The sequence below is a fragment of the Pseudoalteromonas sp. UCD-33C genome (assembly GCF_001306895.1).
GTDB lineage: Bacteria > Pseudomonadota > Gammaproteobacteria > Enterobacterales > Alteromonadaceae > Pseudoalteromonas.
Map to the genome: position 1 here is coordinate 230685 of NZ_LJTB01000001.1, position 57671 is coordinate 288355.

The following is a 57671-nucleotide window of genomic DNA, read 5'->3' on the forward strand; positions in this document are numbered from 1 at the left end:
TCTATTTCACGGCGCTCGTGATTGAGGCTGTCGAGCTCACCGGCAATTCGACGTGCTTGATTTATATCGCTTGATAACAAACAGGCTATACCTAAACTCATATCATCAAGACGCCCTGCTGCATTTAAGCGTGGTGCCAATGAAAAGCCAAAGTCACTGGCACTTAAACGGGCAGCATTACGATTTGCCACTTCGATTAGGGCACTGATACCTGGGCGTGTTTTACCACTGCGAATACGTGCTAAACCTTGATGCACTAAGGTTCGGTTATTGGCATCAAGAGCGACCACATCGGCAACGGTACCAAGGGCTACAATATCAAGTAACTCAGCCAAATTTGGCATTGGATTATGCTGAAAATACCCTTGTTCACGTAAGTGGCTACGTAAAGCAATAAGCAGATAGAATGCAACCCCAACGCCTGCTATCGATTTCGATGGAAACTGACAATCATGGCGATTCGGATTCACGATGGCATCGGCATCTGGCAGGGCTTCACCTTGTAAATGGTGATCAGTTACCAGCACCTTAATTCCTGCTTGCTTTACAATGGCAATGCCATCGATACATGAAATACCGTTATCAACAGTGATCACAAGCTCGGGTTGCATAGTCACTATTTGCTCAGCAAGCGCAGGACTTAAGCCATAACCTAGGCTGAATCTGTCAGGTACCAAGTAATCAAGATTCTTTAAGCCAAACATCGCAAGACCTTGCATTAAGGTTGCTGTGCTGGTTGCACCATCGGCATCAAAGTCACCGACGATTAACAAGCGACTTTGAGCCGCGAGCGCTTGTTGCAATAGCACCACAGCTTTGTCGATATCTTTAAACAACTTAAAGTCATGTAATGTCGCAGCGCTATTATCGAGTTCGGTGGCACTTTGCACCTGTCGAGTCGCATATATTTGCTTAATTACAGGGTGTAAATGGTGTGGTAGATGCGAATCATCAACATGAGGACGAGCTTGAATTATTTTTTCCATGTCGGAAATGGTACTTCTTTGCTTAATACAAATAAAAAAGGCCTACGACAAATAGGCCTTTTCGTTTAAAAAATCAGTTATGAAGATGTTTTTGGTAAGGCATCAAGCGCTTGGCTAATTTGCGCAGCTGATTGATAACCTGGGATCATGGTGCCATCTTCTAAAATAATTGCTGGAGTACCCGACATACCAAAGCTTTGACCTAGTTGGTAATGCTCAGCAATTGGTGCGTTACAACCAGGCACATCTGCAACTTCTGCACCCGCTTTTGCTTCTGTTAACGCTTCAGCAGGGTCTTTAGCACACCATACATTCATTAGATCTTGGTAACCTTTACCACGTAAACCACCACGTGGGAAAGCAAGGTATTTAACCGTGATACCCGCATCTAAGAAATCATCAAGTTCACGGTGTAACTTACGGCAGTAACCACAGGTAATATCGGTAAAGACTGTGATTGAATGCTTTTCGTTTTTCGCTTTGTAAACGATCATTGAGTCTTCGTATTCAGCAATGCCTTCTTTACGTACATCGCTCAGTGCATGCTCTGTTAGGTTAACTCGGTTATTAAGGTCAATCAGTGTTCCTTGCATTAGAAATTGACCGTCTGGGCTTGCGTAAAGTACACCCTTATCAGTAATTAGTTCTTTAAGGCCTGCCACTGGGCTTGGGTTAATTTGCTTAACGGTTACGCCTAATTCAGCAAACTTAGCAATAATAGGGGCATCAGCAGCGTCTGTTGTTGATACGCCATTGGCAAACACATTTAAGCTTGTGCCTAGTAGTGCTGTGGCTAAAACTAACTTTTTCATAAATATCCTATATCCTGATCATTTTTTATATAGACCGGTACATCTTTAAAAATCTTGCACTAAGCACGTGGATGATGTTGCTCGTGTACCGACTTCAATCTTTCATTCGCTACATGGGTATATATTTGTGTTGTTGATAAGTCACTGTGACCTAACATCATTTGCACGACTCTAAGGTCCGCCCCATGATTAAGCAAATGCGTTGCAAACGCGTGTCTGAGCGTATGCGGTGATAACGGCGATTCAACTGATGCCAAAATAGCATAGTGTTTGATGCGATGCCAAAAAGTTTGTCGTGTCATGCCAATCCCGCGCTTAGATGGGAACACAAAGTCAGTGGCATGTTTAATCATTTGCGAACGGCCCACTTTTAAAAACTGCTCAAGCCAATACATTGCTTCTTCGCCTAGGGGAACTAAACGCTCTTTATTACCCTTACCTTTTACAAAAACCACAGCCTGACGCAAATTAATTTGCTCCATTCTGAGTCCCACCAGCTCTGTAACACGAAGCCCTGTGGCATATAACAGCTCCAGCATAGCTTTATCACGAAGCCCCATAGGATCTTCTATGTCTGGGGCTGCAAGCAGAGCTTCGACTTCGGCTTCTGACAGCGTTTTTGGTAATGACTGCCCAGCTTTTGGTTGAGCAATATTGACCATCGGCGAATCGGCAATGGCTTTTTCGCGTACAAAATACTGATAAAAACGCTTAAGCGCACTGATGCTTCGCGCTGTGCTGCGCGACTTTAGCCCTAAATCAACACGGTATGCTAAATACGCTTCAATGTCATCAGAGCGAACAGCTAGTAGGTCTTTATCTTTTAAAAATTGGCAAAACTTTTCAAGGTCACTGCGATAAGCAGCGAGTGTATTTTCGCTGACCCCCTGCTCAAGATACAGCGTATCTAAAAATAACTCTAAATGTTCGGCGTTATTTGCTGTTATTACACCTTTTTGGGCTTGTGAATTATTATCAGCCACGCGTACTCTCATCCTTATCAAGGTATCAATTGATTATACCTTACGGTAAACTTACGCCTATCATATCAGGCAAATACACAGTGATAAATACGATGCAGATTGGTTTATTTTATGGTTCTACAACCTGCTACACAGAAATAGCGGCAGAGAAAATTCGCGATATTATTGGTCACGACATAGTGAGCCTTCACAATATCAAAGATGAGCCATTAAAAAATGCAGAGCAATTTGATTTCGTGATCTTCGGCATTTCAACTTGGGATTTTGGTGAGTTGCAAGAAGATTGGGAATCAATCTGGGACGACATTAGAGATGTTAACCTAAACGGCAAAACCGTGGCTCTGTTTGGTATGGGCGATCAACAAGGTTATGGTCAGTGGTTCCAAGATGCGCTTGGCATGTTACACGATGAAATTTGTGATCAAAGCATTACCTTGTTAGGCAAATGGCCTAACGATGCAAGTTATGAATTTGAGGCTTCAAAAGCACTCACTGAAGATGGCAAACAATTTGTTGGCTTAGCCCTTGATGAAGACAGTCAATACGAGCTTAGTGATGAACGTATCGCAAGCTGGGTTGAACAAATCATGACTGAGTACAGCGAAAGCTTGTAAGTCATGAATAAAAAAGCCAAGCATCGCTTGGCTTTTTTAATGGTTATTCAACACGTTGCCAATATTGATTACGATAGAAGAATGCAATATATCCGCGTACTTCAAGCACCTTACCTTGTTCTTGTGGGGTCAGTTTAAGGGTATAGGTTTTACCATTGTTTGGGTCTAGAATTTCACCCTCTTGCCAGCTACCATCGCCAGCATCTGTAGCGCCTTCTATAATTTGTAACCCTAAAATAGGCTGATTTTTCTTATCACCTTTACACTCTTCGCAGATTGCGTCTTGCTTGGCTGGGTTAAGGATTTTTTCAACACTACCAACCAATACACCATCTTGCTCACTAATACGTACTAAAGATTTCGCTTCATTCGTTTCTTCGTCAATAGTTTTCCAAAGACCCACAGGCGTCAATGCAGCAAAACTCAACTGAGAAAATAATAAGGCAGATAAAACAATTGATAAACGGAACATAAAAAACTCGTATAAAACTTAAGACTTTGGCACTATATCAGGGCTTAACCAAACACACCATTTTGCTAAGCTCCGAAATCGACACAACATTGCGAGGGAACACAATGAGTCAATTCACATTAATTACCGGTGACATTGTCAGTTACGACAGTAATCAGGTAGCTACAATTAACGCCACGGGCGAAATAAAAATAAATCGCTTTGCTGAGCCATTATTTATTCCTGATAGCGCTAAAGCCGCCATTGAGCTGGGTCGGCTTGATGATAACTTGTTTAATTTAAAAAAGTTATTACGTTCAGGCTATGCCGACCCTTGCCCTACGACCCGCGTGCTAATTGAAACCACACATCCTTTACCTGAAATCAACGGCCTGCTGATAAAACGCCGCTTTAGCATTATTGACTTTTGCAGTGCCGAAATAGAAAAGTCGCACAGTAAAGCCGTGTTAGACGCCCTATTAGAGCTTGAATATGTGCAACAAATTCAGCTTGATGAAGTAATGCAATTACAGCCACCGGTACAATTTAAAAACCAATAAAGGTACAATAACTTATAAGTATGCTAATCAGCTCCTTCATTTGTAAAAGGAATAACAATGAAAAGTGCGCTACCTATAATGATTGCCGCAAGTATTTTGCTAACTGGTTGTGATGAATTAGAAGTTGAAGAAACTCATAACTTTGGCGATGAAATGTATGAGAACAATTACACACTCGTAAATACCACTGATTTAGAAGTGGACTATTACATGGCAAACACTGACCTGTTTGGTGATGCTCAAGAAGTTAAAGACTCTCAATACTATGTTGACACGCTTGCATCGCAATCACTTCCCGTTGATGTAACACATGCTCACAATGAACGTAGCCGTATTTCATTTTATGTAGTCGATCACAGCGACATAAGTAACTCAGCCACACAGATGTATCAGGTAGAGCAAAATCAACCTTATCATTTTGTGGCTTGGCAAAATGAAGAAAAGCTTCGTTTAACTCTAGTAAAAAAAGCTAATGATGATAAAGATGACTTTTTTGCTATACGTATTCTCGCAACTGAAAACCTTCGCTTAAAAATCGAAAATCAAATCGTCAATTTATATCAAAATCAATTAAGTTACTGGTACCACATTGATGACTGCGCTGATGATTTAAAAGTATCAAAGCTCAATGATGAAGATAAGCGAGTTTATGAACCTGTCTCAATCTGCAACGCATCATATGGGCAGTCATACACTTTACTTTTAAGTGAAGATGGCCTTGAAGCAAGCATTGCTGAATAACGATTACATCTTTAGGTAAAAAGCTTTACAGAGCTCTTTATAATCTTGGCTATAGCTGCCATCAGCTGCATGTATGGTTAACGATGATGTATCACATTCGCCGTTGTTTTGGCTGAGTAACAACAAGCTGCGACTTTGTTGTTTTTTCTCGGTTGTACGTACCAAGCAATGGCGATTTAAGTACCAGCCTGCCTGCTCAGCTACCGCAATGAATTGTTTTGCCTCTACGCAAGGCAAAATCACATTCAAAAGCGTTTTGCCGTGGCTAAGCCTAGTACACGCTTCTATCAATTCGCTGAAGCTAAGGCCGTCAGTATGGCGGGCAGTATTTCGAGCATCATTTTCACCTTTTAGGCTCGCATTAAAATACGGTGGATTGGTGATGATCGCATCAAAAGGCTCTACTGCGCTAAACGACTGTACAGCTCCTTCGAAAAGGTTTATATCAGGCCATGGGCTAGCCGCAAAGTTTTCTCGAGCATCATTACAGGCACCCGCGTCAATTTCTATGGCACTTACTTTTGCTTCAGGCGCTCTTTGTTTTGCCATTAGCGCCAACAGCCCTGTGCCTGTGCCAATATCTAAAATGCCCTTAGCACCACTCACATCAGCCCACGCCCCTAACAAAATACCGTCGGTCGACACTTTCATCGCAGTGCGTGTTTGCGTTACCGTAAATTGTTTAAACACAAAGCCTGACATTTTTTCACCTTTTCATTCACCACAGCCGCGTTAACGCGTATAATTAGGCTCAATTGTCCTCTATTTATGTCACTCTATGCAATTTTCTGAATTTGATATCGATAACAAGCTGTTAAATGCCATTAATAAAATGGGTTTTGATACGCCAACCAGTATTCAACAACAAGCGATCCCTGAAGCTCTTCAAGGTCGTGATATTTTGGCATCAGCCCCTACTGGTACGGGTAAAACAGCCGCGTTTTTGATCCCTGCAATTCAATACTTGCTTGATTTCCCACGTCGCGATCCTGGCTTTGCGCGCGTATTGATCATGACACCAACCCGTGAGCTTGCTTATCAAATTCATGAGCAATGTGAATTACTCGCCGCACAAACTCATCTTAAAATTGGGGTTGTAACAGGTGGTATAAACTACGGGACACACAGAGAAATTTTCGAAAGCAATAACGATATTCTCATTGCCACACCAGGGCGTTTAATGGAGTATCTCGAAACAGAGAACTTCCATGCTGAAAACGTTGAAATGCTTATTCTTGATGAAGCTGACCGCATGCTAGACATGGGCTTTCGTAAAGAAATGCTACGTATTTGTGATGAAGCACGTAACCGTCGCCAATGTTTCTTATTCTCAGCGACCCTTGAAGGTGACAGCGTTGAGTTATTTGCAGAGCGTATCTTAAACGACCCTGCACTGCTTGAAGCCGAATCTTCACGCAAAGAGAAAGGCAAAATCCATCAATGGGTTCACCTTGCGGATGACTACGACCACAAGCTAAAAATGTTGGTTGAAACGTTAAATGGTGACGACATTCATAAAGCAATTGTGTTTGTTAAAACCCGTGAGCGCTTAGAAACATTAGTTGGTGAGCTAAACAACGAAGGCCTTCGTGTAGCTTGGTTACGCGGCGAAATGCCACAAGATAAACGCATGAAAGCCATGGAAAACTTTCACTCTGGGCGTAATAATATCTTAGTTGCAACGGATGTTGCTGCTCGTGGTATTGATGTTGCTGATATCAGCCATGTTATCAACTTTGATATGCCTCGCACCGCAGACGTATACGTACACCGTATTGGACGTACTGGTCGTGCAGGTAAAAAAGGCATTGCGATTTCATTTATTGAAGCTCATGACGTAGCCATTGTTGGTAAAGTTGAGCGCTACATTGAGCAAAAGCTTAAACGCCGAGTAATTAAAGGGCTTGAGCCACAGCACAAAGAAGCGAAGATCCCCTCTAAAAAGAAAAAAGATCCAGTAAAAATAAAGGCCAAGAAAAAAGCCAAAGCTAAAGTGAAGAAGAAAAAGTAGCTTTATTACCCTTACTGAAAAAATGCCGAGCTTGCCTCGGCATTTTTGTACCCTACCCAATTTTACCTAACGAGTGTGTAATTAGTTCACACTTTATTACTCACCCATCCCGTCAAAAAAATAAAACTATTTAAAATCATAAGCTTAAATATTGGAATAATAATTGTAACTGGTTCAGCAATAGTTCACAGCAGACTAGATTAACGAGGGAATTGTATGAGCCGCTTCAAATTAACCGTAGTACTTACATCATTAAGCTGTATTTTTTTACTTGCATGCGCAACGAACGTAAGCGCTAACACCAGCGTGCTAACAACTAGCACATCGGCTCAACCACGCCTACAGCAAATGGCTTTGCAGAAGTTAACTAGTAATCCGAACTTTCGAATTGAAAACCTACAAGTGATTGTTGAAGGTGAGACTGTTGAACTAAAAGGCATTGCAGAAACGGGCTTTCAACGTGCTTTAGCACAGAAGTTTTTAGAGCACAGCCAAGGTGTGATGCAGATAAAAAACAACCTTAAAGTGAGTAAGCTTAATCACACATCACTTTAAGGCTAGGTTTACAGGTGGGGCTTGAACTTATTCGCCACTTGCTTGTAGATTGATAAATTTTGCAAGCTCTTCTGGTTGACCCATCAGCATTTGAATTTGCTGATTAATCTCCATCATAGTCTTACCTTCTGGTAATTTAGCTGACACAGAAAAAGACGATAAACCATTCACAAAGTTACTAATCGCTGTTGCAAGTTCTTCGCTTACTGGCACTTGCTGTAATTGCATCGCAACGACTTGCTCAAATTGTTCATGCGTCATACCTTGCGCAGTTAAGAAGCTATCAACGACCGCTTTAAGCTCACCTTCATCAGCAATCGACATATTGATGCTACGTGGCTCTAACTGCGTGAGTGCTGCCATCATCTTTGATTGCTGTTGTAGCTGCTGCTCTAAAGTAAGCTGACCACCAGCTGCTTCATTTTGCATCTGGCTCACAGCGAGTGATGCTTCCATCAGCGCTGTGGTTTTAGCTAAACCAAGATTAAAGTTAACGTCAGCCACCTCATTTGCAGTCACTTTAAGAGCAAAGTCGCTGTCGCCTGAAGCTTTATTATAATCAAGCGATGAGTCAACGTTATAGCTTGTTGATGCTAGCTTGTTATTAGAGTTTTCTGGCAGCTGCGCTAAAAATTCATCGCTAAAACGAAAGTTTTTCATAACAAAACCAGTGTGTGGCGGCACTGCATCTACTTCGTAACCCGACACATCAATGCTATCAATTGTTGCAACAGGCTCATTGCTTAAACTATTTGAAACCGTGATCTCTGATAACTGCATGCTGCTATCAAAAATACTGGCTGAGATATCGCTGTATTTAATTTCTACACCGCTTTGGATTGATAACGCACTAATTTGCTTATCAACCACCTTTTTCACTTCCTGTGTAGCTGCGTAATTTGCGTAAGCTACGCCACCGACAGCCGCAGCAACAACCGCTGCAATAATTAACTTCTTCATTTTATTTCCTTTAATTGGTGTAAATTTTTTATCAGTGTATCAAATTGTATTTAGTTTATTAACGACAATAGCTCATGCACGGTTTTTACTGGGGTGATCTTAGCACCAAGGCCTTCCATTGATTTATGGTAATTACGATATGGAATAAAGATCTCAGTAAAACCGTGTTGCGCAGCTTCTTTAACTCGAGGTACGCCGCTGTCGATTGGTCTTACATCACCATTTAAACTTAGCTCACCCATAATACAAGTGGTACGCGGTACAACAAATTCGTTCAAGCTGCTTAAAAGTGCTGCTACCAATGCTAAATCGATACAAGTCTCTGACTCATCGATTTTTAAACCACCAACAATGTTGAAAAAAGTATCGTGGAAGATTTTTGTTTTTGTGTGCTTACGTAAAATACCTGTTAGCATCTTGATACGATTCATATTCAAGCCAACACACACCCGCTGCGGGAATTCGGCTTCGGTTTCTGTGGTTAAACATTGTATTTCGAGTAGTAAGTTACGGTTACCTTTACGGATACAAGTGATAGCAGAGCCCGGAGACTCGGTACTAGAACCAGATAAAAAGATTTCGCTTGGGTTATCAACGCTGAGCATTCCGCGCTCGCACATTCTGAAAATACCCACGGTATCGATATCGCCAAAACGGTTTTTATTAGCACGCAGTGTTCTGACTTGGCCATCGTTAGTATCGATATGTAATAAAGCATCGACTATGTGTACAAGTGTTTGCGGCCCAGCAATTTCGTTATTTTTGTTTACATGAGCAATGATGAACATAGTGACATCATTTTGCTTACAGTATTGTGTTAGTGCCTGAGCTGCACTTTTTACCTGTGAGGGTGAACCAGGGCTACCATTTGCCGTTTCTGTTACCACGGCCTGAATTGAGTCAATAACCGCGAACTTAATTTTGTTTTTATCAAGCTCTTCAATGATGGCTTCAACACTGGTTTCAGACAGCAAGTAAAGCTCATCTTCGTTGTAATCTAAACGTAAGCGATTCACACGGTTTTTGAACTGCGATAGAGACTCTTCGGCTGTGCAGTATAAAGAAGGCATTAGCTTTGACATACGTGCGACTAAATCTGACAGCAAGGTGGTTTTACCGGCACCTGGGTCGCCAGAAATAATGTTAACAGAGCCTGTGGTTACGCCACCACTTAGTACTCTGTCTAGCTCACCTATTTCCGTGAGGCGTTTTTCGGCCTCAGTGGTCGCAACTTCATTGATTTTCTTTGAGCCACCGCTAGCGATACCGGCATAGCCTGCCACTGCCGCACGGCTTGCCGCTTGCTTCGATTGCCCCGCTGAAGGCTTAAATTCTGCCAGCGTATTCCACGCTCCACACTTACACTGACCTTGCCAGCGTTGATAGTTCATGCCGCACTCAGTGCAGACAAATTCGATTTTTGCTGATTTTGCCATTCGGCCTTACCTATTTTGGTCGCTGTTTTGTGACTATTTCTGTATTTTCAAGCATATAATAGCTAAAGTAAAACATATGACTCAGGTAATTAAACTAGAGTCACTTTTGTAGTCACAAAAGATAATATGCTGTAACTTGCCCCATGAAAAACGCTTAATCATGCTAAGTGCTTAATTAAGAAATGGTTAAGGGCACAGTTTTTGCTTACAAATAAAACTTTACAGTGCTTGCCATTTAATTGGCGAATACATATAACAATAACTAATAAAATAAAAAACTAGTTACACTGCTTTGGCTTTCAATAGCCCGCTAGTATACCTACTTTTTTAGATAGACGGTGATGGTTTTATAAATGGCTGAAGACATACTGCTTAAATATGAAAGCCTAGTTGAAGAACTAAAGGCACATTTAGGCACTCCCCAGTTCGACAAACTGTTTAAATCAAAGACAGCTAGCTTAACTAAGCCAGAGCAGTTTCTGATCAAAATGGAAATGTCGCGCTTATCTCAGCCTGTAGCACGCTTTATTGATTTACGTGGCCAGGTAACCGGCCAAGTGAAACCCTACGAATATGATGGTAAGCAACACTTTATGGACGATACCGCCATTGAAGTGTTTGAAGATGCTATAAAGCGCCACGGTGGTTACACCCTTGCCGTTTACGAAGCGGTAATGAATACCGAAAACAATCACCGCGTAATGCAAAAAAAAGCCGCTGAACAAGCTTTAACTGACGATAGTACCACGACAGAGCAGTCTGCTAAGGTCATTAAGTTTGCATCCTATGAAAGTCGCCGCGAAGAGCGGATGAACTACTCAATTAAAATTACCGTTGAACTAGATAAAGACAATAAGGTTGCAGCAACTACCTCGGACATCTCTTTAAGTGGCGCAAAAATCAAGTTAGCACCACGGTATAAAGTTAAAAAAGGCCAATTAATTGGTCTGCGCTTAGTTGGCCTAGAGCAAGATTTTGAACTGGGCTTAAAAAACGGAATTCAATACGAAGTGGTTGCGGTAGAAAAAGTATCCCGTGAATACAACCATGTACGCTTAAAGCGCACCTTTATTGAAAATAATGATAAGTTTGATGAGTTCTTAGAAAGCTTTATTCACGGTAATAAACGTCGCTATAAAGTGAACTTAGACAATACCTTAGATGCGGTTGTATCGAAAGGCTACGAGCAATACTACATTCCACGTGTTACCTCGCTTTATACTTTTTTGAGCTTACAAGGCGACAAGCTTTATCCTAGCCTTGCGTTAACCACAGAAAATAACATTTTTATTCAGCGCTATTTTTGTGATGAGCGTAAGTTGTCATGCTTATATAGCATTATAAATCAGCAACGTTTAGGTCACTTGCTCAGTTCACCAGATGCGGTAAAAGAAGAATACCTGTACACCTTCACTCATACCGTTGCTGGCAAAATTTATTACTACTCAGCTACACGAACTGAGCTTGATAGCCAACCACAACTGAGAGATTTATTTTTCGGCTTTGGTAGCCAAAAAGACAGTTGGCAATGCTTTAAGCTTCAGTTGATGCCAAGCCATCCGGAAGATTCGTATATTCCGCTGTCGCTACCAAGCAGTGCTGGTAAAAACATCGAAAAACTAAATAAGCCACCGACACCACGGGTGCAGGGGTTGATTAAAGATGTTAAATATCTACTGATTTTGACCTCGGTGGGTACTAAGTTTGAACAACAAACATACCAACAGCTTGATTATAATAAAGATGCGGTAAACCAACTTAAACAGTTTGGTCACAGTAAGCATAAAACGCCTCCTCATTTAGAGCCTGTGGCACTTGAGTATGTGAACCTTCGTGCTCATAAACGCTATTTATACAAAACAGCTATCAGCATTGAACATCATGAGCAAACAATTACAGGTCATACTCGTGATTTGTCTGTGATGGGCTTGCAAATTGAATGCGACCAACCGGTTGAGTTCAAAAAAGGCGATATCATCAAACTAAACTTGCCTGATTTGCAAAAAATTACCAAAAAGCACGATTTAACAAATCTGGCTTATGAAGTAATGGCTATAAGTAAATCACTGACAACAGTAAATTTAAAAGTGCATAAAGTTGGTGACTTACCGCATATGGCGATTAAGTTTTTCACCGTATTAATCGATAACAACAAAGACAAATTACGTGTTTGTGAAGAAACCCCTAAAATTCCGGGGCTATCAACTGCACTCAGAAATATGGTGACCAAAAGCGTATGCCAATTCCCGTTTTATTTACATAAAGAAGCTGCCCACTTTAAAGCTGGCGCTATTGGCCAAGGCTTATATCCAAGCCCTCTTCATGTACTACTACAAAATTTTGCGTTATTGAACGAAACAACCAGCATCGACGGATTCTTATCAACGGATCAAATTACAGAAGTGATCACCCCGTTGATCAAAGACCGTAGTCGCCAAGATCCACCTCTGCCATTTACCCTATTTGTTCGCTTTGATCCGCGCCAAGCCGAAATAAGCGATGCAATTACCAGCCGCTGTATTAGTGAAGATGATTACAAACCACAAACTTTGTTTGTGAAAAAAGCGCTGAAAAACGATTTAGTCTTTGTATTTCGTTTATATGTATCACGAACTGGTCGCCCTGATATTGATTACTTAGCGAATGAACTCAAATATATTAGTCAGTACGCATTACATAAAGCAAAAGACTTAGAAGAAGCACTATGGGCAGTAGCTGGTGTGGGTGATTTAATTGATATAACCGAAGAAGCGCTTACCCATTTTGATATTGACCAAAGGCTGATCAATGAAATGAGCAAACGCAAAGCGACTTGGTTAAAGCGAGTAATCTAACGGTAGAGAGAGTAAGTAAGCAACTTGCAGTAATGAGCCTTCATTAATTGCAGTTTGTGCTTGCTCAACTACTTTAGGTTTACCATGCACAGCAACACCAAGCCCTGCCGCAGCCATCATTTTCAAATCGTTCGCACCATCACCCATAGCAACAGTTTGGCGGTTGTTTAATGTAAGCTTTTGTTCGATTCGTTTAAGTACACGGGCTTTTTCCTCAGCATCAACAATCGTGCCTATGACCTTGCCTGTTAAACAGTTATCTTTAAATTCAAGGGTATTGGCATGCACTTCATCTAAATCAAGCAGTGACTGTACTTGCTCAGCAAATGGCACAAAACCACCTGATGCTATTGCTAAATGCCAGTTATGCGCTTTTAGGTATTGGCATAATTCACTCACGCCCGGCATTAGCGGTAAACGCGCTTTTAAGCCATCAATTAAGTCTACATCGATACCTTCAAGCTTAGCGACACGTTGCTTTAAGCTTTGTGCAAAATCCAGCTGACCGGCCATTGCTTGTGCGGTTACAGCGGCAACTTCGTCATAAACATCGGCAAGGCGCGCTATTTCGTCGATGCACTCGATAGTAATGGCTGTTGAGTCCATATCCATCAGCAATAAACCTGGTTCATTCACTGTTGGTGGATTTGTTAATTGCACCAGTTGAATACCCAATTGCTTAGCAAACTCAACTAATACCAAAGGGCTTAGTGCTGTTGTTGTATCGCTATGAAAGCTCCACGCTACTGGCATATCTGAGATTGGCTGATAACAACAAAGCGATAAATTGCTAAACCCTTGCGCTGCTAAAAAATCGCTAATAGCAAGTAATTGCTCAGCATTAAGCTCATTACCAAAGGCAACACTGAACACGCCTTGATTTGCTTTTGGCGTAAAGTCTGTTGTAATAAGGTGTTTGTTTTCAATTTTATACCAGCAATTTAGGCTGACTTGTTCTGCTAAATTTGCTGAAGGTGTAGCAGCTAAGCTAAGCTGTGACATAGTGGCTCCACATTAGACTTATGTCTGTCCTTGGTCGTGCATTTGGCACTCGCACTCAAGGGGCTGTTAAAGTTATCATGTTGTACCATCAAATTTAAAAGCTGTCAGTAACGTATACGGTGACTATGAAAAATAACCAACTTAAAATTCCCTTTTCAGCCACTTATCGCCAACGTGTTGTGCGCTTGAGCTTGGCTGCAGCCTGTTTTGTGCTGTTAAGTTGGGTTGCCATGAATAGTAGCTTTCAAAGCCACCAATTACTTTATGATAGTGCTGACAGCACCGCGATAAGCTTAACCAAGTTTATGGCACTAAATGCAAAAACCCCACTGCAAGAAAAAAACAAACCAGAGTTAAATGCTTTGTGTAATCATATTGCTGAAGATGAGTATGTTTTAGCGGCAACGATTTACGATCAACAAGGTATTCAAATTGCGGCCAGCGATAATTGGCAAAGTCACCACACTTTTGGTTTATTACCTGATTCAACGCCGGGTATCAGCAAACTTAAAACCCCATTTGTAGAGCCGGTGATAAGTGATGATGAAAGGCCAATTGGCTTTGTGTCGATTACCTATTTAACGCAGGCTTCTATTGCAACCAGCCACAGTAGTTTTCATGATTTAGGTCGCCAAGTGTTATTAATGTTAGTGATCACCTGTATTTTTACTTGGCAGCTAGGGCGCGGCTTAAAACACTGGCAAATCAACCGTTACATCAAAAAAAGTGCAGAGCAAGAATCATAAAGTTCAGCAGCCAATTTCTGCTTTGTATCGCCTGTAACGCCTTTAAGCTCACATAGATGAGCAAACACATCGCGCACCTTAAGTGGTGTATTAATCTGCCCTTGAAAACCAGCTAGCGGCATTGATGGCGAGTCGGTTTCAAGCACTAAATACTGCGGTTCAATTGTGCTTATAACTTTACGAGTTTTAGCAGCGCGCGGGTAACTAATCACGCCACCAACACCAAGCTTAAACCCTTGTTTAATATAACTATGAGCTTGTTGCTCTGAACCTGAAAAGGCATGAATAACACCTCCATACTTTGGCTTGCAGCGCTTAAATGAGCGAGCAATTAAGTCATGGCTTTGTCTGTGATGTACAATCAGTGGTAAAGCGAGTTGGTTGGCAAGCTCTATCTGCCCTTCAAAAAGCTGCGTTTGTTTATCGAGGTTGTCGATACTGCGATCAAGTCCGCACTCACCGATGGCAATAAACTGCCCAGTATGGGTTTTCGCTAATTGCTCTAGTTCAGCGAGGTGATGAGCTTGGTGGTCAGATAAAAAATAAGGATGTAAGCCTAAAGCAACTGAAATACTTGGCTCTGATTTAGCAAAAGAGAATAGTTTTGTAGATTGTGCCAAGCTCACACCCGGCACAATAAAATGCTCGATCCCTACTTGCTTGCATGCCTTGATGAGCTCTGTGCGAGTCTCATCAAATTCGCCAAAATCAAGGTGGCAGTGGGAATCGATAAAACGCATTTACGGATTTAAACGACCAAACTGCCAACTACCGTCAGCTTGGCGTTGATACATAAAGCGGTCGTGTAAGCGGTGTGCCCCACCTTGCCAAAATTCAATTTTAGTAGGCTCAACACAATAGCCTCCCCAAAAATCAGGCAATGGAATTTCACCCTCTGAAAACTTTTGCTTCATTTTCGCAAATGTTTCCATTAGTACCTTACGCGATGACACAGGACGACTTTGCTGAGATGCCCATGCAGCTAACTGGCTTTCTTTAGGACGCGATAAAAAGTACTTAGCCACAGCAGTTGTTGGTAAAGGTTTAGCTTCACCATAGACAATGACTTGCCGCTCCATGTGGTGCCACGGAAAGTGGAGAGAAATTTTGTTATTTCCTTTAAGCTCCTGCGCTTTGCGCGAGCCGGTATTGGTAAAAAACACAAAGCCATTTTCATCAAGATGCTTTAACAGCACAATACGCTGTGAAGGCTGACTATGTTCATCAACCGTTGCGACGACCATCGCCGTAGGATCAGGCAAATTAGTGGCAACAGCTTGCTCAAGCCATTTTTCAAACTGCTTGATTGGAGACGCATCAAGCATGTCTTCAGATAAACCATCCTGTAAATATTCACGGCGAATATCTTCAAGTTTCATAAAATTCCCTCTATCGCTACTATCAGCTATCAGCTATCAGCTATCAGCTATCAGCTATCAGCTATCAGCTATCAGCTATCAGCTATCAGCTATCAGCTATCAGCTATCAGCTATCAGCTATCAGCTAAAGATTAATCAAGGTTATTGAGCTGTCAATTTTGTTGGGTTTCGCTGCGCTCTACCCAACCTACGAAGCTAGGTTCTAGGTTCTAGGTTCTACAAGCTACTCCCCTAGCGCCTAGAGTCTAGAGCCTTCGATTTATGTTGGGTTTCACTGTGCTCTACCCAACCTACGAAGCAGAATTCACCTAAGTAGTTTAGCCTAAGATAAGGCGGAAAACCGACTTATCCCTATGAGCATACGTGTTTTGTATGTGATTAGGGTCAGTCGGTTTGACAACGCAGTATTAGGTTAAAATACGACGGTGATTACATTTGCTCCATGACTTCGATACCTAAAAGATCCAATCCTGACTTCAGTGTCTTAGCAACCAAATTACACAGTACTAAACGGCTGTCACGAACACTTGGCTCTACGCCTTCTTTTAGAACTGGGCATGCTTCATAGAACGTCATGTATAGGCTTGCTAGTTCGTATAGGTATCCACATAATACGTGCGGTGTCGCTTCGCTGATCATTAGATCGAGTACTTCTTCTAACTGAAGAAGTTTAAGTGCCAGCGCTTTTTCTTGTGGCTCGTTGATTGCAATATCTGCTGTTAATGACGCAGCATCGATACCTGATTTACGGAAAATACTGCGAACACGTGTGTATGCATATTGTAAGTAAGGCGCTGTCGCACCTTCAAAGCTCAGCATAGTGTCCCAGTTGAAGATATAGTCGCTAGTACGGTGCTTAGAGAGATCCGCATATTTTACTGCGCCAATACCTACTTTACGGGCAATTTCGCTACGCTCTTCGTCGCTTAAATCTGACTCACGCTCAGCAAGCTTAGCTGCGGCACGAGTGATTGACTCTTCTAGCAAATCAGCAAGCTTAACGGTACCGCCAGTACGTGTTTTGAATGGCTTACCGTCTTCACCCATCATGGTGCCGAATGGGCAGAATTCATAACTTGTTTCATCACGTAATAAACCGGCTTTACGTGCTGTTAGCTCAACTTGATTGAAGTGTAAGCTTTGACGTGCATCTACAAAGATTAGGATACGATCAGCACCCAGTTTATTAGAACGGTAATCACAAGCAGCTAAGTCGGTTGTCGCATATAAGAAACCACCACCTGATTTCTGTACGATAAACACTGAAGGCTCACCGTCTTTGTTAGCTAGTTCATCTAAGAACACCACTTGCGCACCATCAGACTCAACAGCAATATCTTTGTCTTTTAAAAGTGCGATGATGTTTGCAAGTTCGCTGTTGTATGCACTTTCAGCCATGATATCATCTTGCGTAAGTGTGACGTTTAGACGCTTATAAACTTCTTCAGAATGCTTTACAGAAGTGGCAATGAATAACTTCCAAAGTTTTTCACAGTGTGCGTCGCCGCCTTGTAATTTAACAACGTAATTACGGGCTTTGTCGGCAAACCCTTCTTCATCATCAAAGCGTTTTTTCGCATCACGGTAGAAGGTTTCAAGATCGGCCAGCGCTACAGACTCTAAGTCTACACCTTGGTTGATTTGATCTTCTAAGTGCGCGATTAACATACCAAACTGAGTACCCCAGTCACCCATATGGTTTTGACGAACAACTTCATCACCACGGAACTCAAGGGCACGAACAACTGCATCACCAATGATGGTTGAACGTAAGTGGCCTACGTGCATTTCTTTAGCAAGGTTAGGTGATGAGTAATCAACAACTACTTTTTGTGCTGTTGCATGTGGCGCAACTGCTAGCTTTTCGTCTTCGTTTGCTGCTTTTAAGCTAGCTGATAAAAACTCAGGCTTTAGGTGAATATTGATAAAACCTGGGCCCGCGATTTCAGTTTTTTCTGCGATATCAGCAAGGTCTAGGTTATCGATAATTTTTTGTGCAAGTTCACGCGGGTTTGATTTTAATTTTTTAGCCGCGCCCATTGCGCCATTGATTTGGTAATCACCAAACTGTGGACGTGTACTTTGTGTTACCGCTGGGTTAGTGTCTTCAGGTAACCCTGCTGCAACCATAGCAGCAATTGCTTTGTCGATTAAAAGAGTACGAATATTCATTGTAATTTTTACCTTTATGGCCCGCTGTACGGGCACTTAAATTTGAAGCAGACTTAGCGTATTAGTTTTCGCGCGTGTGGTTAAACTTGATATCTGGATAGCGTTCCATCGACAAGTTTAGGTTTACACGGCTTGGGGCGATATAAGTAAGGTTATCGCCACCATCAAGCGCTAAGTTGCTTTCGCACTTACGCTTAAACTCTTCAAGCTTTTTGGTATCGTCTGAGCTTACCCAACGTGCAGTGTTAACACTCACACCTTCGTAAATCGCATCAACGTTGTATTCTGCTTTTAAGCGCGCAACAACCACATCAAACTGTAGTACACCGACCGCACCAACGATTAGGTCGTTATTGATAAGCGGTCTAAATACTTGCACAGCACCTTCTTCAGATAACTGAACTAAGCCTTTTAACAATTGCTTTTGTTTTAATGGATCTTTTAAGCGAATACGACGGAATAATTCTGGCGCGAAGTTAGGAATACCACCAAACTTCATTTTTTCACCTTGCGTGAAGGTATCACCAATTTGAATTGTACCGTGGTTGTGTAAACCAATGATGTCACCTGCGTAAGCATCTTGCGCTCGTTCACGGTCACCGGCCATGAAGGTTACCGCATCAGAAATACTGACTTGCTTACCAATACGCACATGATTCATCTTCATACCTTGGCTATATTTGCCAGAAACAATACGCATAAAGGCGATTCGGTCACGGTGTTTAGGGTCCATGTTCGCTTGGATTTTAAATACGAAACCAGAGAAGTTATCTTCAGTTGCCGCTACTTGGCGGTCTTCTGTTTCACGTGGTAATGGCGCAGGAGCCCACTCAGTTAAGCCATCAAGAACATGGTCAACACCAAAGTTACCAAGTGCTGTACCAAAGTAGACTGGTGATAATTCGCCAGCTAAGAACTGATCTAAATCAAATTCGTGTGATGCACCAATTACCAGCTCTAGCTCTTCACGAAGCTGCTCAGCAAGTTCGCTACCAATCGCAGTATCAAGCTCAGGGTTATCTAAACCTTTAATAACGCGCACTTCTTGAATTGTGTGGCCTTGACCTGTGCTGTACAAAATCGTTTCTTCACGGTGAATGTGGTAAACACCTTTAAACTCTTTACCACAACCAATTGGCCAAGTTACCGGCGCACAGGCAATGTTTAGCTCAGTTTCAACTTCGTCTAATAACTCCATTGGATCACGAATATCACGGTCACACTTATTCATAAAAGTTACGATAGGTGTGGTACGTAAACGTGTTACTTCCATTAATTTACGAGTACGATCCTCAACACCTTTCGCTGCGTCGATTACCATTAGGCATGAGTCAACCGCAGTCAGTGTACGATAAGTATCTTCAGAGAAGTCTTCGTGTCCTGGAGTATCAAGTAAGTTAACTAGACGCTCATTGTAAGGAAATTGCATAACAGACGTAGTTACCGAGATACCACGTTCTTTTTCCATTTCCATCCAGTCTGATTTTGCGTGCTGGTTTGAGCCACGACCCTTTACGGTACCCGCTTTTTGAATCGCTTGTCCGAATAACAGAACTTTTTCTGTAATAGTGGTTTTACCCGCATCCGGGTGCGAGATGATCGCAAAGGTGCGTCGTTTATTAATTTCGGTAGTTAAATTAGACATGTAAGCTGCTTTTAGTCATAACAAAGCGCACTTAACTGCCTTATAAATTATAAAGCTCGGTGCGCACTGTAAAAATAAAATAGAATTGCCAAGTATTATACCTTGTTTGTCTTAGCCAAAAAAGCAGCGATTGTAAGTAATTATTCACCTTTCGTTGCGGATTTTCGTTGTTCACTTTTTTGCTAAGCTTGTGTAATCAAGTTGTAACGCATACTATTGATAAATTGCACGGAGGGATATCAATTTAGGTCATGAAAACCAGTAAGCTCAGTATTCGATTATTATGGTATATCACACCATTAGTGATCTTACCTTTGTTGTTTTTAGGTGGCTTTACGTTAACCAATGTGACCAATTCAACAAAAAAACAAGCTGAGCTGATTGTCAGTCGCTTTGTTGAGCAACAGCAGCAAAAAATCTTCAATTACATTGACTCATTTCACTCGATTACCCGCTTGCTTTCGACCTCCCCTGTATTAGCAGACTTTTTAGCCCGCGAACCTGAATCAAAAAATCAATACATTGAACGCCTTGGCGAATTAATGAATGTATTTGCAAGTTATTCAGAAGCTTACCCTGACATTGTAAGTATTAACTATGTTGCCCCAGATGGTAAAAGCGATGCATTTTATTCAAGCCAATTAACTCCTGCGCCGAAAAGTTACCCGTTTTTTGATCAAGTACTGCAATCAAATTTGCGCCAACAGCAATTTATGATCTCCAAAGAAGATGGCTCGACTAGCCTGTACTTTGTGCACCCCATTTATAATATCGATTACTACTTAAAACAGCCGCAGCAACTTGGGTTCATTGTTGTCCATGTTGAACCATCGATATTAAATGCCAGTATTTTAGAAGCGCCTTTTAATAACACCCTAAATTTGTTTTTGACTACTAAAGGGCAAATTTTGTTTAGCTCAGACTATGACTTACGTGGCAGCTACTTAAGTGAATACGAGCTTGAACAAATAAAGAGTTTGGCCGATTACGGCAAACTAGCCAGTATTGAGCTGTCGAGTATCGATAAAGAAGAGCGCATCATCTACGCGGTACAAATGACCGACGGTGATTATTTTATTTCAACCACTCCCAAAGATTTGTTGTATCAATCAGGTAAAGCCATCAGTTTAATTACTGCATTAATTGTTATTATTTCGGTGATTTCACTGCCTATTTTGATCTACATTGTGGTGCGCAACTTACTACTCACCCCAGTCGAACTATTAGGGGCTGCAAGTCATCGAGTTGGTGATGGTGATTTATCGGTGTATTTGCCCGCCCATACAAATGATGAAGTAGGTGTGCTTTTTAATGACTTCAATCATATGGTGAACCAAATTCGTCATTACCAAGACGAGCTTGAAGAATATAAGCATCACCTAGAAGAAAAAGTAGAAAGCCGTACTAAAGCCCTCGAAGCAATGAATAGCAAACTAGAAGTGGCAATTGCGCAAGCTGAACAAGCAAACCAACTGAAAAGCCGCTTTTTAGCGAATATGAGTCATGAAATTCGTACTCCACTTACCGCAATTATGGGCTTTACAGAGCAACTTCTGCACAACAAAGATGCGGTGAATGATGAGCAGCATTTAAGCACCATTTTACGTAACTCTAAGCACTTGCTTGAGCTCATCAATAACATTCTTGATTTATCAAAAATTGAAGCTGAAAAACTCGCCGTTGAACGCGGGCCTTGTAATGTAGTGCAGCTTATTCATGATATTGATTCGATTATTCGACCACTGGCTAATGAGAAGCAACTGGCGTTTAATATCAACTACAAGCTACCAATACCCAAAACAATTAATAGCGATACCACACGTTTAAAACAAATCTTGATCAATATTGCCAGCAATGCGGTTAAGTTCACTGAGAAAGGCAGCATCTCGATTGATATTAGCTACAACAGCGAAAAACAGCATTTACAATTTGCTATTCAAGATACCGGTATCGGTATGTCTGAGCGCGAAGTCGAACGGGTATTTAAACCGTTTGAACAAGCCGATGCGACGACAACTCGCCGCTTTGGTGGTACGGGTCTTGGCTTGTGTATATCGAAGAACTTAGCCCAGTTATTGGGTGGTGATGTACAGCTTATTAGTGAACCTGGAAACGGCAGTTGTTTTACCGTACAAGTTGCTGCTCACTTAAATGCCGAACAGCTTAAGTACGAGGCCTTTATTCATAGCTATGAGCAACTATCGCCAAGTAAAGACGTTCAGCTTTCATTTGCAGCAAACAGTTTTGATGCCAATATACTGGTGGCCGAAGATAACCCAGATAACCAGTTGCTAATAAAACTGCTGTTACAAACTTGGGGGCTTGAGCCAGACATCGCGAAAAACGGTGCAGAAGCAGTAGAAATGGCATTAGTTAATGATTATCAGCTCATCATCATGGATATGCAGATGCCAGTCATGGGTGGCTTAGAAGCAACGCAAATGCTACGTCACGCAGCCTATGATGGCCCTATCATTGCGCTTACAGCCAATGTAATGAAAACCGATGTTGACACCTACATTGAAGCGGGCTGTGATGAAGCACTCGCCAAACCAATCGACAAAGATGCTCTAGAGCAAGTGCTTGTAAGCTACTTACACATTGAAAAAGACAGTCAAAACAAGTGGGAAAACTTACTAAAAAGTGAAAAGTTCCAACAAATTAACGACAACTATCGCTCAAAATTACCTGATTACTTAAGCCAAATAGTACAGTTGTATCGCGCTAAAGAATGGGAAGCGCTACGTTCATTAGCACACAGCTTAAAAGGCAGTGCGGGGTGTTTTAGTTTTGAAGCTATTCACAAGACAGCTGGTCAGCTTGAAAATGCGCTACGCAGTAATCAAACTGAACAGGTGGAGCAATGCTACGATGCGCTTATCAATGCCCTTGAAGAAGCATTTTAAAGGCTAAAGCTCATACCCATTAAAATTGCGTCTTCGTTGCCTGTCGCGGTTGGATAGTAGTTCTTACGCACCGACATATGTGAAAAGCCAGCACTTTCATACAGGCCAATAGCAGGAGCATTCGACTCACGCACTTCTAAGAATAGGTTTTCGGCTTGGTGCTGCTCGCCGTGCTCAATAAATGCATTTAACAACTGCTTAGCAATGCCCTGCCCTTGGTACTTCGGCGCAACACAAATATCCATTAAAGTGTAATCTGGGCCTGCTTGTTCACCAATATAAAAACCTAGCATCTCATCACCTTGAAAAGCGGCCAGGTTAAAATAACGCCCAGCTAAACACGACAGCATGGTTTTCTCTGTCCACGGGTGACTATGGCAGGCGTTTTCAATAGCCATTAACTGGCTAATATAGGTTGCATCTACAGGTTTAAAGCTTATCAAGTTGTTCACCGATTAAAGACCAAAGTTGTTTTTTCTGTTCGCCATTGAGCTTATCGCTTGGTAAGCCTAAGCAGCCCTCTTGCCAGCTAATACTCGTTGCTTTAACGATTTGAGTAATAACTAACGGCGCAAATGCTTTTTCGAGGTCTTGGTGAAACTGTAACGGAAGCGTCAGTGTTTCTTGTTGAGTGTTTGGTATCTGTTCGCCAGAAGTATCAGGCGCAGTTCGATAGTGTTGATTCAACTCTAAAGATTGTACAGAGAATATCGCAGCGTAACTTGGATTCATAACAACTCAATCATGATTAAGAGCAAGTAATATAGGGAGATTTGCGATTAAAGTAAAGAAGGAAGAAATGGCAGGGGCGGAGAGATTCGAACTCCCAACCGTCGGTTTTGGAGACCGCTGTTCTACCAATTGGAACTACGCCCCTGCAATGACGACGAATTATATAGAGCTTTTTTCAAAGGTAAAGTAAAAAAACACAGTTTTTAGTTTAACTGCTTCTTAAATAAACAAAACGGCGAATTAGCAAGCTAATTCGCCGTTTTTGTACCAATTCAGGTCAGAATAATAAAATTATTCCCACTCGATTGTTGCCGGTGGCTTACCTGAAATATCGTAAACAACACGTGAGATACCATCGATTTCGTTGATGATACGGTTAGAAACCACACCTAAGAACTCATAAGGTAAATGTGACCAACGTGCCGTCATAAAGTCGATTGTTTCTACACAACGTAGCGATACAACCCAGTCGTATTTACGCGCATCACCCATTACACCGACCGATTTAACTGGTAAGAATACAGTGAAGGCTTGACTTACTTTGTGGTAAAGCTCAGCTTTGTGTAGTTCTTCAATGAAGATAGCATCTGCGCGACGTAGTAAGTCACAGTACTCTTTCTTGATTTCACCAAGTACACGAACACCTAAACCAGGACCCGGGAATGGGTGACGGTAAAGCATGTCGTATGGTAGACCAAGCTCAAGACCAATTTTACGTACTTCATCTTTGAATAGCTCACGTAACGGCTCAACAAGACCCATTTCCATGTCGTCTGGTAAACCACCTACGTTGTGGTGAGACTTGATTACGTGTGCTTTACCTGTTGCTGATGCAGCAGATTCGATTACGTCTGGGTAGATAGTACCTTGACCTAACCATTTAGCACTTTTCAGCTTTTTAGCTTGCTCGTCAAAAACTTTAATGAAGGTATGACCAATCGCTTTACGCTTATCTTCTGGGTCTGACTTACCTGCTAAGTCTGCTAAGAATTGATCTTCAGCATCTACTTTAACAATGTTTAGGCCAAACTTGTTGCCGAACATGTCCATAACTTGCTGACCTTCGTTTAAACGAAGAAGACCGTTATCAACGAATACACACGTTAGCTTGTCGCCGATTGCACGGTGAATAAGCATGGCAACAACAGATGAATCAACACCACCTGATAAACCTAAGATAACTTCGTCATCACCTACAGTTTCCTTAATACGCTCAATAGCATCGTCGATGATTTTAGCTGGTGTCCATAGTTTTTCACAGCCACAGATATCAATCGCGAAGCGCTCAAGTAAACGTAAACCTTGATGAGTATGAGTTACTTCTGGGTGGAACTGTACGCCGTAAAAACGTTTTTCTTCCCAAGACATTGCAGCATGTGGACATGTTGAAGTTTTAGCAGTTGTTTTGAAAGTCTCTGGTACTTCCATAACTTTATCGCCATGGCTCATCCAAACGTCTAGTACGCCTGCACCGCCATCAGTAATGTGGTCTTCGATAGCATCGAATAACGCACAGTTACCTACTTTTTCAACTTGCGCATAACCAAACTCTTTCTTATCAGAGCTGTGAACGCTACCACCAAGTTGCGTTGCCATTGTTTGCATGCCGTAACAGATACCAAGTACTGGAACGCCTGCGTTAAATACATACTCAGGAGCACGTGGGCTGTTTTCAAGTGTTGTAGACTCAGGGCCACCCGACAAAATAATACCTTGTGGATTAAATTCGCGGATTTGCTCTTCAGTTACATCCCATGCCCATAGCTCACAGTAAACACCAATCTCACGTATACGACGTGCGATTAACTGTGTGTATTGCGAACCAAAATCTAAAATGAGAATTCGTGAATCGTGAATGTCTTTGCTCATGGAGTATCTCGTTAGTCAGGAACTGCTCTCCCAAAGGGAGATGATCAATAAATTAGGGCTAGCAAATGCTAGCCCATGTAATTTCAATACCTTAAGGTAATTAACCTAAGCGGTAGTTTGGCGCTTCTTTAGTGATTTGCACGTCGTGAACGTGTGACTCACCCATACCAGCTGAAGTTACGCGAACAAATTGAGGTTTAGTATTTAACTCTTCAATTGTTGCACAGCCTGTTAAGCCCATTGCACTGCGAAGACCGCCCACTTGTTGGTGAATGATTGTCGCGATAGGACCTTTATAAGCAACACGGCCTTCGATACCTTCAGGAACAAGCTTGTCTGCTTCGTTCGATTTTTGGAAGTAACGGTCTGATGAACCTTCTTTTTGGTCCATAGCACCAAGGCTACCCATACCACGGTATGATTTGTAGTAACGACCTTGATATAGCTCAACTTCACCCGGTGCTTCTTCAGTACCGGCTAACATTGAACCCACCATTACACATGATGCACCAGCAACAAGTGCTTTTACGATGTCACCAGAGAAACGGATACCACCGTCAGCAATAACAGGAATATCACGGCCTTTTAAGCCTTCAACTGCGTCAGAAATAGCAGTAATTTGTGGAACACCACAACCTGTTACGATACGAGTAGTACAGATAGAACCAGGGCCGATACCAACTTTAACAGCATCAACACCCGCATCAGCAAGGGCAATCGCGCCTTCAGCTGTTGCAACGTTACCTGCTACGATTTGTAGATCTGGGTATGCTTGACGTGTTTGTGCAACACGGTCGATAACACCTTGTGAGTGGCCATGTGATGTATCGATAAGTAATACGTCAACACCTGCTTCAACAAGTGCTGCGATACGCTCATCAGTACCCGCGCCAACACCAACAGCTGCACCTACACGTAGACGACCTTGATCGTCTTTACATGCATGCGGCTTGTCTTGTGCTTTTTGATAATCTTTTACAGTGATCATGCCTTTAAGTTTAAATGCATCATCAACTACGAGAATTTTTTCGATACGGTGCTCGTGCATTAGACCTAAGATTTCATCACGGTCTGCACCTTCTTTAACAGTCACTAACGATTCTTTTTTCGTCATTACTGTAGAAACAGGTTGCTCAAGTTTCGTTTCAAAACGCATATCACGGCTTGTCACAATACCAACAAGGTTATTGTCAGCGTCGGTTACAGGGAAACCTGAAAAACCTTTGTCTTCTGAAAGCGCGATAGCATCAGCAATTGTAAGATCCGCAGTCACAGTAACAGGGAAAGAAACAATGCCCGCTTCGTAAGTTTTAACTTTACGAACGTTTTTAGCTTGCTCTTCAATTGTCATGTTTTTGTGGATGAAACCTAAACCGCCCTCTTGCGCTAAAGCAATCGCTAAGCGTGCTTCTGTTACAGTATCCATAGATGCTGAAACTAGCGGCAAGTTAAGATTGATACCACGCGTTAAGCGAGTTGAAATATTTGCCGTGTGTGGCAAAACAGTAGAATGACCTGGTACTAAAAGTACGTCGTCAAAGGTAAGAGCTTCTTTAGCGATTCTTAGCATAGTGCAACTTCTCACATGTGGATCTGAGTATAAGGAATTGCGGCCAAATTTTATCAGCGTTGTGAGCACGAGTAAATAAAATTATTCATTTATTTGTGTTAAAGTACACAGAGAATTTTTTACTGGGGTTTTTAATGGCTTTTACGCAATCAACACAGCCTGTTTACACGGTCTCGCGCCTAAATAAGGAAATTCGCCATGTTCTTGAACAAGGCTTTTCATCGCTTATCTTAAATGGTGAAATTTCTAACTTTATAGCCCCAGCATCTGGACACTGGTACTTTACGTTAAAAGACGACCGAGCACAGGTAAAAGCGGCAATGTGGCGCGGCAATAATCGCGGCCAAACTTTTCGCCCGAGCAATGGTGCACAAGTAACTGTGCGTGCCCGCGTATCTTTATATGAACCTCGTGGTGATTATCAGCTGATTGTTGAGCATATGGCCCCTGCAGGTGAAGGCTTATTAAAGCAAGAATTCGATGCGCTAAAAATGCGCTTAGCTGCCGAAGGTCTATTTAGCTCAGCCCATAAAAAACCATTACCAACCAATATTAATCGCGTTGGGGTGATCACCTCAGCCACAGGTGCGGCTATACGCGATATTCTAACGGTACTTAAACGCCGTGCTCCGCAGCTTGAAGTCGTGATTTACCCAGCTATGGTGCAAGGTGCAGATGCCCACAGCCAATTAATAGAAAAAATAAACATCGCCAATCAGCGCAACGAAGTAGATGTGCTTATATTAGGTCGTGGTGGTGGTTCACTCGAAGATTTGTGGTGTTTTAACCATGAGCAACTAGCTCGCGCTATTTTTGAAAGTCGCTTACCTATTGTTAGCGCCGTTGGTCACGAGGTCGATACCACAATTAGTGATTATGTTGCCGATATTCGCGCCGCAACACCTTCTGCAGCCGCCGAGCTAGTTAGTCCAAATACCGAAGAGCTACATAACAAAGTTACGCAGTTAGTTAGGCACTTAAATCATGCCTTTAAACACTCTTTAGCTGTAAAACGCAGTACTGCCACTCAATTTGAGCATCGCTTGCAGCTATGCCATCCCCGTAATCAACTCAATCAACAAGCGCAAAAACTAGATGAACTTAGTTTGGCCTTACACAGCGCAATGAGTGGCAAAATCCAGCGATATGAGCGAGTACTTGCTAACCTAACACCACGCTTAATGCAAAGCTCTCCTGAAAAGCAGCTAGCGAAAAGCGAGCATCAACTGGCGCAATTGCATGCCCGCCTCACACAAGCGATGCAGCAACAACTTTCAAGTTCTCGAAACCAGCTTTCTTTACAAGCGAGCCGTTTAGATTCTGTGAGCCCACTCAGTGTGTTAGCACGTGGTTATAGTATTACTAAAAACCAGCACGGTAGTGTAGTGAAATCGGTTAACGATGTAAGTTCTGGTGAGCTTATAACCACCGAGCTTGCAGATGGGCAGCTACAATCAAAAGTTGTATAAAATTACTGCGTGCTTGCGATGATTGTTAGACTATCGTCACTTGAGGTGGTGGAGGTAAATTTAAATTGCTTCCACCAGCTTTGTTCCATCATCTTATCGGTCATGTTACGCCAATAATGACTTGGCAAATCATCAACATCCTCTGGTTGCAATAGCTTAAACTGACACACAGAGCTTTTGCATGTAGAGACACTGAGCTGTGGTTGCACTGGTAAATCGGCCATGATTAAAAAATCACTCATGGCTGTTTCAACTTGGTAGGCCCAAGCCTCATCCCGAGATTGCTCTTCTAACAAGGTATAAAGTTCATCCAGGTGTGAGTCGATTTGCTGAGGAGGTATCGCACTTGAACGGTAACTAGCAATCACAGCTTGTTGATTTTCGACTTGTAACTTTAACTCTGCTATTTGTTGCTCAAGCTCGCTTTTGCTATCAGCTACTGAACTATCTGAATTAACTTCAGCGACTTGTTTATTAATAACAGGCGCTATAGCAGTGGCTTGCTGCTCTGGTGCTTGAACTATTTGTTCTTCAACAAATTCTTGCTGATAAGTGTGTGGCTGTTGTTGTGGGTCTGATTGAAAAAGTGACATAGCGACAGCGCCACAAATAAATGACGCTGTAACTGCTAATCCGAAGGATAACTTAGACAATTCCATTGCTCTTTTAAAGTGTAAAACTACAACATAGCACTGGTGTGGGAGGCATTACTAGCGGTAGTCGTACCATCATCTAAAAAGTTTTGGTTCATGCTCTCTGCTGGACAGGGACAGCTCGGTTTGCCGACCACTTTTGCAGGTACCCCAACCACAGTTGTATGTGCTGGAACTGCACTTAACACGACAGAGTTTGCACCAATACGCGCCCCCTCTCCTACTTCGATATTACCTAGTACTTTTGCACCTGCGCCAATCAAAACACCGGCGCGAATTTTTGGATGGCGGTCACCTTGCTCATTACCCGTACCACCTAAGGTTACAGATTGTAGAATCGATACGTTATCTTCAATAACTGCTGTTTCACCAATTACAATCCCAGTTGCATGGTCAAACATAATACCATGACCAACTTTACAAGCAGGATGGATGTCAACGCCAAATACTTCTGAGGTTCTGCTTTGAATGAAGCGAGCAAGCTCTTTTCGGTTTTGTTGCCATAAACAATTTGCGAGTCGGTGTGCTTGTATTGCATGGAAGCCTTTAAGGTTCAAAATAACAGTTAAGTAACTATCGGCCGCAGGGTCGCGATCTTTAACTGCTTTTATGTCATGAGCCACATGCGTCAGCATTAGATCACATTTAACAAAGGCTTGGTCGAATAATTCACGGATAGTAAATGCTGATACCACCGCATCTGCAAGTTTATTTGCCACAATAAAGCTCAGCGCCGAACCTAAGCATTCATGATTTAACACACACGAATAAACGTGACTTGCTAAAAGCGGTTCACGGGAAACGACTTCGTTTGCTTCATCTCGAAGCTTTTGCCAAATTTCATGACGCATAATATTGCCTTTCTGGTTGTACCTAACTGCTAAGCCTTAAGTTTAACGGATTTGTAGCAAGATGTACTAACCCGTTGTTTATTTGTTCTGGTTATATCTAATAACCAGAGTAACAATACCTATTTTTACTCTTTTTGCTGTGCTTTTTTGCCAATCGCATATGACAGTAGCAAATTCTAACTCTAGCCTAGCAACTTAATTAAAGTGCTTATTTTTCAATAACAAGACAGATATGACATCTTGTCTGTCATATGCCAAAATAGGCACTGACATATCGCTGACGGCGTAAAAAACAAAAATAATCATTAAATTTACATCATCAACTTAACAAGGAAACGATGATGAAAAACGACGTACTAAACTCACACAAGCTAGGTTATAAATTTTACTTTCAAGATGGTGACAACCAAGTCGCATGCTTTGGTCATATCATGAGCGGTAAAGAAAAAGTATATGTAAACGACGAATTGGTTAGTGAAAAACGCAGCTTCGGCTTTAAAAGTCATCATGACTTTAGCTACCAAGGTAATGCTTATGCAGTCAAATTCGAGATGCAGAATATACTGACAGGCAAGCTTGAATGTTCGTTTTATAAAGCAGACAAATTAGTTAAACAGAGCACACAAACCTCACTTACTGATAATCCAAAACAAGTGGCTTTGGTTACCTTGGGCTGTTTTATTGGTGGGGCAATATCGGGTTATGCTGTCGTTACTTTTATTGAACCATTTCTTGGGAAGTAAGTAATGCAACTGAACCCCAATACAATAAAAGCACTTAGGCTTAAATTCGATTGGACACAGCAGCAACTAGCCGATGCCAGTGATGTAAGCCTACGTACCATTCAACGAGTTGAAAAAGAAGGTGCGGCATCAAAAGAAACCACTATGAGCCTATGCGCAGTTTTTGAAGTGCGCCAAGGTGAGCTTATTAAGCTCGATGACGAAACACCAGAACAAAGCACAACACATGCAGTGAGTAAGCAAAATCTCGCTGCAATCGTAGCGGCTTCTTCGTTTGTAAGTTTTGCGCTTGGTATGGCAACGGTATTTGTTATTTTTTAGGAGTGATAGATGACCAAAGAACAACGCGGCTACGCTACACTTATCGGCTTTGTAATAGCAACCATGCTATTTGCACTAGCAGTTAAAATTGGCGCAATGCTTTAGCATTTCTAAGCATATAAATAAAATATAACTGTCAGAACTGAGCGTTGAGCTAGGTGCTGGCAGTTTTTTCATATCAGCACCTACAGATATCTGTAGATATCTACTTTCAAATAGCCAAGCTATAAGTAAAAGACAATACCTTATTAATTGTTTTTTATGTAAACCACGGTGAAAACCCAGCATTTATTGCTAATCTTAAAAAAGTGACAATGGCTAGGAACTAATGTGGTTGAATCAAGAGAGTTTCTAAAATCAATACTCGATACGATCTCTGAGCATATTGTGGTGATTAATGACTCGGGTGATATCAAGTTTGTAAATCGAAGTTGGCAGACATTTGGCGATGAAAATAATTGCCAGTGTAACACTCAATGGGAAGATCAAAACTACCTTGCTATTTGCAAATCAGCTGCTGCCAATGGCGATGAATTTGGTGCAAAAGCCTACACCGGAATAAACCAAGTTATCACTCAACAGCTCGCAGAGTTTTACCTCGAATACCCTTGCCACAGTGATACCGAAAACCGCTGGTTTATGATGCGCGCAGTGCCTTTAAAACTTGGCACAGCAGGTTATGTTGTGATCAGCCACTTGAATATTACCGAACGTAAAATCGCCGAGCAGCAAGTACAAGAACTCGCCCGTATCGATGGCCTCACACAAATAGCTAACCGACGTCATTTTGATGATTTTTATAAACAGGAATGGAGTCGCTGTGCACGTTTAAAGCACCCCTTGTCGTTAGCCATGATCGACCTTGATAACTTTAAGTCTCTTAATGACAACTTTGGTCATCTGGTGGGTGATATTTGCTTGAAAGAAGTGGCAAAACTATTACCAGATTATACTCGCAGACCTGGTGACTTGTGCGCTAGATACGGCGGTGAAGAATTTGTACTGGTACTTGGTAACACGCAAAGCCATCAAGCACAAAAACTCGTGACGCGTTTTATGGCAGCGATAAATACGCTTCAATTACCAGAGCTTGCCGGTCATCCCTTGACGGTTAGTATTGGTTTAGCAACTATCTGCCCTAGTAGCATTGATGATGCCATGTTACTCATTGAAATGGCTGATAGTGCGCTTTATCAAGCAAAAGAAGCTGGCCGAAATCAGCTTGTGGTTGCTGATAACATCGAGCCATTAAACATAGAAAAATGCCCCTGATTAGGGGCATTGATTAGAGCCTGTTTATTCAGTTATTACTGAAATACTTTTTCGACATCAAGTACTGAAATGTTTTTCGCTGGTATTGCAAGCTTATAGTCTGCAATCACTTTATCTTCAGCAACAAGTTCTGCTGGTTTTTCAGCGTTATACACCATTGGTGATGTTTGCTCTGAAGCTAGGAGTTTTTGCATGTCTTTGCCATCACCTGTAATAAACACATAGTGAATATTCTCTGTTTGCAGGTTATCGCGAATAACACGGTTAACATCATCAAGGGTTAGCTTTTCAAGCTTGCCGCGCACATAGTCAACAAAGCTCTCAGTGTTATAGAACTCACTATCAAGTGCATAGCCTAACTGGCGATCTTGGCTTGCAACCATTTGTGGCACAAAGTTAATTAAGAAGTTACGAGTCGCTTCAAAATCTTCTTTGCTGATGCCATTTTTAATTAGCTTATCAAGCTCAAATAATGCCGTACGCGTTGCAAAGTGCGCATCGTTATTAGAACGAAGCGGACGTAACCACACTTGGAAAATTTGCTCTGAACGACCTAAGTTAGCATCAGGTTTCGTTTGGAACATACCGCGCGGGAAGTACTCAATGTATGCATAGTCACCATAGTTCATACCACGGGTTTGACGAATGCGCTGATACAAGAAGCTGTTTGAGCTGCGGTGTTCACCAAAGTAAGAGCGCACTAACCAAAGCGCTGTCCAGTCATCGCTGCTACGAATTGTATCGATTGGGAAACCAAATGACACAGCGGTAGATTGCGCTGATTTTTCAACAATCGTTGCATGATGACCTTTAAGTTCTGGCGCATCAGGAATCGTTAAGCGGCTTTCTTTACCTTGAGGAAGCGATGTTAAATCTTTCATCATAGTCGATTTAACATCACCCGGAATCGCACCAATTAGACCCACTGTTAATTTAGATTGAGCAAACTGGTTAGCATAAAACGCTTTTACATCGTCAAGTGTCAGTGCTTCAAGGTCTGATAAATCGCCATAGTTATAGCTTTCATACGGATGGCCTTTATAAAGCTGATGATATAGCACTTCTTTACCTAGCTCTTCGTCATTTGACGCTTTCAGACCTGCTTTAATGCTATCAATAAGCTCTTTTTTCAGGCGTTTAAAATCATCTTCTCTAAAGCCAGGGTTTAACAACTGGTCGCTAACAAGTGCATACCACTGCGCGGCATTGTCTTTATGTACACGACCACGAAGTGAAATCATCTCTTTATCGATTTGATAGCCAAAGCTTCCCGCTAGTGGATATAACGCTTTTTGAATATCTTTGTAGCTCATAGTTTCTGAGCCACCTTGCGCTAGCATCGCTGCAGTGAGTGCTGCTAAACCTTTTTTACCATGTGGATCAGCCGCTGCGCCGGTATTAAATAACCAGTTAACATCAACCAGTGGTGAGCTATTGGTTTTATCAAGTACTTTAAAGTGACGCTCTGTTGGGGCTTGCTCGATACTGGCAACCAAGGCATTTAAATCAACTTCTTGCTCAAAACCAGCCACTTTATCAAGCGCCGACATTGTCACCGTAGTACGGCTCGGATCAACAAAATATTTGTTTGCTACCGCTTTGATATCATCCGGAGTGATGCTGTCAGCTGTGGCATAAAGTTGGTTAATCACTTCAGGATCACGCTCAAAGTGCATGTAGCTTGCAAGTGTTGAAGCGATTGACTGCGATGAATCAAGACCATTTATAAAGCTATACTTTAGGTTTGATTTTAAATCCGCTAACTTTTGCGCATCTACTAACTCAGTACGCGCTTGTGCATAGGTACGGTTAATCGCATCACGGGCTTTAGCCAGGTCCGCTTCGTTTTCGACTTTTACAAACACATGTAATAAACCCGGATCTTTAGTATCTGGGTTATAGGTAAACATTTGGCTGGCAATTTGTTTATCAACAACAAGCTCTTGATAAAGTGCCGAGTTGTTAGAGAAATACAGCTGTGAGATCAAATCAAGAGCGGCACGGTCTTTTTGAGTAGGATCCCATGCAGTGCCTTTGTATGACACAAGCAACCAGTGGCCTGGTAAACCATCATTTTTTTCATGTACATATTTTGCGGCTTGTTGCTTTGGTTCAACAGGAATATCTGCTTGGTAATCACCTTTTTTCCAATTACCCCAATGCTTTTTCACCATTGCCATGGTCTCTTGTGGATCAACATCACCAACAATGACTAAAGATACATACTCAGGCTTATAAAATTTAGCGAAAAACTCTTTACCATAGGCCATTTGATCAGGCATAGCTTCAATGTCTTCGAAAAAGCCCATGGTGGTGTGCTTATAGGTATGCTTTTCGAATGCTTCGTTACGAACCGCAGAAAGTAACTTACGAATTGGGCTAGCATTATTCTTTAAATACTCACCTTTTACAGTCAGCGCTTCGGTGCGGAACTGCTCTTCGCTGTAAGTCAGGTTTTGGAAAATATCAGCTTCAATTTCGAGTACTTTATCTAAGTGCTCTTTTGAAAAGTTTAAGTGATAGTTAGTGTAATCGTTGGTCGTATACGCGCGATTATCAACACCCGAGTTTTTTAAAATATCTGAATACACATCTTGTGGGAATTTTTCAGAGCCTTTAAACATCATATGCTCAAAGAAGTGTGCAAAACCGGTTTTACCTGCTTCAACCTCATTACGTGAACCAACCGATACTGGAATTTGCAGTGACACAACATCTGGGTAATCTGTTTTAACTACCATCACGCGAAGGCCATTCTCAAGCTCTTCTAATAGGTAATCTTGGCTAAATACACGGTTATCATCTTGGCTTACTTGCTGCTCAATTTCGACTTCTTTAACCATCGTTGACTGTGAGTTACTTGCGCAGCCACTTAAAGCAAGTGTTACAGCAACACTGGTTGCTAATAATCTAAATTTCATAATGTTCCCTTGTTAGTTATTTTTCTCATAATCATTGCTGCTTGATTATGCATCAAAGCGCCAGAAAATATGAGGGTCAGAGCAATAATTTATGTAAACAGGTGTGTCAATTTTGCGAAACGCTCAGCTTTAAACTTGAGTAAAATTCATAGTCATTGAAAAACTTTCAAGAAAAAAATCTATCTAGACGTCTAAATGGCTGCTATATTATTTGTCATAGACATTAGCACGAGCTGGAATGAGGATTATGGCTTTATCATTACAAGAGAAAATTGAAGACACCAATCAAGGTGTCTACCTAATTGGTACCACACCACCAAAGTCTGGTACTGATAAAGCACAGCTTGAGACCATTGCTCAGAAGCTACTCGGTCGTTTACACGAAATTGAATACGACGGTGTAATCATCTACGACATTCAAGATGAGAGTAGCCGTATTGCAAAGCCGCGTCCTTTTCCGTTTAAAGAAACGGTAGATCCTCGTGAATACAGTCAGTTACTACGTAGCTTGTCACAACTTGATGTGATCACTTATAAAAGTGTTGCCCAGCGTGGAGAAGCTGAATTTACCGAATGGTTAAACGAAACACGTAACGACTTTGAACTAAAAAACTTAGTGTTGGTGGGTAGCCCATCATCTCATGGCGACATCAAATTAAGCCTACCTGATGCATATAAAACGCTGGCAAAACAGAACAGTGATGTATTTTTAGGTGGTGTTACTATTGCCGAGCGCCATGCCAGCAAACGTAATGAACATGAGCGTTTAGTTGAAAAAACAGCGCAAGGTTGTAAGTTTTTCATCTCACAAGCCGTTTACAATGCCCAAGCAACGATTGATTTAATCACCAGCTATGCGCGTAGCTGTAAAGCACAAGGCACAGCACCAAAACGCATTATTCTGACGTTTACCCCTTGTGGTGGTGAAAAAACCTTAGAATTTATGGAATGGTTAGGTATTTCTGTACCAGAAGCGACTAAATACCGCATGTTAGATTCGACAAATACATTGAGTGAATCAGTGCGTATTTGCCGTGAGAATCTCGACTTAATTTTACAAAGCTGCGCACATTTAGATGTACCGCTGGGTTTAAATATTGAGAGCTTAACCAATCGTAAAGAAGAAATTGATGCTTCAATTAACCTTTACCGTTTACTTAAAGCAACTATGGAGTTAAACCTAGCTGAGAAGCAAATAGCTTAGCGTGCTGCCTTAGAAGCTTGCTTTTTCTCATACATATCTTCATCTGCTCGTTTTAATAGCTCAGCAAAGTTTTCTTTTGGCTGAGCTATTACCCCTGAACCAATACTTAAGCTCGTAACAGGAATGCCCCGCTTCTCTAAATTAGATTGATAGGTGGTGTTGAGCTTATCAGCGATGCTGTCTATGCAATCACCGGGCTGAACTTGCAATAACGCAATAAACTCATCGCCCCCTAGGCGGCCAATAATATCGGTTTCACGTAGGCATTCTTTCATGGTGTCAGCTAAACAAATCAGCGCGAGATCGCCCACTTCATGGCCATACGTATCATTGAGTGGCTTAAAGCTGTTTATATCGATAAATAGACAACTAATATCAAAACCAAGTCGTTTCGATATATTTAATTTATGTTGGCAAAGCAGATCTATTGCACGGCGATTATAAATATTGGTCAATGAATCAAGCATGGCAATTTCACGCATTTGCGTAAAGTTGTCTAACAGTGCAAGGTCATCTTCGACCATATCGCGAAGCTGCTCGATTAGTTCTAAAAAGCTCTGTTGATAATGGGTTTGTTTAAAATCCATAACACAAAAGGTGCCAAAGGGCTCGCCACTTGGCCAGCTAATTGGCACCCCAAGATAAGACTCAAAACCATCTTTTACCAGAGGGCTGTCATCCCATTGACTGTCTTGGCTGGCGTGATCCACATAAAGCGGTGCCATGTCACGCAGTACTTTTTTGCAGAAGATATTATCGTCGGCGCTTAATTCAGCCCCGGCATCATAGGGGTTTTCTTGTTGCTCACTGGAGACGATAATACGATAAACATCATCTGTTTTATGAACGATAAAACCTGCGGGAGCAGAAAACAACTCGGTCATGAGATCAATTGTTTTCTGCCACTTTTCTAAGGAGAACTGTTTATCAGCGCGGCGAAACGCCCACTTATTCTCTTCTAGCATACTAAACTCTTAACTTTAGCCGGAGGATAGTATAAATATATGCCAGATTTAGGAACGTCTCCTACTTTTTTGCCCTAAAATACGTTTTTTATCACGAGAGCGGCGTGCCTTATTAGTATTTTTACGAACTTGCTTTGGCTCTTTGGTTAAATCAGGCTCATAGCCTGGTAACCACTGCGGCGTGAGTCTCGTGTCGAGTAAGATATCTATTTCGTCCAATAGCCACTGCTCATCGATGCTAACCAGCGACATCGCCATCCCTTTCTCACCAGCACGCCCTGTTCGACCAATACGGTGTACGTAGTCCTCAGCCACATAAGGCAATTCATAGTTAATCACATACTTAAGTGAGGCAATATCAAGACCACGCGCAGCAACATCTGTCGCAACCAGTACTCTTGTCGCACCTGATTTAAAATTTTGCAGTGCTTTATCACGCGCACCTTGGCTTTTATCGCCATGAATAGATTCGGTTTTTAAGCCGTCTTTACACATTTCTTTAGCAAGCACATCGGCGGTTTGTTTAGTACGAGTGAATATCAGTACTTGCTGCCAATTTTTCATGCCAATCATGTGAGATACCAGCTCGCGCTTACGGTCTTCATCAACCGCATAAACTAGCTGCTCAACTTCAACCGCTGCTGAGTTGCGTTTATTCACTTCAACTAATTTAGGATCATTTAATAACTGCTTACTGAGTTTAAAGATGCTGTCGTCAAATGTGGCTGAAAAAAGTAAGGTTTGGCGCTCTTTCGGCACATGGCGCAAGATACGTTTAATTTCGTCAATAAAGCCCATATCAAGCATGCGATCAGCTTCATCAAATACCAGCGCATTGATACTTGAAAGCTTAATACTGCCTTTGATCACATGATCAAGTAAACGCCCAGGTGTTGCCACTACAACCTGCGCCCCTTTTATGGCTTTAATTTGTGGGCCAATACTAGCACCGCCATAAGCCAGTGCTGCTTTTATTTCAGTATGCGCAGCATAACGCTCTACACTTGCAAATACTTGCTGAGCGAGCTCCCGGGTAGGTGTTAAAATTAGGACTTTAACGGCATCAGGGAGTACTTCAGCAGATAGCAAATTGTGCAGTAGTGGCAAAACAAACGCGGCGGTTTTGCCCGTTCCCGTCTGTGCACTGCCCATTACATCAGCACCCGCTAAAATAAGTGGGATTGTTTGCGCTTGAATTGCTGTAGGTGTGTGATAATTCTCTGCTTGCAGGGCTGTTAGCAATGCAGGGGCAAGATTTAACTCTGAAAAGTTCGCTACTGACATAGTCTGAAGTACATTTGGCTATAAAAGCGCTATTGTACGCGGAACATCAGCAACAAAAAAGGCGCAATCAGCGCCCTTTGTAGCAATTGTAAAGATTACGCTGGTTTAAGTGATTCTTTACGTTGATTATAAAAACTAATTAGGTCATCAACCGTTGCTTGGCAATAGTCACGAATGCCAGACACAAGCATGTGTTTTTCACCCGCCCCTACTTTTTCGCCATTTTCTAACAGGTTGAAGCGAAGCGTGATTTTGCCGCGTTTGCCAGTAAACTCAAAATCAGGCTCAGCAAACTCTAACTCAGGTGCGCTGATATCAAGACGGTCAAGATTAATCAGCATTGATTCGTAAATCACCATTGGACGGGCTGGATTGATCATTACATCTTGCTTCCCCATCAATGGAATAATAACATGCGGGAAGGTCGTGCCAGAGAACTCAACATAGTTTTTGATTAAGCTATTTGTTAACTCAGGACATTGGCTAACAGCCCCTTCGCGTTTCACTTTTAGCATGACTTTTTCGCCATCGGTGATCGCAAACTCATCAGCCCCTTCAGGGAAAGTCAGCTTTGAATTTTCATCAACCATGCCTGCAAACGTGAATTCCATTTTTTCACTGATGCCATAGCGGTTTAAAACCAGCGAAAAAAGTAAATCGCCCGGCACACAAAACTTTTTGGCATCTTTATCGTGTAACGGATTGAAATCATCAGCCACTAACTTGGCAAAACGACAGCCTTGCTCACGTGAGATAGAAACGTAATCAGCATGTTGCTGATAATAAGGACTTAACATAATTGTTCACTGCTTAAACTACTTATAACCTGACTATACTACCAGATAAAATGAAAATAGAGGTCGAATCTGTTAATTATTAATCACGCGCTCAGCATATGTTTAAATGCATGAGCTAAAATAGTGGTTTTGATAGGCTAAATTTAAATTGTATCAATTTGTACGAAACAATTAACAAATAACGCAGAATAGTAAAGACTAAGGCCCAACTAAATTTAGTGAAAAACTATTAGCTAAAACTAAATATAAATTCAGTTTCCCTTTTAAAACAACAAGCTAACTTTAGAATATAAAGAAAATACGCCAATAGGTTGAAATTACTGGCTTTGCATAGCACCTATTTGTAGCTATAACGATAAATGAGGTATGATAGACACGCTTTTTTATCGTGTAATCGCCACTCATAGGCTGCATAAATAATAATTATAATAAACGGCAAAAAAATGAGTACTCAAAGTGAGTTGGGCAGGTTACATCAGCTTTCGATGGTTATTGTTACTTTGAAGAAAAGACTTCTAAAAAACAGAGACTTGGTTAAATGATAAACCGATTTAGTTGGCTATTACTGTTTTTTTGTCTTTGTTTTTCGTCGCTTTGTTTAAGCGATGACAGTCCCGAGCAACCTTTTTTTAAAGTCTCACCCACCGTGTGTGTGACAGATGCAAAACAAAAAGCCTGTGAGTTTAATATACAGATTCATTTTCGTGTTGCTCCCTTTAAAGAACTTTGTTTAGAAATAACTCAGCGTCCTCAATATACGCAGTGTTACAAACAAGGTGGTTTAATTATCGAGAAATTAACGGTTAAGACTGAGCATCCGCTTACAGTGAAATTAATTAATCCATTGAGCAATCAAGTTGTTAAGCAACAACTACTGTCAATAGCAAGCTATGAAGCTAAAGATTACCGAATAAAACGGCGCTTTGGCTGGAGTTTATAATGCAGCATATTTTTTTAATTGAAGATGATGTGAAATTAGCAAGCTTAATACAAACGTTTTTGTTAAAGCATGGCTATACCATAGATGTATTCAATACTGCTGAGGCGTACCGTAGCAGTGAAATCACCTTTATGCCTTCACTGATCATCTGTGATGTGATGCTACCGGATGGCAATGGCTTTGAGTTAATTTCTCAATTGAAAGAAAAGTACAGTTGCCCTGTTATTTTTCTAACGGCACTGGATTCTGTGCAATCACAAATTAAGGGCTTAAACCTAGGTGCTTACGACTACCTTGTAAAACCCATTAAGCCTGAATTGTTACTCGCCAAAGTTAAAACGATTATCGCCCACACTGTTGGCCAAGATAACTTTTCACACCAAATTGATATTTTGCGTATCGATAGTAAAAAACGCGATATCTATTTTCATAACACAGCATTGAACCTCAATGAAAGTGAATTTGAGATCATTGCCTACCTTGCGAAAAACACCCCTGAACCGGTTTCTCGCGAGGTATTATTCAAGCATGTTATTGGCCGTGAGTATGACGGACTTGACCGAGCTATTGATTTAAAAATTAGCCGTTTACGTAAAAAGCTAAAAGAAACCATTAGCGAGCAAAAAGAAACGCTAGATATCAAGTCTGTACGAGGTAAAGGATACAGCTTGGATATTTCAAAAATATGAAGCAGCAATTTTTTAAGCTTTACTTAATTATCACAGTAAGCTTAATTGCCTTAGTTTTAGCTTTTGGCCAGCTTTATAATCAGTTTTTTTCTGAGCACATACCGAGTGTGCAAATAAGTGTTGCTGAACTTGCTCAAATAGCTGAGCAAAAAGAATCTAGGATCAGCTCCTTTAACCAAAACGAGCTTGTTTTACCTGATTCATTACAAGCCAAATTCGATAAAGATGGCATTATCAGCGTCACCGAAAACAATCAGCAGTATATATACCTCAAAGGCAATAACGGTAGCATCCAAAAAGTTGGCCCCATTTCTTTGATTTCGCAAGCCAAAACTGACTGGCTTGCATTTTTTGCCTTTTACTTTTTACTTGGTGCGATGATCTTATTATTCATTCGCCCAGTATTTCGTGACTTGAGCTTATTACAACGCGCAGCTCATCGTTTTAGTAAGAAACCGCAACGTATAGAGCTTGATATAAAACCAAATTCATCTATTGCGCCATTAGCCAGCACCTTCACCCATATGTCTGAGCGCATCAATAAGTTTGTTCAGCTACATAATGACTTATCGCGTATTATTTCTCATGAAATTCGCACTCCCCTTACCCGTATGCGATTTGCTTTGTCGATTGCCGATTTGGAATCTCAAGAAGGTAGCCAAATTGAGCGTGATATTGATGAGATTGAATTACGTCTAGAGCAATACTTATCGTTCGCTCGCTTAGAGCACCAGCAAAGTGTATTTAATCAGGAGAAAGTTAACTTAGCTAAACTGATCAACACAGAAATTGCTAAATTCGATTTATACAAAGAGCTCGAATTCATACCAGCCCTTGAAATAGACACAGCCTATTGCGAAGCAAGCTTTATGGCAATCGCGGTACAAAACTTACTGATCAACGCCACAAAATACGCAAAACACACAATCCATATAAGTAGCACAGAACAAGCGGGCTATTACAGTATAAGCATTACAGACGATGGACCTGGCTTACCAATTAATGCGGATGCGTTAATTGAGCCTTTTAAACAAGGTGAAGGAGATAAACTAGCGAGTGGGTATGGATTAGGACTTTATATCGTGCATCGTATTGCCAGTTGGCATGGCGGTAAAATTAGCTTGGCTAACAGTTCGCAAACAGGCGGTGCAGAGATCACCATTCGTTGGCCTAAAAGTGATAAGTAATGCCCGTAAAACCTGAGAAATAACCGTTTTTATTGATCATATGTGAGTTAGCTAAGTTGCTATCAAGCCAAGTATGTTTAAGTTTGAAATCAAGACTGAAACTGTCGCTGATCGGATATTCATAACTTACTTTGAAGTAGTAGTTAGTGGCACTTTCTAAATTGTAGCTTAGTAAACGCGTTTTGCTTTCCGATGGGTTAACCGTGTAGTAATAATCGATCAGTTCTTCATTTTTGTAATTAATGCCCGCTTCAAGACCTGCAGTACCAGAAAACAACTCAAATACATGATAGCCGTTGAACAATATTTCATAACCATTATGAACATTGGTTACATCGTGCACATACGCAGCACTTAACCAGATATTATCATACACGTTTACTGCCGATGATAACCCTGCCATGTAAGAAAGGTCGCGTTCTATAGGTGTTAAATTAATTGGTGATGCAGTGGGTAATGTCGGTCGTCCTGAACTCGAACGAACAACACCTGTGGCATAGAGTTTATCTACCCCATCCAGCTCAAAGAAAAAACCATCATCATTAAAGCGCCCCAGTAAATCAACGTAGAAGTTCTCTGTTTCATATAGGCTGTAGCCAACAGAGAAATCATCGAAATACCAGTTATCACCATAATAAGCAAAACTTGGCAGAATTGGCGAAGTGACATCATCAGCATCAAGTACCGGGTTTTCAATGCCCCCGTACCCCACTGTGATGCTGGCATGTATTGTCGACTTTTTAATTAATTGTGGTTGTTTAACATCAGCCTGCGCAAACGCAGTTGATGCAGTTAAACAACATACTAAGCCAAACAATTTCTTCATTAACGCAATTCACCTTTATGTCATAAATAACAATCACTATGACAACTTAATACTACCAAAAAGTCTTTAGTCTTTACTTAATCGGGGACGATCATATCGCTTGCGCGCTTTATTGTATAATTTTTTTGACCAACAAAGCGGCGTAGACTGTTAATTTACGCCCTATCTTCAAACTAACACACTGAAAAAAATATAAAATAGCATGTACATTTTGCTACATAGGTTTTCAGTTGTTAGTTATTCTTTTTGGTTATTAAAATGTACGACTTATTTTTGCTAGACCAAAAAAAAGGGCCCGAAGGCCCTTTGTTACATAACATACTTAGGGAGTACTTAGCCTCGTTTTACGCGGCGACGAACACCTGCAAAACCAGCTAATAGAACAGTTAACCAAGCAAGTGAACCACTTGATGATTTCGCTTTTTCTTCAGGAACAACGGTTGTCTCTTGTGCCGTTACCGTCACTGCTACACCTAGTTCCATCGGTTCAACACCATCACTTACCGTTACAGTAAACTGATGCTCACCAGCTGTTAAACCTGATACTTCAGTGATTGCTGATGTTGGGCTTGCGATTGTACCTGGGCCTTCCCATGAGAAAGTTAACTCATCGTTATCTAAATCATGTGATGCTGATGCATCTAGGGTAATCATGCTGCCTTCAGTAACTTGCTGAGCACTTGCTTCAACAACCACTACCGGTGCATCGTTAACTGCTTCAACCGTTAACATAAAGGTCGTGCTTGCAGCATCTGAAGGGTATTCAATATCAGATACCATCACAGTTACTTCTGTCTCACCAGAGAAGTTCTCATTTGGTGTAATCGTTACTGTATCGCCATCAACTTCATAGGTTACGTCGTCAGAAATTACCGAGATTTCATTCTTCGAGTTCTTTTCATCAATGTGATGAACTTCAAAGCTAATCGGTGTTTCTTCTGTTGTTACCATGTCATCAAGGGCTACCACAGTGATGTTGCCTGGAATGGTTAGTGTTGCTGTTGAAGTCATGTCATTCAGACCCGAGATTGCTGCTTTAGCTGCAACTTCAAGTGTTTGACCTGCTGCAGACGGCGTAACTTCGGCCCAAGCAGTCACTTCAAATTGTGATGACTCTGGACCTACATAGTCCATACACACCACGTAACCATCGCTGATCACTTCATCTAGGTTGTTATAAGCGATTTGAATACCACGGTAGTTTTCAAGTGGACCATACTCGAACTGGGCACCACGGAAACCTTGCAGGCCGATACTACCTGCAGGACGCGTCGAACCGTAGTCTAGATTGTCGTATGCATAGTAAATTTCATGCTCATCTTTACCAAAGCGTGTATTTGCATTAAATAACACCTGGAAATCAAAAGAGTTATCACGTTTAGTGTATGTGTATTTACCTGTTGTACGGTCATATACTGGATTATCATAGTCTGATGCGTTATCCCACTCAACAATGCCCCAACCAGTTGTTGTACTTGCAAGTGAAATACCTTCGCTAGACGATAAACCAACTGACATTACAGAGCGCAATAAGCCATTATCAGTGAACTCCCAACCACGCCATAATGGGCCCATATTCTCATATGGGAATGAGTTATAAGGGAACGGGTTATGAACAGGGAAGAAATATCGGCTACCATTTGTGTTAACTGTACCCATACCACGAATTTGGATTATCGAGTTTTGGATATTGGTATTTTCAGCATTGTTATAAAGGCTGAATGTATCATATGCGCCGTTATAAAAACTTGCGATTGGTAACGAGTAACCATTTCGTGAGTTGTAATAATTATTCTCTTCAAAACCAGATAAAACAGGTGTAATACCAAACTCTGCTAAGTCAACATAGCCACCCGGGTTTGAGTTACCAAAATCAGGCGTACGACACATTTCATCGGTAATGTTATCTGTGACGATATAATCAGGTTCAACATCGCGAGTATCCGCTTGCGTACCCGTTACAATCACCTTACCGTCAGCAATTTCAACATTGATTTCTGATGCTGTTGAGACCGCCACGTTTTCTGCTTTAATATCAAGACCCGCAGGGATATCAAGCTCTAGTGAGAACTCTCGATCTACACCTGAATTATTTGCTAACACTTCAAATGTGTAAGGCACCATATCACCCACTTTCGCACCAGTATATGGTGCATCAAGATGAGCAACGTCATTACCACGGTTGAGCTTAAATGGAATAGAACCTAGGTTACCATGGTTCACAGCCGATGTACCTACATCTAATAGTGAGTAGTACACACTGTCAGCATCAATGTCCATATCCCAGTCAACAGTCATTTCAACAGTATTTTGACCATCACTTCCAGGAAGGCTTGCAGTCATACCAGAGGCTACTTGGTCTGACACAACCGCTGTTGCAAGTTCAAATGTTTCTTCAACGGCACCCACTGACGCTTTATTCGGGCTATAAGCAACAACCCAATACTCACCTTCTTCTGGGTTATTGATATTACAGAAGTTTTTATAAATCTTATGATTAGATACACATAATATTTCATCTTGTGGCTGAACAATTCCATCACCGTTGTAGTCTTTACCTATATAAATAATTGGGTTAACTACGTTCAAGGTGCCTTCTAGCTCAGATTCAACATCAACAGTTTCTGCAATAAAACGTTTTGAGTTAGCTGGTACTGTCACAAACTTAGTAAATGTTGCTTCATCTAAAATATCAGCTGCATCAACATCACCTGTGCGATTCATCGTCCAAGGGAAAGTACGCTCATCATCTTTTGGTAAAGTCACCGTTGTGATATCTGCTTTTACTGGCTCATATGCACGGGCCACTGGCGCTTCAACACTTGGTAATACAATACCTTTAGCTACATAAGTACCTACGTTTGAGTGAGCTGTTGTCTCTAAAGATGATGGTAAGTTACCACGATCATATTTAAACGCCACAGGCCAATGTGCATCAGGGATATTTTCTTCTTCAGCCTGGAAAACAAGGTTAGTATGAAGCTCAACTTCAGAGTTACTGAACCAATCTTGGGTATCCATGATCGATGCTTTAACAATGATTGTTTGTGTTTCACCTTTTTTCAGCGTGAAAGTTTTCGGGAAGATATCGATATTCACACCGTTTTGCGCTGTTTGTGAGTTAACATCAAACGCCCAGTTTTCTACATCTTCATGACTTACAGTCCAAGTACCATCTTCTGTTGCTTTAATTGTACGAACCCACTGACATTCAGGCGCACAAGAGAAATTAACTAGATTTGGTAAGTTAAGTTTATGTGGTGTACCACCATTATATGGATCAGCAGCTAAGAAGTTATCTGCCGTTTCATCCATGACAAAACCAGCTTTAGCAGCCAATCCAACATTGATGCGACCTGCGCCCGAACGATAGGTTTTCGCATCAGCAACAACATCACTTGCACTATTCAAGCGATGATACTTAACAACGTTTTCAGCAGTCATCGATAATGCAGATTGGATTTCAGCCGCAGTCCACTCAGGGTGAATTTGACGTAATAACGCCATTGAGCCTGCAACATGTGGTGATGCCATCGATGTGCCGCTAATTGCAGCGTAATCTTGGCCATGTGGCGTTACAAATGGATGTTCATCAGAGTAAGCCGCGTAAATATCAACACCAGGAGCAGCGAGCGTAGGAGCAAGTACTTCAACATTAGAATAAGACGGGCCTCGTGATGAGAATGTTGCCAACCAGTCAGCATCTTCTGCATCAACACGACGCTCAATCACTGTTGGTTTGATGGTGATCATATGACCAAGTTCTGAGTAACTATCTACCCAATCTTCTAAGCCATCTTCTGGATAAACACCATTCCATTGGTCATAAGTAAAGTGAACACCTGGTAATGAATAACCTTCAGCCACAGTGCCTTGATCGCGGTCACGGTTAAACATGATGAAACCATCCGCACCACCGGCTTTTACATGATCAACTTTTGCAGTACGCGCATTGGCTGCTGAATCATTTGGATCGTGACGTTGACAGATAACAATAACATCAGTGCTACCATCAGCCGCGCCCGCGATTTCAGTACCATCTTTGTAGAAATTGAAGGTGTTTTCTGGATAATCTGCCGTACAGTAACCGTTGTAGTCTTTAAAACCATTTACGTCTTCGTAATCTTTAGCCCAAACAACAACACCGGTAATTTCTTCGCTATTAATTGAACCACCAACAAGGCCTGTTTCTGACCAGCTAGGTACTTCTGAACCCAAAGTATCGTCTGCAAAACCAGCAAACTCGACCGCAGTTTCAACAGCGACAGTACGACCATGTGTTGTTGCTGCAACTTGTGCAAGCCAAGGTGATGAATTATCTAAGTAACCAAAACACTCAGCTGCACCACATGCTTGACCGCTGTTACCTGCTGCCGCGGCAACGTTAATGCCCGCTTCACGCGCTGCTAAGAATGCAAGTTGTACTGGATCGGCCCACACATTAGAATCAGCACCACCAATTGAGAAGTTGATTACATCAACACCATCAGAAATTGCATCTTCAATACCCGCTACAAGTGCTTCGCCAGGACAGCCTGCGTATTCGTCACTTGATGGATAACATACTTGATAAGCAATGATATTTGCGTGCGGTGCAACACCTGAGATTTCAGGAAATAAACCTTCTTTTAAGATATTACCATCGGTGTTTTCACCAAAGCTCGGAAGCATAAACGGTACATCGTTGACCACGTTACCAGCTGCTGTTGAAGCTACGTGTGAGCCGTGACCTTGGTAATCTTCACCAATTGCTGGCCAGCCTGGGATCATGGCATCAAATGCATCAGTGATCACATCATAAGAACGCACACCGATTAATTTATTATTACATTGAATTTCTTCAGGTTCTTCAACACAGTCACCTACATAAACACCTGGACCAAACGGGTTTTCATGCTCGTAACCATCCCCACCTACAGCTGCAAATGAAGGGTGATCTGAGTTAATACCGGTATCGATGATACCAACGATTTGGCCTTCACCTTTACCCTTGATGCCACTAGGAACGCTTGAGCCATCCCAAATTTGATCAGCGCCGATATGCTTAGGACCTTCATCAGAAAGAAGATCATAGTTCTTCGAACGCATTACAGAAACGACTGCACCAAGCTCTGCAACGCGCATCGCTTCTTGCTCTGTCATTTTTACAGAGAAACCATTTAATGCTTTAGTGAATTGACGACGCATCTCTGTACGACCAGTCACCGCAGTCACGTTTTGCATTACAGTACGTTGTTTTGAAAGTAGTTTATTTTGATAATCAGTTACAGCAGAGACCGCCGCTTGACCTTTCTCAAATACTTTTGAAACGCCTTGTGCTTGAAGTGATTGTGATAATGGTGAGGTTAAATCGCGTGCTTCAAGAGCAACAGAGTTATCACGTAAACGGATAATATAAATATGCTCACCATCAATGCCTTCTTCAGCAAATTTATTTGCTTTGCTATTTAGCTGAACATTTAGGCCATCATTTTGTAGCATGTTGCTAGAGTCACCTTGGTTAAACTCTTTGCTAAACGCTTTTACTTCTTCAAATGTTATATTAGGTGCTTTTAATTGGTGTTTTACTTGATTGTTATCAACACCCACTGCATGAGCAGCACTGGCACTGTAGAGAGCTGCGGCAACAGCAATCGAGAGTGTTTTCACTTGCATAAAGTATCCCCTGGATAGTTAGTTGGAGTAATTATTCAAGCTTTGTGAACATCCATTTCACTGCTTGCGACTACAATATAACCACAAGAGGTTTTAAAAATGGCGTACATTCGTGTAGCGTTTTGTACACACTGTTAACATTTAAATTACCAGACAAGTATCAATATTAAGTTTATTTTTACAATGCCGATAAATAGAAAAAGGGGCAGCGCATATTATTTAGGTGAAGTTGAAGAGCTTAGTTGTCTTGGTGAGCGCTCAGCACAATCTGGTGGTTATAGCCCTACAGAGGCCAATAATATTGCTATTGAGCAGCTAAAACTTGAAGTAGTAAATCGAGGCGGCAATGGTTACTTAGTTGAGAGTTGTAAAGACTTTACCAGTGACTACCAAGACTGTGATGTTGCAACCTTGTGTTCTGGTAAAGCCTATCGTTTTTAGCGGTTTAACGCTTGCTGTGAAATCATTTCAGCAACACTACCCACTTGTACTGACATACTCTCTTGGCTAGGTGGAAAAGCCTTAAAAGTTTTTACAAACTCTGCAATTTGATTACCTGCTGGGCCTAAAATCCAACTACGGTTTTCTGCCCACTCATCATAACCCCTAGCATCAATGAATCGCTCAAATGGATCCATTTTTAGGTTAATAATGTAAGGTGAAGTAAGGGCTTGCTGTGTAGACCTAAACCAATGATTTTGTTCTGTAAAGATTAACTTCCAGTCACCGTAACGCATTCCATGAAAGGTAGTTTCGGTGAAATAATAGAACTCTTTACGCTTTGTTTTACCATTGTTTAGTAAAATATCACTTTGATCAAAACCATCTAAATGAACTTTATACTTTTGACCATTAATCTTGGTGCCTTTTAATAAATTAGCTTTTAAATCTTTATCGCCAACCCACGACATAATCGTTGGCATCCAATCTTCCATTGTCATGAACTCACCGGTGCTCACACCTTTAGGAACATGGCCCGGCCATTTAACAACCATAGGTACTCTGAAGCCACCTTCCCAGCCACCAACGCCTTTTTCACCATGAAATGGCTGGTTGCCACCATCTGGCCATGAGTTTGATGCGGCACCGTTATCGGTAGAAAACATCACTATTGTGTTATCAGCTACTTTAAGTTCATCAAGTAAGTTAAGTAATTCACCTACATCATCATCCATTTCGGCCATACCATCAGCATATAAACCAAAGCCAGTTTTGCCGTCATAAGCTTTATTAAGGTTAGTTTGGTAATGCATACGAGTTGTGTTGTGCCAAACGAAGAAAGGTTTATTTTGTTTTACTGCATCACGGATAAAGCGTTTTGACTCTACAAGTACTTCTTGGTCTAAATTGCGCTGACGCTCTTTCCCAAATGGACCAAGATCTTTAATCTCTTGCTTGCCATTTCCAAGCGCTTTTGAATGAATGACCCCACGCATTTTTAAACCAAACTTTTCTTGTGTTTTGGCATCTTGAGGATAGTCTTGTTGTTCTGGATATTCACCGGCATTGAGGTGATATAAAATTCCAAAAAATTCATCAAAGCCATGATTTGTAGGTAAGTGCTCATCACGATCACCTAAATGGTTTTTACCAAACTGGCCTGTGACATAACCCTTTGATTTGAGCATAGTTGCTAAGGTGGGATCTTTCTCTTGCAAGCCTTGCTTCGCGCCAGGAAGCCCTACCGTACTGAGACCAGTTCGCATTGGGTACTGACCTGTGATAAATGCAGCACGGCCAGCAGTACACGAGGCCTGTGCATAATGGTCCATAAATATCATGCCATCATTAGCAATTCTATCTATGTTTGGGGTACTGCCTCCCATCATGCCTCGATGATAGGCACTAATGTTCCACATACCAACATCATCACCCCAAATAACAAGTACATTGGGTTTATCAGCCGCGAAACTTGGCAAACTAAAGCCTAAAATGGCCAAACAGACCAATACGTATTTAAACATCACTTTCTCCTTGAAAACTAACTAAAGCATTCGCCTCAGCTTAAATAATCCCTCGCTTGCAGTTACCTCATACTGCTTCATTAAGATATATCTACAAGTGATAAATTGTGCATGTTTAATACTATTAGAGCAGTCCCTATTTACAAGTTAAATCTGCATTAACTTTGATTTAAATATAAAAAAACCGAGCAATAAGCTCGGTTTTTAAAACTAACAATTACGATTAAACTTGTGGATAATCGCGATATGCACGCTCAATTTTTTTCGCTTGCTTTTTAGACACACCAATATGTGCTAGTGCAACACGTAAACGAGCACGTGATAAGTCAGAACCTAAAATTTCCATCGCATCAAGTACTGAAGTTGAAGATGTCTTACCTGTGATAGCCACAAAGATTGGCTCAAGGAAGTCTTTAATCTTCAATTCATGGAAAGTCGCCACTTCTTTTGCGATAGCAAAAATCGCTGGTTTTTCCCAACTGCGTAAACCTTCTAATTGCCAGATGAAGAACTGTAATGCTTGACGGATAGCATCTTCATCAGCTTTACCTGCCGTTAATAGCGCAGGATCATAGCTTGGAATACCACCCACAAAGTGACCAGCAAGATCAACCATGTCAGAAAGCGTATTAATACGCGTTTTTGCTTCTGGTAATACTTTAGCGAATAGCTCAGTATTAAACTTCCAATCAACAAAACGTTGCATTAGTTCTGCATCAGATAAGTTTTCACGGATCCACATACCGTTTAACCAGCTAAGCTTATCGATGTCGAAAATAGGGCCACCAAGCGACACTCGTTTCATATCAAAGTGTTCAATCATCTCTGCTAACGTGAACTTTTCACGCTCATCAGGCATTGACCAACCCATGCGGCCTAAATAGTTTAATAGTGCCTCAGGTAGGTAACCCATTTCTTTATAGTAGTTGATTGAAGTTGGGTTTTTACGCTTCGATAACTTTGACTTATCAGGGTTACGAAGTAATGGTAAGTGACCTAGTACAGGTGCTTCCCAACCAAAATCTTCGTATAACTTTAATAGCTTAGGCGCTGAATTGATCCACTCTTCACCACGGAAAATGTGGCTAATTTGCATGTGGTGATCATCAACAACGTTGGCAAGGAAGTAAGTTGGGAAACCGTCAGCTTTAAGTAGCACTTGCATGTCTACATTTTCCCATGGGATCTCAATTTCGCCACGTAGGTAGTCGTTAAACTTGAACGTGCCTTCGCTTGGGATCTTCATACGGATTACGTAAGGCTTACCCGCTTCAAGGTTTGCTTTAATTTCATCTTCAGAAAGATTTAAACCACGACCATCGTATTTAGGGCGTAGGCCTTCGGCCATTTGCTCTTCACGCATTTGGTCTAGTTCTTCGCTCGTAGCAAAACAGTAAAAAGCTTTACCCTGTTCAACTAACTGATGCGCAAATTTCTTATATAAATCGCTACGCTCAGATTGACGGTATGGACCAAACTCACCGCCTACATCTGGACCGTGATCCCAGTTTAAGCCTAACCATTGTAAGCTATCCATAATAGCTTGCTCTGATTCTGGCGTACTACGAACTTGGTCTGTATCTTCAATACGTAACACAAACTCACCGCCTTGCTGCTTAGCAAAACAGTAGTTAAATAATGCGATGTATGCAGTACCTAGGTGCGGGTCGCCTGTCGGTGACGGAGCAACACGGGTGCGAATTGTCATGGTTATATCTCTCAAAAGACAATTAAAAATTTGCCCAAATGCTAGCACAGCACGGGCTATAATCGAAGTGAAAAGCCGCTTTATGCAGCGACTTTATCTAAATAAGCAATGATATCGTTTGATTCATACAACCAAGTTACTTGGCCGTTTTCTTCAATACGTAAACAAGGCACTTTCACTTTGCCGCCCTGCTCTAAAAGTTCTTGGCGAAATTGCTCGTTACCTTTAGCGTCACGGGTTTCAACTGATAGACCTTGGCGTTTAATAGCACGACGTACCTTCACGCAAAATGGACAGGCTTTAAATTGATAAAGCTTAAATTGTGACGTCACTGAGTCAAGCGCTGCTTGCTCTGCTGCCGGACGCTTTTTACTGCGTGGTGTGAATACAAAATCAAAAAACAAAATGATGCGGCCTAACAACCAACGAACAAACTTCATCTTACCTTCTCATGTGGCTCTAAAAATAGTGGGCAATTTTAACACAGCTAAGCGCGCTGCAACACCTTAAAACAGCTCTATTGAATCATCTTGAGGCTGGCTTTGTTGAATATCTAACTCGGAATAGGCAGTCACGCAATTACGACCACTGTTTTTAGAATGGTACAAGGCCTGATCGGCTTTTTGGACTAGGCTGGCAACCATTTCGAACTCGTAGATTGGCATAAAACCGCTACTCACTGTTAAGTTACCGACTTGAGGAAAAGGGTATTCTGCTACGCAGCCACGAAAGCGATTAAGGGCATTGCGTGCATCGAGCTCGTCACTTGCTTGAAATAACACAGCAAACTCTTCGCCGCCGTAGCGAAAAACGTAATCTTCTATTCGAAAATTATTTTTTAATAACTGTGCTACTAACAAGATCACTTCATCGCCAATAACGTGCCCATAGTTGTCATTTACGCTTTTAAAATGGTCAATATCGACCATCGCTAAATACCAATGACGTTGCTTTGACTCATGGCTTTCATGACCTACAGCGGCATCGGCTGCAATTTCAATCACTTTTTTATCAAAGGTTTGCCTGTTTAAAAGCTCAGTTAAAGGGTCAAGTTGCGACTTATAAAGTAACGACAGTTGATTCGCGTAGATATTTAGCATGTAGATGGCGAGCATACTACAGCGCTCTGAAAGCTCTTTTTCAGACTCAATGACCAGTACACCAACCACATTGCCCATGTAATAAATGGGCACATAAGTAGAAATAAAGCCGTAGTTGCGACTGATGCGAATTTTATTGCGGCTGACTTTTTCGATGAGCTCATTGACTTCATGTTCACTGAGCTCTTCGATAACAGAATCTTTATTTAGCAGCCTTGCAGGCAGGCCTGGTTTAAAAAACTTATTGATGTAAATAGCAAAACGAGAGAATTCATCTAATTCACTCACGGCATTAATAAGCGCCTGATCGAGCTCAGGCTCTTCTTCTTGTTGGGTGATTTCTACAACCCAGTCATGTCCGCAAGCATTAGCCGCCATCTAAAAAGTCCCCAAAACTGCTTATTACTTTAGTTTAGTTAACTTTATCAGAATTACTAAAAAACTATAACAAAATCATATCATCTCGGTGAATTACTTCACTGCTTGGTGCAAATGCAAGCAACTGGGTAATTTGCGACGAATGACAGCCTTTGATTTGATCTATTTCTTGGTGGTTAAAATTAACAAGGCCTTTGGCTATACATTGCCCTTGACACGTCACTACTTCAATCACATCACCGCGTTCAAATTGCCCTCGCACAGTTTTTACGCCTTTTGCCAGTAAGCTTGCGCCACGCTCTTTAAGTGCAAGGCTTGCGCCATCATCAATCACTAATTGCCCCGTGCTTTTAGGTCCTGCAAGTAACCATTTTTTGCGGCCATCTTTTGGTGCGGTGAGTTTTAAAAAGCGTGTACCAGGAAGCTTGTCGGCCATACAATTTAGTATCACATTTTTGCCTGCGCCTTTGGCAATAATGACCTCAACACCAGCGCGACGTGCAATATCGGCTGCTTGCAGTTTGGTTGCCATACCACCGGTACCTAGGGTAGTGCCACTGCCACCAGCGAGCTCTCTTAGCTCATCATTAATATGCTCAACTTCGTTGATAAGTGTCGCATTGGCATCAGAGCGAGGATCGCCTGTAAATAGGCCTTCTTGGTCAGTTAACAGTAACAGCTTTTCTGCATTCGCTAATATCGCGACTAAAGCAGATAAGTTATCGTTATCACCTACTTTAATTTCGGCGGTTGCCACGGCGTCGTTTTCGTTAATAATTGGTACTACATTGTGCGCAAGTAGCGCATTTAAGGTATCGCGGGCATTTAAGTAACGTTCACGGTCTTCTACATCGGCCCGGGTCAGTAGCATTTGTCCAACATTCACACCATACAAAGCAAACAAACTCTGCCAAATATGAATAAGTTGCCCTTGACCGATTGCAGCAAGCATTTGTTTTTCAATCAAAGAACGACCACAGGGGGTAATGAGTTGCTCGCGACCTGCAGCAACCGCGCCGCTTGATACTAAAACAACCTGATAACCCTGCTTTTTTAACTCGCAACATTGGCGAACAAGTTCAACCATGTGCGCTTTATCTAATTTGTCGGTACCGCCTGTCAGCACGCTTGTGCCCAGCTTTACAACAACGACGTGTGGCCTTTGCATTTGATTCTTATATTCTGTAATTAAAATAGAGAATTTATATATACCAGCTAACGGTTTTTGAACAAGTTAAAAAAATTCATGCTAGGATCGCGCTCTCGTTTTTTTACTCAATAGCGACACCTATGCCAGCCAGTTTATGCTTAATTATCGCGACCTTTTTATGGGGTAGCTCTTACATTGCTTTAAAGCATGCAATCAATGTTTATGACCCTGTGTTAGTGATTTTTTTAAGAATGCTAACCACATTATTGATTAGCTTATGTTTATGGCGCTATATAATCCGCTTTGAGTTTAAACCAGGTGACTGGAAGTACTTAGTTGGTATGTCGCTGGCTGAGCCTTGCTTTTATTATTTATTTGAAGGGCATGCCCTTGAATACACTTCGGCATCGCAAGCTGGGGTAATTGTTTCTTGTTTACCAATTATCGTCGCTATTTTGGCGTTCTTAATATTAAAAGAGTACATCAGTAAAGCCATCGTCGTTGGTTTTACCTTGTGTATTGGCGGCAGCATTTTATTAACGTTATTGTCACCAAGCACAGAGCAAGCCCCTAACCCACTGCTTGGTAACTTTTTAGAGTTGATGGCGATGGTTTGCGCGGCGTTTTATACCGTGAGCGTAAAACACTTAGTCGCTCGTTACTCACCGCTGACCTTAATAGCAATCCAAGGGTTTAGCGGTAGCTTATTCTTTGCGCCTTTTTTATTTTTCATCGAACTACCCAGCGAAAATCAGCATGATTTAAGTGCCCTACTGAGCATTTTATATTTAGGCTCATGTGTCACTTTAGGTGGCTATGGCATGTACAATTACGCCATCAGTAAAGTGTCGGTGTTAACCGCTGCTGCTTATTCAAACCTCATTCCAATTTTTGCGTTAATTTTGTCTGCCATTTTACTTGGCGAAGTACTCACACTTTGGCAATGGGTGAGTATTGCGGTGGTATTTGCCGGTGTTATTGTTAGCCAACGTCATCAAGAGCTCAAAGTTGAAGTCGACGACGATAATTTATCAGCCGACACCAATAGCCTAAACTCAGTCCCTGAAGCTAAGGAGTCAAAAGGGTAACAGGTTAATAAATAAAGGCCTGATTGCGCTAAAAAACCTTGTTCGCTTTGATGAATAACATCAATGCTGCGAACTTGATAGTGTTCAATCTGGCCATTTTGCAACTGCATACTGAACTGCTCACCCACTGCGACATGTTTTAGAAATGCAAAGTGGGTGTCGTTATGGCCAGCTATTAACACCCCTTTTGAGCTGCCAAGTTCACCGCTTGGCAAAAAATGCCCGGGGGCAAACGCAAGGTTTCGCCCCGACGCACCGGCAAGTACAGTCATCTCTTGCTGCTGGCTTGGCCAATTTATGTGTGCAGTGACATAACCATCGGCGTAAAACCAGGGCCTTACTTGCTGATTAGGACTTTGCAAAGCTTGCTGCCAAGCTGACTCAATTAGAGCCTGTGCCAGCCAAGCTTTCGCCTGTATATAGCCACCATTAACAAACAATGCGATGCCAAGTAAGGCGCTGCAAACTGGCAGCGCTTTTTTTAGCGTCGCCATTGCCATAACCATGAGAATGTAAGCAACAACAACCCAAGTAACATAAACACCCGGCTTTGTCCGTCGGTTTGCGGTAGCGTCATGCCATTAGGAAGTTTATTTCGTACTTGCATTGAACGCTCTGCAATCTCATTCCCCGCGTAGTTATCAACTGCAATAAAGGCCGTAAAAGGGCTAAGTAAATGATGCTGAAGTGCTAATGCTTCGACTTCTGCGCGTACCGCCTGTTTTTCGTTATAAAGCAGCAATGACTTAATTTTTTGTCTGGCCCAGAGTCTAGCGATACCTTCGCCGTGTGCAGCATTGGCAGTTACTAAATTAATCGTCATTGGCCCTGTGTTTGTCTGCCCCTTTAATGTTAAGTGCTGACTGCCATCAAGCTTTACGGCAACCAAAACCGGCTCTGAAAAATACAAGTCAGGTAATGGCGATGGCCAATACTCAAGGGCTGCTTTGTCGCCTTCAAGAGCAAGCTCAGTAACAGCTGGATGCGCCAGCTTATCAAAAAGTAGTTGCATTTTTGGCTGTACTTGGCTGGTGCTACTTATAAAAGTAAATGTACCACGACCAATATCAGCAGCCCTGGTCATAAAAAAGCTATTAGGCGCGCTACCAATACCGACGGTAAAGAGTCGGCTGTCACCTAAATCTGTTTGAATTTTTTTAAATAGCTGCGTTTCGTTACCCACACTGCCATCGGTTAAAAACACCACTTGGCGTACAAAGCCATCATGCTGTTTACCATCAAGTACCTGAGTCAGTGCTTTTGCTATTTCGGTGCCGCCATCAGCTTGTAAGCCATAAATAAAGCGCTCTGCACGGCGAATGTTAAAGTCATTGGCAATCATTGGTGTGTCACTTAACACTGACACTTCGCTATCAAAGCCGATGATGTTAAAACTATCATTTTCATCCAATAAAGAAAGGGCATAAAACAAGGCTTGTTTAGCCTGCTCCATAGATTGACCATGCATTGAGCCTGAGGTATCTACAACAAACACCATTTCTCGAGGAAGACGAGCTTGCGAGGTAAAGTGATCGCTTGGCG

49 protein-coding genes and 1 tRNA gene (2 of these 50 cut by a window edge) are annotated in these 57671 nt (G+C 41.7%); 18 read left to right on the forward strand and 32 right to left on the reverse strand.

The window, feature by feature from the left end:
- The 3 genes from recJ to xerD form a co-directional block, all read right to left on the reverse strand.
- On the reverse strand, positions 1-986 hold the 5' portion of the coding sequence (recJ, locus tag AOG26_RS00955) for a single-stranded-DNA-specific exonuclease RecJ (RefSeq protein WP_054560812.1). Its footprint begins 736 nt before the window's first position; 986 of the gene's 1722 nt are visible here — the first part of the coding sequence; its start codon is at positions 984-986; the stop codon falls past the left edge of the window.
- A 77-nt stretch (positions 987-1063) separates the two neighbouring features.
- Positions 1064-1798 (reverse strand): bifunctional protein-disulfide isomerase/oxidoreductase DsbC, encoded by a 735-nt coding sequence (gene dsbC / locus AOG26_RS00960; protein WP_054560813.1) that lies wholly within the window; start codon positions 1796-1798, stop codon positions 1064-1066.
- Between the two features lie 59 nt (positions 1799-1857).
- Positions 1858-2745, reverse strand: a complete 888-nt coding sequence (xerD, locus tag AOG26_RS00965; RefSeq protein ID WP_408002930.1) for a site-specific tyrosine recombinase XerD — start codon at positions 2743-2745, stop codon at positions 1858-1860.
- A 128-nt stretch (positions 2746-2873) separates the two neighbouring features.
- Here xerD and fldB point away from each other — a divergent pair, with 128 nt between their 5' ends.
- Positions 2874-3395, forward strand: a complete 522-nt coding sequence (fldB, locus tag AOG26_RS00970; RefSeq protein ID WP_054560815.1) for a flavodoxin FldB — start codon at positions 2874-2876, stop codon at positions 3393-3395.
- A gap of 43 nt (positions 3396-3438) precedes the next feature.
- Here fldB and AOG26_RS00975 read toward each other — a convergent pair whose 3' ends face one another.
- Complete coding sequence (locus tag AOG26_RS00975) at positions 3439-3867, reverse strand: DUF2147 domain-containing protein (protein WP_054560816.1); 429 nt, start codon at positions 3865-3867, stop codon at positions 3439-3441.
- A 104-nt stretch (positions 3868-3971) separates the two neighbouring features.
- Here AOG26_RS00975 and AOG26_RS00980 point away from each other — a divergent pair, with 104 nt between their 5' ends.
- Together AOG26_RS00980 and AOG26_RS00985 are read left to right on the forward strand one after the other, a co-directional pair.
- Complete coding sequence (locus AOG26_RS00980) at positions 3972-4406, forward strand: hypothetical protein (protein ID WP_054560817.1); 435 nt, start codon at positions 3972-3974, stop codon at positions 4404-4406.
- 57 nt (positions 4407-4463) lie between these two features.
- Positions 4464-5147 carry a hypothetical protein gene (locus AOG26_RS00985; protein ID WP_054560818.1) on the forward strand — a complete coding sequence of 228 codons (684 nt, stop codon included), beginning with the start codon at positions 4464-4466 and terminating at the stop codon, positions 5145-5147.
- A 3-nt stretch (positions 5148-5150) separates the two neighbouring features.
- On the opposite strand, the gene AOG26_RS00990 is transcribed toward AOG26_RS00985, so the two are convergent.
- Positions 5151-5849: a tRNA1(Val) (adenine(37)-N6)-methyltransferase gene (locus AOG26_RS00990; RefSeq protein WP_054560819.1), complete on the reverse strand. Its 699-nt coding sequence runs from the start codon at positions 5847-5849 to the stop codon at positions 5151-5153.
- 76 nt (positions 5850-5925) lie between these two features.
- Between AOG26_RS00990 and srmB the strand changes: the two genes are divergently transcribed.
- Entirely contained in the window at positions 5926-7158 is a 1233-nt protein-coding gene (srmB, locus tag AOG26_RS00995; protein ID WP_054560820.1) for an ATP-dependent RNA helicase SrmB, read from the forward strand.
- Between the two features lie 216 nt (positions 7159-7374).
- Positions 7375-7713, forward strand: coding sequence for a BON domain-containing protein (locus tag AOG26_RS01000; RefSeq protein WP_054560821.1), 339 nt, complete (start codon positions 7375-7377; stop codon positions 7711-7713).
- A 27-nt stretch (positions 7714-7740) separates the two neighbouring features.
- On the opposite strand, the gene AOG26_RS01005 is transcribed toward AOG26_RS01000, so the two are convergent.
- Entirely contained in the window at positions 7741-8673 is a 933-nt protein-coding gene (locus AOG26_RS01005; protein WP_054560822.1) for a hypothetical protein, read from the reverse strand.
- Between the two features lie 50 nt (positions 8674-8723).
- Positions 8724-10109 carry a DNA repair protein RadA gene (gene radA, locus AOG26_RS01010; protein ID WP_054560823.1) on the reverse strand — a complete coding sequence of 462 codons (1386 nt, stop codon included), beginning with the start codon at positions 10107-10109 and terminating at the stop codon, positions 8724-8726.
- A 353-nt stretch (positions 10110-10462) separates the two neighbouring features.
- Here radA and AOG26_RS01015 point away from each other — a divergent pair, with 353 nt between their 5' ends.
- Positions 10463-12943, forward strand: a complete 2481-nt coding sequence (locus AOG26_RS01015) for a PilZ domain-containing protein (RefSeq protein WP_054560824.1) — start codon at positions 10463-10465, stop codon at positions 12941-12943.
- Here AOG26_RS01015 and serB read toward each other — a convergent pair.
- Complete coding sequence (gene serB, locus AOG26_RS01020; RefSeq protein ID WP_054560825.1) at positions 12926-13945, reverse strand: phosphoserine phosphatase SerB; 1020 nt, start codon at positions 13943-13945, stop codon at positions 12926-12928. The genes AOG26_RS01015 and serB overlap by 18 nt on opposite strands.
- A 125-nt stretch (positions 13946-14070) precedes the next feature.
- On the opposite strand from serB, the gene AOG26_RS01025 reads away from it, so the two are divergent.
- Positions 14071-14691 (forward strand): AhpA/YtjB family protein, encoded by a 621-nt coding sequence (locus AOG26_RS01025; RefSeq protein WP_054560826.1) that lies wholly within the window; start codon positions 14071-14073, stop codon positions 14689-14691.
- Here the strand turns inward: AOG26_RS01025 and AOG26_RS01030 are convergent.
- From AOG26_RS01030 to prfC, 4 genes are all read right to left on the reverse strand, one after another.
- Positions 14658-15431 (reverse strand): TatD family hydrolase, encoded by a 774-nt coding sequence (locus AOG26_RS01030; protein WP_054560827.1) that lies wholly within the window; start codon positions 15429-15431, stop codon positions 14658-14660. The two genes, AOG26_RS01025 and AOG26_RS01030, sit on opposite strands and share 34 nt — an antisense overlap.
- Positions 15432-16070 (reverse strand): pyridoxamine 5'-phosphate oxidase, encoded by a 639-nt coding sequence (gene pdxH, locus AOG26_RS01035; protein WP_054560828.1) that lies wholly within the window; start codon positions 16068-16070, stop codon positions 15432-15434.
- A gap of 429 nt (positions 16071-16499) precedes the next feature.
- Positions 16500-18242, reverse strand: coding sequence for an arginine--tRNA ligase (gene argS, locus AOG26_RS01040; RefSeq protein ID WP_054560829.1), 1743 nt, complete (start codon positions 18240-18242; stop codon positions 16500-16502).
- A 61-nt stretch (positions 18243-18303) separates the two neighbouring features.
- A complete protein-coding gene (gene prfC, locus AOG26_RS01045; RefSeq protein WP_054560830.1) occupies positions 18304-19887 on the reverse strand; it encodes a peptide chain release factor 3 in 1584 nt (527 codons plus the stop codon).
- Positions 19888-20138: 251 nt separating this feature from the next.
- On the opposite strand from prfC, the gene AOG26_RS01050 reads away from it, so the two are divergent.
- Positions 20139-22793 carry a hybrid sensor histidine kinase/response regulator gene (locus AOG26_RS01050; protein ID WP_054560831.1) on the forward strand — a complete coding sequence of 885 codons (2655 nt, stop codon included), beginning with the start codon at positions 20139-20141 and terminating at the stop codon, positions 22791-22793.
- Here the strand turns inward: AOG26_RS01050 and rimI are convergent.
- The 5 genes from rimI to guaB form a co-directional block, all read right to left on the reverse strand.
- A complete protein-coding gene (gene rimI, locus AOG26_RS01055) occupies positions 22790-23236 on the reverse strand; it encodes a ribosomal protein S18-alanine N-acetyltransferase (RefSeq protein ID WP_054551230.1) in 447 nt (148 codons plus the stop codon). The genes AOG26_RS01050 and rimI overlap by 4 nt on opposite strands.
- Entirely contained in the window at positions 23223-23525 is a 303-nt protein-coding gene (locus tag AOG26_RS01060; RefSeq protein WP_054551229.1) for a hypothetical protein, read from the reverse strand. The genes rimI and AOG26_RS01060 overlap by 14 nt, the downstream gene beginning before the upstream one ends.
- Positions 23526-23593: 68 nt before the next feature.
- Positions 23594-23670, reverse strand: a tRNA-Trp gene (locus AOG26_RS01065).
- Positions 23671-23816: 146 nt separating this feature from the next.
- On the reverse strand, positions 23817-25394 hold the full coding sequence (guaA, locus tag AOG26_RS01070; protein WP_054551226.1) for a glutamine-hydrolyzing GMP synthase: 1578 nt from the start codon (positions 25392-25394) through the stop codon (positions 23817-23819).
- A 100-nt stretch (positions 25395-25494) separates the two neighbouring features.
- On the reverse strand, positions 25495-26964 hold the full coding sequence (gene guaB, locus AOG26_RS01075; RefSeq protein ID WP_054560832.1) for an IMP dehydrogenase: 1470 nt from the start codon (positions 26962-26964) through the stop codon (positions 25495-25497).
- Positions 26965-27098: 134 nt separating this feature from the next.
- Between guaB and xseA the strand changes: the two genes are divergently transcribed.
- Positions 27099-28433 (forward strand): exodeoxyribonuclease VII large subunit, encoded by a 1335-nt coding sequence (gene xseA / locus AOG26_RS01080; RefSeq protein ID WP_054560833.1) that lies wholly within the window; start codon positions 27099-27101, stop codon positions 28431-28433.
- A 2-nt stretch (positions 28434-28435) separates the two neighbouring features.
- On the opposite strand, the gene AOG26_RS01085 is transcribed toward xseA, so the two are convergent.
- Positions 28436-29026, reverse strand: coding sequence for a hypothetical protein (locus AOG26_RS01085; protein ID WP_054560834.1), 591 nt, complete (start codon positions 29024-29026; stop codon positions 28436-28438).
- Between the two features lie 86 nt (positions 29027-29112).
- A complete protein-coding gene (cysE, locus tag AOG26_RS01090; protein ID WP_054560835.1) occupies positions 29113-29937 on the reverse strand; it encodes a serine O-acetyltransferase in 825 nt (274 codons plus the stop codon).
- Positions 29938-30278: 341 nt separating this feature from the next.
- Here cysE and AOG26_RS01095 point away from each other — a divergent pair, with 341 nt between their 5' ends.
- The 3 genes from AOG26_RS01095 (at position 30279) to AOG26_RS01105 (ending at position 32273) form a co-directional block, all read left to right on the forward strand.
- On the forward strand, positions 30279-30680 hold the full coding sequence (locus tag AOG26_RS01095) for a hypothetical protein (RefSeq protein ID WP_200907849.1): 402 nt from the start codon (positions 30279-30281) through the stop codon (positions 30678-30680).
- A gap of 3 nt (positions 30681-30683) precedes the next feature.
- A complete protein-coding gene (locus AOG26_RS01100; protein ID WP_054560837.1) occupies positions 30684-31001 on the forward strand; it encodes a helix-turn-helix transcriptional regulator in 318 nt (105 codons plus the stop codon).
- 330 nt (positions 31002-31331) lie between these two features.
- The gene (locus AOG26_RS01105; RefSeq protein ID WP_054560838.1) at positions 31332-32273 is read left to right on the forward strand and encodes a GGDEF domain-containing protein; all 942 of its coding nucleotides are present in this window, start codon (positions 31332-31334) and stop codon (positions 32271-32273) included.
- A 35-nt stretch (positions 32274-32308) separates the two neighbouring features.
- Here AOG26_RS01105 and AOG26_RS01110 read toward each other — a convergent pair whose 3' ends face one another.
- Positions 32309-35194, reverse strand: a complete 2886-nt coding sequence (locus AOG26_RS01110) for a M16 family metallopeptidase (RefSeq protein WP_054560839.1) — start codon at positions 35192-35194, stop codon at positions 32309-32311.
- 247 nt (positions 35195-35441) lie between these two features.
- Here AOG26_RS01110 and AOG26_RS01115 point away from each other — a divergent pair, with 247 nt between their 5' ends.
- Positions 35442-36398, forward strand: coding sequence for a methylenetetrahydrofolate reductase (locus tag AOG26_RS01115; RefSeq protein WP_054560840.1), 957 nt, complete (start codon positions 35442-35444; stop codon positions 36396-36398).
- Here AOG26_RS01115 and AOG26_RS01120 read toward each other — a convergent pair.
- From AOG26_RS01120 to AOG26_RS01130, 3 genes are all read right to left on the reverse strand, one after another.
- A complete protein-coding gene (locus AOG26_RS01120) occupies positions 36395-37363 on the reverse strand; it encodes a sensor domain-containing diguanylate cyclase (RefSeq protein WP_054560841.1) in 969 nt (322 codons plus the stop codon). The genes AOG26_RS01115 and AOG26_RS01120 overlap by 4 nt on opposite strands.
- 48 nt (positions 37364-37411) lie before the next feature.
- Positions 37412-38647 (reverse strand): DEAD/DEAH box helicase, encoded by a 1236-nt coding sequence (locus AOG26_RS01125; RefSeq protein WP_054560842.1) that lies wholly within the window; start codon positions 38645-38647, stop codon positions 37412-37414.
- Positions 38648-38742: 95 nt separating this feature from the next.
- On the reverse strand, positions 38743-39444 hold the full coding sequence (locus AOG26_RS01130; protein WP_054560843.1) for a DUF3581 domain-containing protein: 702 nt from the start codon (positions 39442-39444) through the stop codon (positions 38743-38745).
- Positions 39445-39982: 538 nt separating this feature from the next.
- On the opposite strand from AOG26_RS01130, the gene AOG26_RS01135 reads away from it, so the two are divergent.
- The 3 genes from AOG26_RS01135 to AOG26_RS01145 are packed head-to-tail and all read left to right on the forward strand — an operon-like array spanning position 39983 to position 42260.
- A complete protein-coding gene (locus AOG26_RS01135; protein WP_055020985.1) occupies positions 39983-40384 on the forward strand; it encodes a DUF3019 domain-containing protein in 402 nt (133 codons plus the stop codon).
- Complete coding sequence (locus tag AOG26_RS01140; protein ID WP_054560845.1) at positions 40384-41073, forward strand: response regulator transcription factor; 690 nt, start codon at positions 40384-40386, stop codon at positions 41071-41073. Before AOG26_RS01135 ends, AOG26_RS01140 begins: the two co-directional genes overlap by 1 nt.
- Entirely contained in the window at positions 41070-42260 is a 1191-nt protein-coding gene (locus tag AOG26_RS01145; protein ID WP_054560846.1) for an ATP-binding protein, read from the forward strand. Before AOG26_RS01140 ends, AOG26_RS01145 begins: the two co-directional genes overlap by 4 nt.
- Here AOG26_RS01145 and AOG26_RS01150 read toward each other — a convergent pair.
- Positions 42244-43086: a MipA/OmpV family protein gene (locus AOG26_RS01150; protein ID WP_054560847.1), complete on the reverse strand. Its 843-nt coding sequence runs from the start codon at positions 43084-43086 to the stop codon at positions 42244-42246. The genes AOG26_RS01145 and AOG26_RS01150 overlap by 17 nt on opposite strands.
- A 333-nt stretch (positions 43087-43419) precedes the next feature.
- The gene (locus AOG26_RS21020) at positions 43420-48741 is read right to left on the reverse strand and encodes a S8 family serine peptidase (RefSeq protein WP_054560848.1); all 5322 of its coding nucleotides are present in this window, start codon (positions 48739-48741) and stop codon (positions 43420-43422) included.
- A gap of 183 nt (positions 48742-48924) precedes the next feature.
- Here AOG26_RS21020 and AOG26_RS01160 point away from each other — a divergent pair, with 183 nt between their 5' ends.
- Positions 48925-49182 (forward strand): hypothetical protein, encoded by a 258-nt coding sequence (locus AOG26_RS01160; RefSeq protein ID WP_054560849.1) that lies wholly within the window; start codon positions 48925-48927, stop codon positions 49180-49182.
- On the opposite strand, the gene AOG26_RS01165 is transcribed toward AOG26_RS01160, so the two are convergent.
- From AOG26_RS01165 to proB, 5 genes are all read right to left on the reverse strand, one after another.
- On the reverse strand, positions 49179-50705 hold the full coding sequence (locus tag AOG26_RS01165) for an arylsulfatase (protein WP_054560850.1): 1527 nt from the start codon (positions 50703-50705) through the stop codon (positions 49179-49181). The genes AOG26_RS01160 and AOG26_RS01165 overlap by 4 nt on opposite strands.
- Positions 50706-50928: 223 nt before the next feature.
- A complete protein-coding gene (gene gltX / locus AOG26_RS01170; RefSeq protein WP_054560851.1) occupies positions 50929-52413 on the reverse strand; it encodes a glutamate--tRNA ligase in 1485 nt (494 codons plus the stop codon).
- A gap of 80 nt (positions 52414-52493) precedes the next feature.
- Complete coding sequence (locus AOG26_RS01175; protein ID WP_054560852.1) at positions 52494-52853, reverse strand: glutathione S-transferase N-terminal domain-containing protein; 360 nt, start codon at positions 52851-52853, stop codon at positions 52494-52496.
- A gap of 66 nt (positions 52854-52919) precedes the next feature.
- Positions 52920-53891, reverse strand: a complete 972-nt coding sequence (locus AOG26_RS01180; RefSeq protein WP_054560853.1) for a GGDEF domain-containing protein — start codon at positions 53889-53891, stop codon at positions 52920-52922.
- A gap of 64 nt (positions 53892-53955) precedes the next feature.
- Positions 53956-55059, reverse strand: a complete 1104-nt coding sequence (gene proB, locus AOG26_RS01185; RefSeq protein WP_054560854.1) for a glutamate 5-kinase — start codon at positions 55057-55059, stop codon at positions 53956-53958.
- 122 nt (positions 55060-55181) lie between these two features.
- On the opposite strand from proB, the gene AOG26_RS01190 reads away from it, so the two are divergent.
- Positions 55182-56129 (forward strand): DMT family transporter, encoded by a 948-nt coding sequence (locus AOG26_RS01190; RefSeq protein WP_054560855.1) that lies wholly within the window; start codon positions 55182-55184, stop codon positions 56127-56129.
- Here AOG26_RS01190 and AOG26_RS01195 read toward each other — a convergent pair.
- Entirely contained in the window at positions 56036-56623 is a 588-nt protein-coding gene (locus AOG26_RS01195) for a class GN sortase (protein ID WP_082401542.1), read from the reverse strand. The genes AOG26_RS01190 and AOG26_RS01195 overlap by 94 nt on opposite strands.
- Positions 56611-57671 carry the 3' portion of a marine proteobacterial sortase target protein gene (locus AOG26_RS01200; protein WP_054560856.1) on the reverse strand. 940 nt of this gene lie beyond the right edge of the window, so the window shows 1061 of its 2001 coding nt (coding positions 941-2001); its start codon lies beyond the right edge, outside the window; the stop codon is at positions 56611-56613. The genes AOG26_RS01195 and AOG26_RS01200 overlap by 13 nt, the downstream gene beginning before the upstream one ends.

Bases quoted from the DNA above. Each gene is read 5' to 3' on its own strand.
- dsbC (WP_054560813.1), bottom strand. From the start codon at position 1,798: ATGAAAAAGTTAGTTTTAGCCACAGCACTACTAGGCACAAGCTTAAAT.
- fldB (WP_054560815.1), top strand. From the start codon at position 2,874: ATGCAGATTGGTTTATTTTATGGTTCTACAACCTGCTACACAGAAATA.
- AOG26_RS00975 (WP_054560816.1), bottom strand. From the start codon at position 3,867: ATGTTCCGTTTATCAATTGTTTTATCTGCCTTATTATTTTCTCAGTTG.
- AOG26_RS00980 (WP_054560817.1), top strand. From the start codon at position 3,972: ATGAGTCAATTCACATTAATTACCGGTGACATTGTCAGTTACGACAGT.
- AOG26_RS00985 (WP_054560818.1), top strand. From the start codon at position 4,464: ATGAAAAGTGCGCTACCTATAATGATTGCCGCAAGTATTTTGCTAACT.
- AOG26_RS00990 (WP_054560819.1), bottom strand. From the start codon at position 5,849: ATGTCAGGCTTTGTGTTTAAACAATTTACGGTAACGCAAACACGCACT.
- srmB (WP_054560820.1), top strand. From the start codon at position 5,926: ATGCAATTTTCTGAATTTGATATCGATAACAAGCTGTTAAATGCCATT.
- AOG26_RS01000 (WP_054560821.1), top strand. From the start codon at position 7,375: ATGAGCCGCTTCAAATTAACCGTAGTACTTACATCATTAAGCTGTATT.
- AOG26_RS01005 (WP_054560822.1), bottom strand. From the start codon at position 8,673: ATGAAGAAGTTAATTATTGCAGCGGTTGTTGCTGCGGCTGTCGGTGGC.
- radA (WP_054560823.1), bottom strand. From the start codon at position 10,109: ATGGCAAAATCAGCAAAAATCGAATTTGTCTGCACTGAGTGCGGCATG.
- AOG26_RS01015 (WP_054560824.1), top strand. From the start codon at position 10,463: ATGGCTGAAGACATACTGCTTAAATATGAAAGCCTAGTTGAAGAACTA.
- serB (WP_054560825.1), bottom strand. From the start codon at position 13,945: ATGTCACAGCTTAGCTTAGCTGCTACACCTTCAGCAAATTTAGCAGAA.
- AOG26_RS01025 (WP_054560826.1), top strand. From the start codon at position 14,071: ATGAAAAATAACCAACTTAAAATTCCCTTTTCAGCCACTTATCGCCAA.
- AOG26_RS01030 (WP_054560827.1), bottom strand. From the start codon at position 15,431: ATGCGTTTTATCGATTCCCACTGCCACCTTGATTTTGGCGAATTTGAT.
- pdxH (WP_054560828.1), bottom strand. From the start codon at position 16,070: ATGAAACTTGAAGATATTCGCCGTGAATATTTACAGGATGGTTTATCT.
- argS (WP_054560829.1), bottom strand. From the start codon at position 18,242: ATGAATATTCGTACTCTTTTAATCGACAAAGCAATTGCTGCTATGGTT.
- prfC (WP_054560830.1), bottom strand. From the start codon at position 19,887: ATGTCTAATTTAACTACCGAAATTAATAAACGACGCACCTTTGCGATC.
- AOG26_RS01050 (WP_054560831.1), top strand. From the start codon at position 20,139: ATGAAAACCAGTAAGCTCAGTATTCGATTATTATGGTATATCACACCA.
- AOG26_RS01060 (WP_054551229.1), bottom strand. From the start codon at position 23,525: ATGAATCCAAGTTACGCTGCGATATTCTCTGTACAATCTTTAGAGTTG.
- guaA (WP_054551226.1), bottom strand. From the start codon at position 25,394: ATGAGCAAAGACATTCACGATTCACGAATTCTCATTTTAGATTTTGGT.
- guaB (WP_054560832.1), bottom strand. From the start codon at position 26,964: ATGCTAAGAATCGCTAAAGAAGCTCTTACCTTTGACGACGTACTTTTA.
- xseA (WP_054560833.1), top strand. From the start codon at position 27,099: ATGGCTTTTACGCAATCAACACAGCCTGTTTACACGGTCTCGCGCCTA.
- AOG26_RS01085 (WP_054560834.1), bottom strand. From the start codon at position 29,026: ATGTCACTTTTTCAATCAGACCCACAACAACAGCCACACACTTATCAG.
- cysE (WP_054560835.1), bottom strand. From the start codon at position 29,937: ATGCGTCATGAAATTTGGCAAAAGCTTCGAGATGAAGCAAACGAAGTC.
- AOG26_RS01095 (WP_200907849.1), top strand. From the start codon at position 30,279: ATGAAAAACGACGTACTAAACTCACACAAGCTAGGTTATAAATTTTAC.
- AOG26_RS01100 (WP_054560837.1), top strand. From the start codon at position 30,684: ATGCAACTGAACCCCAATACAATAAAAGCACTTAGGCTTAAATTCGAT.
- AOG26_RS01110 (WP_054560839.1), bottom strand. From the start codon at position 35,194: ATGAAATTTAGATTATTAGCAACCAGTGTTGCTGTAACACTTGCTTTA.
- AOG26_RS01115 (WP_054560840.1), top strand. From the start codon at position 35,442: ATGGCTTTATCATTACAAGAGAAAATTGAAGACACCAATCAAGGTGTC.
- AOG26_RS01120 (WP_054560841.1), bottom strand. From the start codon at position 37,363: ATGCTAGAAGAGAATAAGTGGGCGTTTCGCCGCGCTGATAAACAGTTC.
- AOG26_RS01125 (WP_054560842.1), bottom strand. From the start codon at position 38,647: ATGTCAGTAGCGAACTTTTCAGAGTTAAATCTTGCCCCTGCATTGCTA.
- AOG26_RS01130 (WP_054560843.1), bottom strand. From the start codon at position 39,444: ATGTTAAGTCCTTATTATCAGCAACATGCTGATTACGTTTCTATCTCA.
- AOG26_RS01135 (WP_055020985.1), top strand. From the start codon at position 39,983: ATGATAAACCGATTTAGTTGGCTATTACTGTTTTTTTGTCTTTGTTTT.
- AOG26_RS01140 (WP_054560845.1), top strand. From the start codon at position 40,384: ATGCAGCATATTTTTTTAATTGAAGATGATGTGAAATTAGCAAGCTTA.
- AOG26_RS01145 (WP_054560846.1), top strand. From the start codon at position 41,070: ATGAAGCAGCAATTTTTTAAGCTTTACTTAATTATCACAGTAAGCTTA.
- AOG26_RS01150 (WP_054560847.1), bottom strand. From the start codon at position 43,086: ATGAAGAAATTGTTTGGCTTAGTATGTTGTTTAACTGCATCAACTGCG.
- AOG26_RS21020 (WP_054560848.1), bottom strand. From the start codon at position 48,741: ATGCAAGTGAAAACACTCTCGATTGCTGTTGCCGCAGCTCTCTACAGT.
- AOG26_RS01160 (WP_054560849.1), top strand. From the start codon at position 48,925: ATGCCGATAAATAGAAAAAGGGGCAGCGCATATTATTTAGGTGAAGTT.
- AOG26_RS01165 (WP_054560850.1), bottom strand. From the start codon at position 50,705: ATGTTTAAATACGTATTGGTCTGTTTGGCCATTTTAGGCTTTAGTTTG.
- gltX (WP_054560851.1), bottom strand. From the start codon at position 52,413: ATGACAATTCGCACCCGTGTTGCTCCGTCACCGACAGGCGACCCGCAC.
- AOG26_RS01175 (WP_054560852.1), bottom strand. From the start codon at position 52,853: ATGAAGTTTGTTCGTTGGTTGTTAGGCCGCATCATTTTGTTTTTTGAT.
- AOG26_RS01180 (WP_054560853.1), bottom strand. From the start codon at position 53,891: ATGGCGGCTAATGCTTGCGGACATGACTGGGTTGTAGAAATCACCCAA.
- proB (WP_054560854.1), bottom strand. From the start codon at position 55,059: ATGCAAAGGCCACACGTCGTTGTTGTAAAGCTGGGCACAAGCGTGCTG.
- AOG26_RS01190 (WP_054560855.1), top strand. From the start codon at position 55,182: ATGCCAGCCAGTTTATGCTTAATTATCGCGACCTTTTTATGGGGTAGC.
- AOG26_RS01195 (WP_082401542.1), bottom strand. From the start codon at position 56,623: ATGGCGACGCTAAAAAAAGCGCTGCCAGTTTGCAGCGCCTTACTTGGC.